Genomic DNA, 50,407 nt, shown 5'->3' on the forward strand with positions numbered 1-50,407 from the left:
TACTACCCGGACCAGCGACAAGCCGTCCACCAAGGTCGGGGCTGGTCGATGAGGACGGCTCGCATGGTGCGCATCATCACCGGCCACGCCTGCTCGTGCGGCGCTCGCGTCGAGCCCGGGAAGCGCGGTTGCCGCAAATGTCGCGCCCGTGCCCGGTACGAGCGCCGCCGGGCGGGCGCCCGCTTCCCTGACCTGTGGAACTGACCGAAAAGGGAGGTGAACCACCCTCGTGACCATCACCGTTCCGCTCGTGGTCCTGGTCGGCGTGGCCGTGTGGGTCGCTTGGCGCTACATCGGCCTTCGGGTCTGGCACCTGGTCCTGTGCCTGGTGTTCGGGTTCCTGCTGGCGTCCAGCGCCGCCGCGCCGAGCATTGACCGCCTGCTCACCGGCCTCGTCCGGATGGTCACCACCAAGCACTGACCACCCCGGAAGCGAAGGAGGGATGCCTAGTGCCCAACCCGCCGACGTCCACCACGGTCAACCTCACGGAGGTCCGCGAGAAGAGCCGTATCGCCCGAGAGATCGTCTCCTACCTCGACGATGCCCTTCCGTCCATGGCGGAACTGTGGCGGCGCATTTACGCCGCTCTCGCCGACACCCTCATGTTGATCGTGGAGATCAACCGCCTCAACGCCGCCAACCGCCTGCTCCGCGACGACTGCGCTAACCTCCTCGCCGCTGCCCGAGCCACCCTCGGCGCGGCCGACGAGGGCACCGACCCCGACCCGCTCTACTACGTGCGCGACGAGGTCAACGCCCAACAGCAGCGCCATCGGGACGGCGCATGAGTAGCCGCAACGCCAAGATGCGGCGGCACGCCCGCAAGATGCGCCGCAACGGCCTACAGCCCATGGTCGTCATCGACGCCAACGATCGGCTTCCGGACCTGGTCGGCGTGGTCATCGCGCGGACGGTGTGGCGCTACCGCTCCGAACTCGCCCCGCCCGCTCTGGCGCTGACGCTGTTCCTCATGGGTGCGTCCCTCCACGCCGGCCACCCGGCGTGGTGGTGGCGCGCCCTCGTCGGCGCGGCGATCGCCGCGTGCCTGCTCGCGTTCCTCGGCGGACGCGTCGGCCTGTCGCTGCGCGCTGAGCGCTATTACGCCGCCGCTGTCGTCGCAGCGGCGGGGAGCTGGCTGGCGTCCGCCATCAGCCTCGGCGCGCTGTACGGGTTCCTGCCGCAACTCCTCACCGCTGAGACGGTCGTCCTCGGCGTCCCCTGGTGGACCCACCGCAGACGACGCGCCCGCGTCAGCGTCGAGCGGCAACTCGCCGCATGGCCGGAGATCTCCAAGGCCATCGGCCTTCCCGGCTCACGGCTGCAAACGGCCGTGGTGGACGTGTGGGGATGGCGAGCACGCTTCGCCCTCGCCCGAGGCCAGACCATCCAAGACGCGACCGCCAAGATCCCCGCGATCGAATCGGCACTCGGCACGTTCCGCGGAGCGGTCCGCGTCCTGCCCACGCGCGACGACAAGGCCAACCGGTTCGAGCTGCGCGTCCTCAACATCGACCCGCACGGCGACGCCATCCCGTGGCCCGGACCGTCCGTCACGACCATCAACGAGCCCATCGACCTCGGACCGTTCGAGGACGCCACCGCAGCGCGCATCCTGTTCCTGCGTCGACACGGCCTCATTGGAGGCGTCGCCGGTTCCGGCAAGAGCGGCGGGATCAACGTCCTCATGGGTAACCTCACCGCCTGCCGAGACGTCGTGATCTGGGCCATCGACCTCAAACGCGGCATGGAGTTGCAGCCGTGGGCGTCCTGCATCGACCGCCTCGCCACCACACCCGAGCAAGCCCGCGTCCTGCTGCACGACGCCGTGGCGGTCCTGGAAGCCCGCGCATCCTGGCTCGCCGCCAACGGTCGCCGTGTCTGGGAGCCGTCCCCGGACATGCCCGCCCTGGTCATCGTCATCGATGAGTTCGCCGAACTCGCCGAGGACGCCCCCGAGAGCGCGAGTGACACCGACTCGATCGCGCGCCGAGGGCGGGCCGTCGCCGTCCAGCTCATCGCTGCGACCCAGCGTCCGACACAGAAGGCCATGGGACGCGGCGCCGTCCGCTCCCAGATGGACGTCAGGGTCAGCTTCCGCGTCCGCGAGCGCAAAGACGTCGACCTCATCCTTGGGCAAGGCATGCTTGCCGCCGGCTGGCACGCCCACACCCTCAACGCACCCGGCAAGTTCCTGTTGTCGGCACCTGAGCACGACGTTCCGCGCCGCGCCCGCGCCTACCTGCTCGCCGACGAGACCGTAGCCCGCACCGCAGAACACCACGCCGACCAGCGCCCCGCGCTCGACGCCATCTCACGGACGGCCATCGAAGAGGCACAAGCGGGCCTCACCGCACCCACGAACGTCCCCGAACCCACCTCCGTTGCGGGGGACGCCGACGACCCTGACGCGGCGCTCATGGCCGTCCTGAGCGGCGCGCCGGATGAGGGGACGCCCGTCCAACTCCTGATCCAGGCGACGGGGATGAGTCGTCCGTGGATCTACCAGAGGCTCCGTCACCACGCCCAGAACGGCCGCGTCACCCAGGTCTCCCGAGGACGATGGCGCGCCGCCGACCGCCACTCTCAGTAACTCGTCTACGTCTACGTCTCGCGTGCGCCTGCACGTATGGCGCATAGACGAGACGTAGACATGCACGAAGAACATCACTCACCGTGACGAACGGAGATGATGCCCGACCAACACGACACCCCGAGCACACGACTCGGGAGAAGGAGGTGAGCGTGCAGGCATACACCGTCGAACAAGTCGCCGACATCCTCCAGGTCGGCCGCGACAAGGTCTACGCCCTCATCCGCACCGGCCGACTCCGCAGCATCAAGATCGGCAAGCTGCGCCGCATCACTGACCAGCACCTCGCCGAGTTCATCGCCTCCCTCGAAGACGCCCACCACTGACAGACCGGAGGGCGGCCCACCAAAGGCCGCCCTCCGAACCTAGGGACGTCTAGGGACGTCTTGAGTTATCGTCCGAGGTGAAGCCGCGCCCCCAGCGCGGGGGACAAGGAGGTTTCTCTTGGCGAAAATCATGATCGGCAAGTACGAGGCCACGATCTACGAGGAGGGCAACGGCTACACCGGAGCCATCTCCCTCGGCTTCCTTCCGGACGGAAGGCGCAACCGCGCCAAGAGAAAGGGGCGCACCAAGGACATCGTCAAGGCCAAGCTCAAGAAGCTCGCCGACGAGCTGGAGGCGGGAGTCACGAGCGCCGAGAGCTACACCGTCACTGACGCCGTGCGGGACTGGCTCGACAAGGGACTCAAAGACAGGGACCCCGACACGGTCACCACGAACCGCATCCTCGCCGAGAAGCACATCATCCCCAACATCGGGAAGGCCAAGCTGACGAAGCTTCGTGCCGACGACGTGGACGAGTGGCTTGATGGCCTCACCGACAAGCTGTCCACTCGGACGCTCCTCGGCGTCCACTCGATCCTCAAGCGCTCTATCCGGCAGGCGCAGGCGCGCGACAAGGTGATCCGGAACGTCGCCGAACTGGTCACCACGCCCAAGGGCAAGGTGGGGCGTCCGAGCAAGTCGCTCACCCTGGAGCAGGCCAAGGCGGTGCTCAAGGCTGCGGAGTCGTCAGAGCTTCACGCCTACATCGTCCTCAGCCTCATGACCGGTGTGCGTACGGAGGAGGCGCGGGCGCTTCGCTGGATGCATGTTCTCGCGTGGGACGCGAAGGCGAAGGAGTGGCGTCCGGTCGCTGAGGCTGGATTCAACCGCAAGCGGTTCGCCATCTACGTGTGGCGGTCGGTCCGCAAGCACGGCGACACCAAGACCAGGAAGTCACGTCGCACTCTGGAGATCCCGAAGGGCGTCGCCGACGCCCTCAAGGTTCAGCACACCCGGCAGGCTAAATGGAAGCTCAAGGCGGGGGAAGATTGGCAGGACGACAACCTCGTGTTCTGCACCCGGTCCGGCCGTCCGCTCGACGCGGGCAACGTCCGTCGTGCGTTCCGGGCGGTCACTCGCCGCGCGGACATCGGTGAGGACTGGGTTCCGCGCGAACTGCGCCACTCGTTCGTCTCGATCATGAGCGACAGCGGCGTCCCGATCGAGACCATCGCAGACCTCGTCGGCCACGCCGGTACCTCCGTGACGGAGAAGGTCTACCGCCACCAGCTCAAGCCCGTGATCACCCAGGGCGCGCAGACGATGCACGGCATCTTCGGCGACGCCCCCGAGAAGAAGGCCCGACGTTCCCAGAGGCGTCGGCCTGCGTCCGTGACGTCCGCGTGACGGTGGTTCCCCGTTTGGCTCCCCATCCATGATCAGAAAAGCAAAAAGGCCGATTCCTTGATCGGAATCAGCCTCTGAGCTGGTCTTGCGGGGTGGGCGATACTGGGTTCGAACCAGTGACCTCTTCGGTGTGAACGAAGCGCTCTCCCACTGAGCTAATCGCCCCTGCTGGTCGGCCTTGCGGCGTTCCCGGCAGGAAGAACTCTAGCGCATGTCGGGGGGTGTTCGCGCATCGTCGGGTGGGGGTGGTTCGGGAGGGGGCCGGTGGGGTGAGGGGGCGGTGCGGAGAGGCTGGGCGGGTGGGGTGGATCATGGGTTGAGGTGGGGTTTTGCGGAAATCGGGGGCGGGGATGGGGTGTCCCTTGTGGCCCGGTTCTGTGGGGATTGGGACGATCGTAGCGATCAGTGACAGGAGGATCGCAATGGGTTCGCTTCTCAATCCGTATCTAGTGTTCGGCGGGCAGGCCCGCGCGGCGATGGAGCACTACCAGAAGGTGTTCGGCGGGGAGCTCAGGGTCATGCTGTTCGGGGAGTTCGGGCAGACCGATCCGGAGCTGAAGGACCAGGTCATGCATGCCATGCTCGAGACCTCGGCGGGGTTCACGCTGATGGCGTCGGACACGCCGCCCGGCATGAGCGCGCGGGGGCCGGGGAACGTGTCGATCTCGGTGAGCGGGGACGACGAGGGGGAGTTGCGGCGGTACTGGGCCGGGCTGTCCGACGGGGGCAGCGTCCAGCTGGCGCTGGAGAAGCAGATGTGGGGCGACGTGTTCGGTCAGTGCACCGACCGGTTCGGCGTCGAGTGGATGGTGAACATCTCCGCGTCCTGAGGCCCGGTGAGGGGGTGGCCCCGTGTGCCTGATGGTGCGCGGGGTCTGCGCGGTGATGCGTCAATCGCGGGCGAAGCGTGCAACATTTTGCAATCAGGTCTTGCTCTGATGATCGATTGCCTCTTACCGTTCACGCACGCGAAACCCCCGAAAGGTGCATCTCATGCGCAAGACCAAGGCGTCGGCAGGGCTGCTCTCGCTGGCTCTCGTCGGCGGCCTCGCCCTCACGGCGTGCGGCGGCTCCGACGGTGACGGCGGCGGCAAGGGCGGAGAGTTCACCTACTGGTCGATGTGGCGGCAGGAGGAGCCACAGGCCAAGGTGATCAAGGCCGCGGTCGACCGGTACGAGAAGGACTCCGGTGCCAAGGTCAAGATCGTCTGGCAGGGCCGGGACATCCGCAAGAAGATCGGTCCCGCGATCGCCGCCAACCAGGCGCCCGACCTGTGGGACCAGGGCGCGGACGTGATCTTCTCCAACACGGTGAAGAACGGCCAGGCCGCGGACCTGTCCTCGGTGTACGACGCGCAGGTGCCGGGCGAGAGCGCCAAGGTGTCGGACGTCATCACCGCCAAGTACACCGACACCCTGCCCGCCGGCCCGGACGGCGGCAAGAAGTGGATCGTCCCCTACGAGCTGGTCTCGGCGAACCTGTACTACGACGGCGCGGACCCGGCGCTCGCGGACGCGGCGAAGATCGCCACCATGGACGACCTGACGAAGCTCTGCGACGCCCTGAAGTCCAAGGGCAAGGCGTGCTTCACCACCGAGGGCGACGACGGCTGGTCCAGCTCGCTCTGGCTGGACTACCTGCTGGCCCGCGAGGGCGGCGGCCTCGGCAAGATCGCCGCCGACAAGTCCGGCGCGGGCTGGGACTCCCCGGCGGTGCTCGCCGCCGCCCGCGACGTGGAGAAGCTGGTCAAGGGCGGGTACTTCCTCAAGGGGTACGACGCGTCCAAGCTGCCCGCGCAGGAGACCAACTGGGCGCAGGGCAAGGCCGCGTTCTTCCTGAACGGCTCGTGGGTGGACAGCGAGACCGCCACCCAGCGCTCGCCGAAGTTCAAGTTCGCCGCGATCAACTTCCCGGCGGTCAAGGCGGGCGGACCGGCCGAGGCGAACGCGATCATGTTCGGGTTCTCGGTGCCCAAGCGCGCCAAGCACGCCGACGCGGCGAAGAAGTTCATCGCGAGCTTCATCAAGAAGGACAACCTGTCCGGCATCGCCACCGAGGCCAAGAACATCACCCCGCGTGACGACATCCCGGCCCCGGCCGAGCTGGCCGACGTCCAGCGGATCCTGCAGAAGAACCCGTCCCGGGCCATGCAGGACAACATCGACGGCGACTACGGCGACAAGGTGCTCTATCCCGCGTGGCTCGACCTGCTCCATGGCAAGTCGTCGCCCGAGCAGTTCGTCGCGGCGGCGAAGAAGGCCCACGAGGCCTACGTGAAGGCCACCGGCTGATGACCGCCACCGTGCCCGCCCCCGCCCGGACCCGTGGGTCCCGGGCGGGGGCGTCCCGCCGTCGGGGGACGGGACGCGACCCGCTGGAACGCCAGCAGCGGCGCCTGTTCTGGCCGTTCGCCGCGCCGGCGCTGCTGTTCTACGCGGTGCTGTTCCTCGCGCCGATCGCCTACTCGGCCTACATCAGCCTCTACCGGTGGGACGGGATGGGGGCCAAGACCTGGAAGGGCTTCGGCAACTACCAGACCCTCATCGACGACCCGACCTTCCACACCTCGCTGAAGAACACCCTCACGATCCTGGTCGTCGGGGGCGTGGTGACGTTCGGGATCGCGTTCACGCTGACGCTGGCGCTGCGCGAGATGTGGGGGCGGATGTTCGCCCGGTCCGCGCTGTTCTTCCCCTGCCTGGTGAACGCGATGGTGTTCGGGGCGTCCGCCGGGTTCATCTTCCATCCGTCCGGGCCGGTGAACACCGCGCTGCGCTGGGCGGGGGTGGACGACCCGCCGAAGTGGCTGTCCACCGACAACTCGTTCAGCATGATCACCGCGATCGTGATCTGGTCGGCGACGGGCTACTACACCACGATCATCATGGCCGCCGTGGACCAGATCCCGCCCTACCTCTACGAGGCCGCCGAGCTGGAGGGCGCGGGCGCCTGGCGCAAGTTCTGGCACGTCACGCTCCCGCTGTCCTGGGACGTGGTGTCGGTGTGCGCCGTCCTCTGGACGGTCTCCTCGGTGAAGATCTTCGAGATCGTGCTGCTGTTCGGCACCGCCAACACCAACCCGTCGGTCAAGTCCTGGACGACGGCGATGTACGTGTACCAGTCGGCGTTCCCGCAGAGCGCGGTGCCGAGGCTCGGCCTCGCGGCCGCCGCCGCGATCGTCAGCCTGCTCATGGTGGCCGTCTTCACCGTCGTGCTGCGGCGGCTGATGCGCCGCGACCCGATCCAGTTCTAGGAGCCCCCCATGCAGATCCTCCCGCGGCGGGTCGCGCCGCTGAAGATCGTGGGCCGCGGCCTGGTCTGGCTGCTGGTCGCGGTCACCCTGTTGCTGCTGGCGTGGGTGTTCCTCACCGCGCTGCGCGACACCAGGGACATCTTCCGGCACCCGTTCGGGCTGCCCTCCTCCCCGCGCTGGCACAACTTCGCCAAGGCGTGGAACGAGGGCGGCTTCTCCAAGGCCGCGCTGTCCAGCGTGTACGTCGCGACGGTGGCGTCCGTGCTGGCGATCGTCCTGGCCGCGCCGTGCGCGTACGCGCTGTCGCGGCGCCGCAACCGCACGTCCAGTGCGCTGACCATGGTGTTCGCGATGGGGCTCGGGGTGCCGGGGCAGGCGCTCGTCGTGCCGCTGTTCGTGGGCCTGTCGAAGGTGCAGCTCACCAACAGCTACACCGGCCTGATCCTCGTCTACACGGGCCTCGCGCTGCCGTTCACCGTGTTCCTGCTGACCGGGTTCTTCGCGGGCGTCCCGCGCGTGCTGGAGGAGGCCGCCGCGATCGACGGCGCGTCCGGTGCGCGGACGTTCGTCCAGGTCGTCCTGCCCGTCGTGCGCGGCGGCCTGATCACCGCGTTCCTGCTCCAGTTCATCGCGAACTGGAACGAGACGCTGTTCGCCGTCGTGCTCATGCAGGGCGAGAAGGGCACGCTGCCGGTCGCGCTGATCAGTTTCGTCCAGTCGCAGCAGTTCAGCGGCATGGACTGGGGCGCGCTGTTCGCCGGGATGACCATCATCCTCGCGCCGATGGTCGCCCTGTTCTCCTGGCTCGGCACCCGCATCATCCAGGGCATGACCGTCGGGATCGGAAAATGAAGCACGAGATCGGGAAATGAAGCACGGAATCGGCAAGTAACGCACAGAACGCACCGAATCGGGAAGTGATGGAACTTCGTCTCGACACGCTGAGCGTCCCCGCCGCCCTCCCGGGCACGGGGACGCTCCCCATGCTGCACCGGCCCGCTCCCGTGTCGGCGCCGCCCACCGAGATCGCCGAGGCGGACCCGGAGATGGCCGTCCAGCTGGGGTACGGGAAGCCGCCGACGCTGCTGCCCTACACCCGCCAGGACGGCTACGACCGGCGGCGGGCCGTCCGGGAGATCCCGTCGGTGGTGCTGGAGAACGACGTGCTGACCGCGACGTTCCTGCCCGGCCTCGGCGGACGGCTCTGGTCGCTCGTCCACCGGCCGTCCGGGCGGGAGCTGCTGCACCGCAACCCGATCCTCCAGCCCGCGAACCTGGCGCTGCGCGACGCGTGGCTCGCCGGGGGAGTGGAGTGGAACCTCGGCACGACCGGGCACTGGCCGCTGACCTGCGAGCCGCTGCACGCCGTCCGGACGACCGCGCAGGACGGCACGCCCGTGCTGCGCATGTACGAGTACGAGCGGCAGCGCCGCCTGACGCTGTGCGTCGACGCGTGGCTGCCCGCCGGTTCACCCGTCCTGTTCGTGCGCGTGCGGATCCGGAACGCCTCCGACGGCGAGACGCCGGTGTACTGGTGGTCGAACATCGCCGTCCCGGAGGCCCCGGACGTGCGGGTCCTCGCGCCCGCCGACGCGGCCTACCACTTCGGGTACGAGGGCTCGCTGCGCCGCGTCGGCTTCCCCGAGCTGGACGGTGTGGACCGCAGCTACACGACGCGCGTGCAGGGCTCGGCCGACTACTTCTTCGACATCCCCGAAGGACGTCGGCACTGGGTCGCCGCGCTGGACGGCGAGGGACGCGGGCTCGTCCAGGCGTCCACGGCGCGGCTGCGCGGGCGCAAGCTGTTCCACTGGGGGACGGGCACGGGCGGCGACCGCTGGCAGGAGTGGCTGAGCGGCCCCGGCTCGCGCTACCTGGAGATCCAGGCGGGCCTCGCCCGGACCCAGCTGGAGCACCTGCCGATGCCCGGCCGGACGACCTGGGAGTGGACGGAGGCGTACGGCCTGCTGGAGGCCGACGCCGAACGCGTCCACGGGCCGTGGGAGCAGGCGCGGACGGCCGCCGCCGAGGCGCTGGAGCGCCTGGTCACCGCCGAACGGCTCGAGGAAGCCTCCCGGACCGTGCTGAGCCTGCCCGAGCAGCGGCTCGCGGCGGGGTCGGGGTGGCTCGCCCTGGAGATCGCCGCCGGTTCCGAGGTGGCCGACGCGGCGCTGCCGTCCGGGGAACTGGGCGACGAGCAGCGGCCGTGGCTGGAACTGCTGAGCGGCGGGACGCTCCCCGCGAGCGAGCCGCCCGCGGCCGCGATCACCGGCCCGCACTGGCGCGCGCTGCTGGAGGACCACGCCGAGGACTGGCACGCGCTCTACCACCTGGGGCTCGTCCGGCTCGCCGACGGTGCGCCGGAGGCGGCGCGGTCGGCCTGGCGGCGCTCCCTGGACCTCCACCGGACGCCGTGGACGCTGCGGGCCCTCGCCCAGCTGGACGGCGACGCCGACCTGCTCGTGGAGGCGCGGGCGCTGCTGCCCGCGTCCCGCGACCTCGCCGTCGAGGCGCTGACGATGCTGCTCGGTGCCGACCGTCCGGCGGAGGCGCTGTCCCTGGTGGACGACCTGGACGAGGCCCTGCGCGCGCTCGGCCGCGTCCGCCTGCTGGAGGCGCGTGCGGCGATCGGCACCGGCGACCTCGACCGTGCCAGGGCGATCCTGGACGCGGGCCTCGAGGTGGACGACCTCAAGGAGGGCGAGGTCTCGCTCGACGCGCTCTGGACGGCCGTGTACCCGGGACGTCCCGTGCCGCACGAGTACGACTTCCGCATGAACACCGCCTGAGGGACACGAAAGAGCGGCGGCACCCCGGAGCCGGGGTGCCGCCGCTTACTCGTGTGTGTCAGCAGCCGGAGCGGAGCTGGTGCGCGCCCACGTCGGGGACGCACGTGCGCGGCACGTGGTTGCCGAAGTAGTCGCGTCCGCCGTTGTCCGCGATCGTGATCCCGGCGCGCAGCGCGGCCGAACCGCGCAGGACGCGGTAGTCGGCGGCGCTCGTCCCGCCGGGCGCGGCCAGCCGCGCGCCGCCGGTGATCGTCCCGGTCGCCCCGGACGGCGCGGACAGCCCGTTCAGCAGGTTGTTGCGGACCTGGTAGCCGCCCGACATCAGCTTGAGCGCCGCCGTCCCGGCGCCCTCCTTCACCACGATGTTGTTGGCGAAGGTGACGTTCCGGAGGTTGGTGTTGTTCTCGTTGACGACGTTCTGCGAGACGCCGTCGCCGATGTAGAAGGTGTTGTTGTAGATCGCGGCGCTGTCGATCGTCCCGCCGCAGTTCTCCACGCCCCGGAAGCGGTCGTTGACGCTCACGTTGTACCGGACGACCGCGTCCTTGATGGCGCCGTCGGCGTTGCAGAGCAGCAGGAAGCCGCCCTCGTTGTCGTGGCTGTAGTTGTACTGGAACACGGTGCCGTAGGCGTCCTGGTCGACGTCGAAGGCCATGCCGTCACGCGTGGTGCGCCCGCCCGACACCTCGTTGTACTGCAGGACGACGTCGTCGGAGTTGTGCGTCCAGAGGCCGGCGCTGTAGCCCGCCGACCGCTTCTGGAAGCCGTCCACGCGGTTGTGCTCGACGGTCGCGCCCTTGACGTTGCCGACGACGATGCCGTCGCCGCCGATGTCGGAGACGGTGTTGCCGCTCACCGCGACGCGCGTCCACGGGTGGTAGGCGCCCCGCTCGCCGCCGCCCCAGCCGGACCGGTTCCAGGTGGAGAACAGGAAGATGCCGGACCGGTCGGCGTGCGCGACCGTGTTGCCGGTGATCCGCAGGTCGTCGAAGACGGTCGGGGTGGTCGTGCCCTCGACCCAGACGATGATCCCGGCGGACCCGCCGACGTCCTTGCTGTCGTCGCCGTTGACGTCGTGGATGTTCAGCCCGGACAGGACGATGTGCCGGAGCGTCCCGGCGTCGCCGCCGCTCACCCGCACGCCGCGCCGCTTGCCGGGCGTGGCGGCGGTGTTGGTGACCTCCAGGTCGCGGATCTCCCAGTACTGCTGGTCGTGCAGGACGACCGCGTCCGGCGCTCCCGCCCCGGCGATGACGGGACGCGCCGACCCGCTTCCGTAGGCGCCGGCGCGGATCGGCGAGCCCTGGCGGCCCGAGCCCTGCGGGGCGAACGTCCCGGTGCAGGTCGCGCCGCGCTTGAACAGGATCCGGTCGCCCGGCCCGAAGGCGTGCGCGTTGACGGACGCGAGCGTGTTCCAGGGCGAGCGCGCGGTGCCCTGGCCGTCGGACGGGGCGGAGCAGTCCACGTAGTGGTCGGCGCGGGGGGAGTCGGCGGAGGCGGGGGCGGCGGTGAGGGCCGTCGTACCGAGGGCCGTCGTGGCGAGGGCCGTCAGGCCGAGGGACAGGAGGAAGCGGGTGCGCATGCGGTCTCCGGGACGCGTGGGGGTGTGAATGATCGCAGCGTAGAGATGCTCGAAACTGTGCGCAATACCTCACTTTCATTCACTACTGCTCACTCACGGAGACCATCTGCACGTTAGTGAGCGATAGTGCGGAGCAGTGATACGTTTATGACCGATAGGGGGTGGATCGTGACCGACGAGACGCAGCCGCGCTTCGCCGCCGAGCGGCACGAGCGGCTGCTCCGGCTGCTGCGCGAACGCGGGGCGATGCCGCTCCAGGCGCTCGCCCTGGAGTTGGCCGCGTCCGAGGCCACCGTCCGCCGTGACCTGCGCACTCTCGAGGCCCGCGGGCTGCTCGCGCGCAGCCGGGGAGGCGCCGTGCCCGTCGCCGGGCTGGCGCACGAACCCACCCAGCGGGACAAGGCGGCCGTCGCCGTCGCAGAGAAGGCCGCCATCGCCGAGGCCGCCGCCGCGCTCGTCGGGCCCGACGACGCGATCGTGATCGGCCCCGGCACGACGACGCGGCAACTGGCCGTCCGGCTCGCCGCCGTGCCCGGACTGACCGTCATCACCACCTCGCTGGCCGTCGCCGAGGCCCTCGCCGACTCGCGCACCGCGCAGGTCGTCCTGACCGGCGGCGCGCTGCGCGGGCCGATCCGCGCCCTGGTCGGAGCGGAGGCCGAACGCCTCCTCGGGACCGTCCGCGTCCGGCACGCCTTCCTGTCGGGGAACGGGCTGACCGCCGGACGCGGCCTGTCCACCCCGCACCTGGCCGTCGCCTCCGTCGACCGCGCGATCGCCGCCGCTGCCGAACACCCCGTCGTCCTCGCCGACCACACCAAGATCGGCGCGGACGCGCTGTTCCAGACCGTCCCGGCCGGACGGATCGCGCACCTGTTCACCGACGCCGCCGCGGACGCCGCCGAACTCGCCGCGCTCGGCGAGGCGGGCGTGACCGTCCACCGCGCCGGCCCTTGACCCGCATCGAACCCAGAACGACCCTGATGGAGCACCCCATGGCGGACACCGCCCGCACCTCGGTGACGCTCGCCGACGGCCGTGAGCTGATCTACTTCGACGACGCGCCCGGCCTGGACCGGACCGCCCCCGACCGGCGCGACCTCCCGCCGTCCGACCCGCGCCCCGAGATCCGGTTCGACCCGGTCAGCGGCGAGCACATCGTCATCGCCGCGCACCGCCAGACCCGGACCTTCCTGCCGACCGCCGACGCCGCCGCGCGCGCCGCCTGCCCGCTCTGCCCGGGGCACGCCGACAGCGAGGTCCCGGAGGACGGCTACCACGTCGCGATCTTCGAGAACCGGTTCCCGTCGCTCGGCGGCCCGGCCGGCGGACGCTGCGAGGTCGTCTGCTTCACCGACGACCACGACGCGACGTTCGCGGACCTGCCGCCCGAGCGCCTCGCGACCGTCGCGCGCGCCTTCGCCGACCGCACCCGCGAACTCGGCGCCCGCGCGGACGTCGAGGAGGTGTTCCTCTTCGAGAACCGCGGCGCGGAGATCGGCGCGACGCTCTCCCACCCGCACGGGCAGATCTACGCGTTCCCGTACCTGACACCGCGCACCCGCCGGATCCTCGAGCACGACGGCTGCGTGTTCTGCGAGGTCGTCAAGCGGGAGGCGGACGGCGAGCGCGTCATCGCCGAGACCGCGAACTTCGTCGCGTTCGTCCCGGAGGCGGCGCGCTGGCCCTACCAGGCGCAGATCGTCCCGCGCGAGCACGTCCCGGACCTCACCGCCCTCGGCGAGGACCGGTCCGTCGAGCTGATGGGCCTCTACGCCGACGTCCTCGGACGCTTCGGACGCCTCTTCGACAAGGACGTCCCGTACATGGCCGGCTGGCACCAGGGCCCGCCCGCCGCCCCCCGCGACCGCGCCCACCTGTGGGCCGAGATCTACACGCCGCAGCGGACGGCCGACAAGCTCAAGTTCCTGGCCTCCGTCGAGACGGGATCGGGCGCGTTCCTCAACGACGTCCGCCCCGAGGACGCCGCCGAACGCCTCCGCACCGCCTGAGCCCGCCCGCCTGCGCGGCGGCGCATAGCCGACGGGGCGGCGCGGCGGGAGGACGGAAGTTGCCAAAGATCGGTGGCACGGCTCAAAGAACGGATCAAACGTGCCGGACGGTCTTCGCAGCGGGTTCGAGACCGGGTTATAACCACCGCAACGTCTCTTTCGTCCCCCCGCCCTCAGGAGACCCCCATGTCCCCTCGCCGCACCCTGCCCACGGCCGTCCTGTCCGCCGCGCTCGCCGCGGGCACCCTGGCCGCGGTCGCCCCCGCCGCGTCCGCCGCCCCCGCCGCCAACGGCCCCGACCGGCACTGGCTCGGCTCCCAGATCGCCAAGCACGAGCACTTCAAGCACGTCCCCGCCGCACCGTCCCTGGCCGCCACCCAGACCCCCGGCCTCGACGTGAGCGCATGGCAGGGCAACGTCAACTGGTCATCGGTCGCCGCCAACGGCGCGAAGTTCGCCTACGTCAAGGCCACCGAGTCCACCACGTACACCAGCCCGAACTTCGCGCAGCAGTACAACGGCTCCTACAACGTCGGCCTCATCCGCGGCTCCTACCACTTCGCCGTGCCGAACAACTCATCCGGCGCCGCGCAGGCCGACTACTTCGTCAACCACGGCGGCGGCTGGTCCGCCGACGGACGCACCCTGCCGGGCATGCTCGACATGGAGTGGAACCCCTACGGCGCCGCCTGCTACGGCCTCTCGCAGAGCGGGATGGTGAACTGGATCCTGTCCTTCAGCAACGAGTACCGCGCCCGAACCGGCCGCTACCCGGCGATCTACACGTCCACCAGCTGGTGGACGCAGTGCACCGGCAACCTCGGCGCCTTCGCGTCCACCAACCCGCTGGTGATCGCCAACTACAACGGCAGCCCCGGCGCGATGCCCTACAACTGGGGCTACCAGACCATCTGGCAGTGGTCCGACAGCGGCACCTTCCCCGGTGACCAGGACTACTTCAACGGCGACCTGAGCCGCCTCCAGGTCTTCGCCAGCAGCTGACCCGAACCCGGCGGCCGGGCAAGACCCGGCCGCCACTCAGGCCTGGATGCGCCCGCTCACATACACCCAGGCGTCATCGTGCCGAACGAACCGACTGACCTCGTGCAGCTCACCAGGCTCACCGTCCTGGACGTACCGGGCCCGGAACTCCACGACACCCCGCGTGTCCCCAACCGCCCCGTCCACCGTCCGGACGATCTCCAGCCCCTCCCACCGAAGCCCCGGCTCGAACTCCAGCCCCTCCGGCCGCGTAGCCGGATGCCAGCTCCGCAGCAGATACCCGGCATCCAGCTTCACAAAGGCCGAGTACCGCGACCGCATCAACAACTCGGCCGTCCCCGCCGCAGCCTCCCCCCGATGAAACCGCCCGCAACAATCCCGATACGCAGCACCCAACCCACAAGGACAACCCTCAGCCCCACGCTCAGCCATGCCCCCATCCTCCCAGCTCAGCGAACGCCCCCGCCTCCCACAAAGATCACGCAGCGCACCACCAGCAGCACACCGGACGAACCCACCAACCACAACCCGTGCCTGCAGAAGAGTGCTTGTGGTGAGGAACCGTCCGCCTGAATCCGATTCTCCCAGGTCAAGTCCCCACAGGGTGCGCCGCAAGATCCCGTGATCACCCGCAGCCTGTGCCCACCGGCCCCCACTGCCACGCCTTGCGAAAGCGGGCCGATTCATGGGTTGCCTATAGCCAGCTCCTCGGAGCGCTCCAGGCCGGCGAGGCTGGCATAGGGCGGGGACGATTCCACGCCTAACCGGACCGGCTCGGACCGCCTCTGCTCGCGCGGGGAGAGCGCACCAGGCGGTGGCCAGGGTGAGGAACAGCGCGACCCACCTCCGCTCGCGCGGAGAGAACGACGCGGTGATCCCGACGTGCCGGCCGTCGAGCGACCCACCTCCGCTCGCGCGGAGAGAACCGGGTGAGGCGGACCGGCTGGACGTCGAGGCGCGACCCACCTCCGCTCGCGCGGAGAGAACTGGGCCGCGGGTGTCTACGGGGCCGCCATGACCGACCCACCTCCGCTCGCGCGGAGAGAACAGACGCGGTCCGCGACGTTGTTGCTGATGGAACGACCCACCTCCGCTCGCGCGGAGAGAACCGCCGACAAGGAAGGCGGTGGTGACCAGACTGCGACCCACCTCCGCTCGCGCGGAGAGAACGGGGTGAAGATGACCAGCTCGTTCAACAAGCACGACCCACCTCCGCTCGCGCGGAGAGAACGCCTGAACGCAGAACGCGAGTCGATGCCGGGCCGACCCACCTCCGCTCGCGCGGAGAGAACACGGCGGCGACCCGGGCGCCGACCCGCTCCGTCGACCCACCTCCGCTCGCGCGGAGAGAACACTTCGCGACCTGCGGCGATGTCAAGGGTTTACTGTTTCGTTATCTGTCTCGGTGGGGTTGAGGGCGATGAGGGTGAGGCCGTCGAGGTCGATGGGGACTCGGCGGCGTTCGCCTGCGGTGTGGAGGGTGAATCCCTGTTCGTTGTCGTCGGGGTGGAGGAGGACGGCAGCGCCGTCGCCGATGGTGGCGGTGACGGCTGACCAGAGTTCCTCGCGGACGCGGGCGGAGAGGGTTCCGGCGTAGAGGCCGGGCATGGGTTCGATCATCCAGCGGGTGAGGGCGCCTCGCAGGTGGTCGGGGACCGCGGTGGTGGCGATGACCGTCATGGTGGCCATGTCAGTCGTGCCCGTAGTTGGTTCCGCCGGCCAGCCGTCCGAGGTCAGGGTCCCAGAGGTCGACCAGTTCCTCGGAGGCCTCCTGGGCGTCCTCTTGCCGGGTGCCGTCGTCGGGGACGAGCAGGGACTGGACGTCGGCGACGAGTCGGGGCAGGAGGCGGAAGAGGCGGAGCCCGTCGCGGAACGAGCGGCGGGCTTCGCCTTCGGGGTCGGGGACGTCGTGCAGTGCGAAGGCCAGGGGGAGTGTGAGTTCGGCCTTGTAGAGGTCGGCGACGTCGTACACGAAGGCGTGTGAGGTGCCGGTGTGGACGAAGCCGAGGCCTGGACTGCAGCCGATGGCGTTGATCGCCGCGTGGGTGATGCCGTACAGGCACGTGTTGGCCGCCGACAGGGCGCGGCTGGTGATGGATACGCCTGGTCCCAGGAGCAGGCAGCCGAGGGCGGCGGTGGGTAGGGCGATCTTGCGTTTCTGGTCGCCGACTTCGATGAGTGCTTTGACGCCGGTGTCGTCTTGGACGATGCGGGCGACGTCGATGTACAGGAACGACAGGGAGTCGCCGATGCGGGGGAGCATCGCGGCGGTCGGCGCTGCCAGCCGCTGCCGGGCGTTGCGGGGTGGGCGGCTCATCTGGTGGCGGGGGCGAGGGTGAGCAGCCCGCAGCCGAAGGCTTTGGCGCGTCCGATCCCGCTCTGGACGTGGTGGATCAGGATGGCCGGGTCGGTGACGGTGGCGGTGCCGTCGAAGCGGGTGCGGGCGTGGGTGAGTCGGCCGTGGCGGTGGCGTCCGGTGGCGTTGGCGAGCTGGCTGCTGTGGACGGTGTGCAGCGCCAGGCCGATGCTCTCGGCCTGGCGGACCCACCACTGGTCGGCCTCGGCTCCGAGGAGCGGGACGACCTCCTTGGGGCGTCCGGCGGTTGTGTTCTTGCCGAGCTTGCGTGTGGCGTTGGCGGTGATCCGGTAGTGGACGTTGACACCGCGGCTGAGGTGGCCGAGCAAGGGGGTGAGGGGCTTGACGAGGGCGGTGCCGTAGTCGGCCGGGAGCTGGTTGACGTCCGGCTTGAGGGCGCTCTGGGCGAGGATGCTGAACCCGGTGGGTGCCTCATCAAGACGGAACAGCACAGCGGCACGCTGACGCGGCGTCGGACCGAGCTGCTCGGGGAACAGGGTCATGATGCGGCGGTGCAGCTTGACCGCGTCGTTCAGTTCGCTGAGGACGAGGCGGTTCTGGTTGGGGAGGATCTGCGTGATCCACAGCTCTGTTGTCATGGCGATGCCGGTGAGCTTTCGGTGCGGAGGACGGTCAGGTACTCGCTCAGGCTGGTGAGGTAGCCGACCCCGAGCCCGCCGCACTGGGAGGCGGGCATGTCCAGGTGGCGGCGGTACACGGATCGGCTGCGGTATGCGCTGCGGTTCGGGGTGAACGAGATCGGATCGTCCTGCGCTTCGGTGAAGACGTCCGTCTCGTTCTCGGGCGTGGGGGGCCAGGCGGGGCCGCTGAACGGGGCATCGCTGCGGAACTCGACGCGAAGCGTGGAGGTGCCAGGGGAGGTTCGGGCCAGCGGCAGGTTCAGCAGCGACATGGTGGGCTCGCGCTCAAGGGCCGCCAACAGCAGGGGAGCGTTGGGCGGGCAGGCGCGTCGTCCCAGGTAGGGCGGCCAGTGCGGATGGCGGAGCGCTTCGCCGCAGGTCTGCAGGAGCGTCGGGTCGGGGGCGGTGACCAGGACGGTGAACGCCGCGTCCTGGAGGTAGTAGCGCTCGGAGGTGACGGTCCGCTTTCCGGCGCCGCGGCGGGCGCCCTCGGCGGTGATCACCGTGAGGTCGCGCGGCATGCCGCCGCCGACGGTGTGGAAATCGCGGAGCAGCGTGCCGGGCCGGTCGATGCGAACCGTGAAGCGCAGGGCGGCCAGGTCCCCGATGGGGTGGTCGCGCCCGCGGCCGAGCGCGGAGGCGATCAGTCCGATGAGCCCGGAACGGGTGGGGGCGCGGGAGGTGTCGCGCTGGTTGAACCGTGAGCGTTCGCCCCAGGACTGCAGTGGGCCACTCAGGTGGACCAGCAGGCCCGTCGGAAGTGGGGTCACGCGGGCTCCTTGACGGTGGTGGGCAGGGCCGCGGCCAGGGCGTCCTCGATGAGGGCGTCGAAGGAGTCGGCGCGGTCGCCGAGCGCCTGGGGAGCCAGGTCGGAGAGGGTGGCGTGGGCGGAGTGCGTCAGCCCGGTGCTCCCGAGGAGGCGCTGGACGGCGGCGGCGTAGGCGTCCAGGGCGGTGACCGACGGGTCGCTGTGGCCGCCGTGCCGGTCGGCGCGGACCGGCTTCTCGAAGGCGCCGGCGTAGGAGACGGGCCGGTCCTGGCGGACGGTCAGGTGGGCCAGGTGCGGGATGGTGTGGGGCGCGGTGGAGTTCTTCTTGGCGTGCGGCAGCGACAGCAGCGCCGCCCGGAGAAGCGCGGCCGAAAGGTCGTGCGTCTCGGTCAGCGCACCGCCGAGGTTGCGGTGCAGGTCGTGCAGGTCCAGGACGACGTACCGGTACAGGACGCCGGCGCTGTGCTCGTTCTGGCCCATGTGGGCGCTGCCGGTGGTGTCCTGCCAGGCGGCGGTGACGTCATCGACGGCGCTGAAGTAGTCGACCTCGACGTCGGTGCGGTGGGTGGTGAAGGAGTGGGCGACCTGGACGGCGCCGTCGACGTGCGCGCCGTCGACCTGGGCGAGCATGCGGCCGAACAGGTTGATGACGCCGTTGCGGCTGCGCAGGACGGCGTCGACGTCCGCTCCGGGGATGACCGAGTGCTTGCGGTCGAACTTGGCGGGGTCCTTGGCGTTCTCCAGGGCCTCGCGGTGGAGGTCGGCGAGGTCGGCGAGCTCGGTGAGCGCGGTGTCGGGGATGTAGACCATCGCGGCGTTGAGCCAGGCGTCGGCAGGCCCCTCGGCCTCGTCGTCCTTCCTCTTCTTGGGCGGCTCGGCTCCGACGCTGCTGGCGACGGCGACGTGGCGGCCCGCGCGCTCAGCCAGGGCGTCGGGCCAGTCGCGCTGCTCACGCAGATGGTGGGCGAGGCGTTCGGCCAGACGCCGGGTTCTCAAGGCATCCTGGCCGATGCTCTGCTGCAGATGCAGGCGTATGGCGCGCTTCCAGCACTGGCTGCTGACCCGGGTCCTTTCGGCCTCCCCCCACGTGACGGTCTTGATCGAGTTGGTGTCATCGCGGTTGAGGTTGGCGAAGGGGATCGCCTGGATGACGTGGAGTTCAACGAAGCGGCCGGCGATCTCGGGCATCAGGACTCCTTGGAGGTGGGCTGGTCGCTGGGGGCAGGGGGTTGGGCGTCGGTGTCTTCGGAGCGGAATCGGGTCCGGTAGAAGGACTGCAGCCATCGGCGGGTGATGCGGTCGCGGTAGTCGGTCCACGAGGACAGATCCATGAGGAGCTGGGCCCAGTCGATGGCCGTCGAGGAGTCGGCCAGGACGCGCACAGTGGAGGGCAGGTGGCGGTGGATGCCGTCGATGCTCTGCCGGGTGAGCAGGCTGAGCCGGGCCTCGGCGGAGGACTCGCGCAGTGTGCCGCGTCCAACGCCCTCGGCCAGGCAGACGCCGAGGTTGCGCGCTTGCGTCCCAGATCGGGGAGCGAGCCCGCGGGCATGGGGTGGAAGCGCGGCGATCATGGCGGCGACCGCGTAGTAGGCGCGTTCCTGATCCATACCGCCGCTCGGGACACGGGCCGCGATGACCCGGTGCATGCGGTGGCATCGGTCGAGCGGACGGCCCAGGCCGGTTCGCAGGGCGGCTCGGTCACCCGGGTACCTGCACAGTTCGTGGACCTGGTCCACGAACTCGCAGACCTTCACGTATCGGGCCTGGAACGGCGTCGGCGAGATGGACTCGGCCGAGGATGATTCATCAGTCATGACGTCCTGCCAAGAAAGGGGAGGAGGGACGGTCAGGCGGTGCGCTTGGTCTTGCGTTGCCCGCCGCAGAGCTCCAGGCGGGCATGTTCGATGGCACGAGCCGTGCGAATGTTGCGTGCGTAGTCGGCGGTCACCAGGTCGTAGGCAGAGGTCGCAGCGCGCAAGAAGTCCCGCCAGGCGTCCTCGGTGAAGTCCTGGCGCTGCAGCCGGTCCCAGAACAGGTCATCGGCGGCTGGCCAGTAGGCGGCGGACGCGTGCTCGGCCCAGGCACAGGCGCCGAGCTTCCCATCGGTCACCGACGCCCACGCACGCTTGGCGGCGTACTCCAGCCGCTGCCCGTACATCTCCCCAGCCGTGCGCAGGTCACCGATGCGCCGCGCTGTACGGGGCGCGTACTCCCTGATGCGGAACAGCAACGGGGGAGTGGCCGCAGAGACGAACTGGATGTCCTTGGTCTTGCCGTCCTGCTCGAACCCCAGCGCCCGGACGGTGAACACCCCGAGATCGTCCAGGTCGTTGAGAACTTCGGGACGGCGCGGCTGTGACCCGGCCGTGTTGTCGAGTTGGAGCAACGCGTCCAGGTCACGCCACAGCGCACGACCAGACATGGCGGGCCGGGCGTACAGGTTCCCCTGCTTGCTCAGCTGGTGAACGACGTAGGCATCGCCGGTATCGGGCTGCTTGGCGCGCTTGCCCCAGGTGATGTAGGCATCGAGGACCTGGTCGCCGGTGTCGTCGGGGACGAGGAGGAGAGCGTGCTGCCACGCGCCGGTCAGGCGTGAGCACGGCCCGGGGTAGGGGAGCGGTTGCCTCGGCGGGGCCAGCGGATCGGGCAGATCCGGCACCTCCCATGGGCACGGGTCGTCCTCTCGGCGAAGGCCTCGCGGGGGCGGCGTCAGCCCGGCCAGCAGGGTCTCCAGCAGGGTGGAACCCTCAGGGTGGTAGGACAGGCTGCTGCGTAGGGGGCCTGCAGCGACGTCGGCGGCCTTGACATCCAGGTGGGTGCGCGATGCGCATCGCCCCGACGGGCCGTAGTACAGCCAGATCAGCATGGCCGCGACGGCTTCGGCGCTCGGGAGCGGTTCGGGAGTCGCGTCCCAGTGGTGGGAGAACCACACGCTGTTGTTGCCAGCGGGACGGCCAATGGCGAGCTTGTTGACCCCTGCGCTCTTCGAGGAGACCGACGGGTCGGCCAAGCGAGGATCCTGCAGGAAGGGCCGCTCCGCATCGAAGAGGTCGAAGCGGCCGGGCAGGGAAACGAAGTAGCGACGGACCGCGTCGGCGTCCAAGGGCTTCCCGAAGAGATCCTCGCGGCGCTCGTCCCAATCCGCCCCGTCGAGATCCTCGTCCAAGCCGGTGATGCGGGCGGTCAGCGCGTACAGCAGCCGGTACAGCGCCGACAGCGCCGGGGGCGGTGTCACGGTGAGCGCCTCGATCTCGTGTGCGTGGATCAGCAGGTCCCTCAGACCCACGCTGCCGGGCCGGTCGACGCCGGGGTTCTTCCAACGCACGGCCATCCAGGGGCGGACGACCAGGTCGAAGCTGGCACGACGGTGCATGAAAGCGCCCTTCATCCAGGCGAATACACGGTTCGGTAAGCTGCCCTGCGTTCCTCGCCTCGGCGAGGGTGAGCCGCGGTGATAGGTCAGAGAATCGACGGCCGTCGCTGTGTCCCCGCGCAGGCGGGGGAGCAGGGCTCAGAACGAGCGCGACGCCGCCGAATGTACGCAAGCGGTGCTAGGTGAGGCCCAGGTTTTTGGAGTATTGGACACTCGCTGTCCGTATGCGGCCATGCCACAATCCGTCAGCGGAACGGCGCATCGGCAGCAGCGCCCACCCCCTCAGCACCGGGTTGTCGATCCAGGCGGGTGGCGGTTCCAGCAGGTCGGTCCCCTCGCCCAGCCAAGGGCCGGGGACCGGGATCATGTGCTCGGCTATCAGCCGAGCCTCCGGAGCCGTCACCCGCGCCTCCCCGCGCAGTCCCGGTGCCGGGCTGAGCCCTTGCTCATCGAGCGTCCACCGACCGCCGCCATGCTCATAGACGCACACCAGGCGAGCCGAATCCGCACCCAGCCGGGTCGCGATCATCGCCTCGTCCACCGGGACCCGGGTGTTGCTGAGCCGCCGCAGGTCATGCAGACGCCGCTCGAAAGGCGGGTCGATGCCGACGAGAGTCGCCAGCTGCCGGTGGGCCGCCTGTTCGGCGATCCTCTCGGAATCGGCTCGGATCACGGCGGACGCCGACTCGGCGCCCAGCTCGACGGCCCGCGCGAAGTCCTCGGCGTAGACGGCGTCCACCAGCCCCTGCACGTCCCGGGGAACATCGACCAGAGAGGCGCCCAGTTTCCGAAGCAGCAGATGCGTGCGGCGAAGCAGAGACTCGCTGTACACCGTGCCCCACTCGGCCGGAACCGAGAAGTCGCCGTCGGCCTTCACCGGATCCAGCACCACGACACGCGGCTCCGCTCCGGCCCAAGCCGGACGCCGGTCTCCGTGCAGGTCACGCTCGCGATCACGGTGCCGCTGGCACCGTCCGGCACGCTGCAGCAGCAGTGCCATCGGAGCAAGGTCGGTGATCAGGAGGTCGAAGTCGAGATCGAGGGACTGCTCGATGATTTGTGTAGACACCAGCACCGTCCGAGGCCGCGAGCCGTCCTTCCCGAACGCCGCCTCACAGTCGCCGATGACCGCCGCCCGGTCGGCCGTCCGGAACCGGGAGTGCAGCAGCCTCAGCTCTGGCGGCTCCCGGCCGTCGTCCTGCAACTGGGCGAACCAGTCGGCCAAGGCCGCATAGGTGTCCTGAGCCTCGGCGACAGTGGTGCAGCACACCAGCACGCATCCCTGGTCATCGTCCACCAAGGGACCGAGCAACTCCTTGACGACACCTAACCGATGGCCGGGGCGGCCGGTGTCGGGCCCCCGCAGCACCGGACGGACGTCGAAGCGCAACTCCCGCTCACGCTCACTGCGCACCGCGCGCGGCTTGTGGACGATCCCCGTGGCCGCGTCCGCGAAGACCCATCCCGGATAGCACGGCTGAAGGACACCCGCGGGGGCGGAATGCCCGGCCCCCCGCATGTAGGCGTCGACCAGCGAACGAGCGGACTCTCCCGTGAGAGTGGCCGACAGCAGAACGACCGGCGCCTGCAACGCCCCCAGCCACTCCAGAAGGCGCACCAGCAACGCGTGCATCCACGCGTCATAGGCATGCGCCTCGTCGACCACCATCACCTTCCCTGCCAGCGCCAGCAGGCGAAGGACCCCATACCTGACCGGAAGGACCCCCGTGAGGCCCTGATCGATCGTGAAGGTACTGAGCGGCGCGACCAGCCCACGCCGACTCCCCCGCAACCACTGGGCCGCCTCCACCGAAGTCCCGGGCTCGGTGACGACGACGTCTCCGCCGGCCGCCGAGACGGCCGCCTCCCCGGCAGTGGCAGCCGACAACCACGCCATGCTGTGCACGCGGGTCAGCGCCGCGTCACGCGCCAAGGCACGCCTGGCGAACCGCTCTACTCGGCGATGCATCGCATCGGTGGTCGCCATCGTCGGCAACGAGAACCCCAGGCCACCTACGCCACACGCACGCGCCAGCACCCCCGCCGCGTACAAGGCCGCCTCAGTCTTCCCGTCCCCGGGCGGAGCGGTCACCAGCAGCAGCCCAGGCCCGCCGACCAGCTGCGGCAATTCACGCACGATCGAATCCTGCAGCGCGTTCGGCGCGAAGCCGAACAGCTCCTCAAACGGACGGTCCCGGAAATCGGCCTGCCCGAGACCGGCCTCCCGCACGACCTGCGGAGCGTCCGCCACAGCCTGGGCCCAATGCGCCTCCAGGTCCTGGTCCGAAGCACTCCACCCCGGGCCGGGCATGCGCGCCCGAATGAACGACTCCTGACTGGCCAGCCAGTCGGCAACAATGACCAGCCCGGTCACCACGACCGCGACCGGAGCCGAAAGCCGCGCCGACAACGCCTGCGACGCACCGGTCAACCGCTGGAGAACCGCCACATGCGCACGGCACTGCTCCTCCCAGGGCCCCTTGCCGACGCCATCACGAGCCCCACGCGGATCACGCAGCTCCCGCCGCTTCAAAGCCGGGCAGAACCGGCCATGGTGCGCCCCGAGCATCTGAGCGATCTGATGAGCAACGTCATCCCGAGCCGACTCCGCAGCCGGATACCCCAGCTCCCGCAGCGCCGTCACCAGCACCCAGTGACTGACCTCGTTATGCGCCAGCCCCTTCACGGGCTGATCACGCGCGAACTCCGGAGACTCGCTGATCAACCCCTCGTAGAGATCGTCCACGAGCACCTGAAACGACGGAGAGACCTTCCCGACGTCATGCAGACCAGCCCAGAAACCGACCAGCCGCCTCGCCTCACCACGAGAAACACCAAGCTCGTCGGACCGCAACGCGGGCGTCCCCGCCAGCCAGGCGTCCCACAACGCACCAGCGATCGCCGCCGTGTCGAGGAGATGACACGCGACCGGATACGCCCCCGGAAGCCCCGCCCGCTTACCCCAGAGACGACCATCAACACCCACCACTCGCACGGGATCCCGCTCTGGCATGAGCCCCTCCGAGCCTCTCACAACTGGGAGCGACCACCCCATCACACACCACCGACATTTCCGCGCCAGCGACCCGTAAGCTGCCCAAGTGATCCACCACGAACGAACCAGCCAGAGCAAGTCACAAAACAATAACGGCACCTAATCGACGCAGGTCGCGAAGTGTTCTCTCCGCGCGAGCGGAGGTGGTTCGCCCGCGTGGTGCGGCACATGCGACGAGACGACGTTCTCTCCGCGCGAGCGGAGGTGGTTCGCTGCGCTCGTAACCCTCAAGGGCTTCGTGCACGTTCTCTCCGCGCGAGCGGAGCTGGTTCGCAAGGACGAACCAGCTCATGCAGGTGGTCAGCGTTCTCTCCGCGCGAGCGGAGGTGGTTCGAGCGTGCTGGCCACCGACATCGCCCGGCACGCGTTCTCTCCGCGCGAGCGGAGGTGGTTCGTCCTTGAACGTCGCGTGCGTCTCGCGGTGGAGGTTCTCTCCGCGCGAGCGGAGGTGGTCCGCAACAGTCCCGGCTCGCAACAGGCAGCCCGCAAGGGGAGGACTCAGGCTGGCGCTTGGGCCTGTCCTCGTTCTCGCCGCCCCCGGGCAACGCAGGTCAGTGGGTGGGGCTGGTCGTTCCGTAGAGGTCGCGTAGGACGCCGATTTCGGCGGTGCCGGGGAAATCGACGTCGTTGATGGTGATGTTTCGGTTGTTGAAGAGGCTTTCGCTGTAGTCGATGAGGGTCAGTGCGGTGTGTCCTATTCGCCAGGCGATGGTGGTGAACGGGACGGGGTCGGGGGCGGGGCCGCCAGCGCCCTCGGCGTCGATGCGCCACCGCCCGGACGCGTCAGGACGCACCGTCCAGCCGTCCGGGACGGGCTCCCAGAGGTACTCCGCGTCGGTGAGACCAGCGAGCCGGTCCGCTGTGCGCGTCCAGACGGAGCCGAACAGGGCGATGAGCGATTCCGCAGCGGAGGTCATGCCACATCGTGCCCCGGGGCCTGAGCCGGTGCCTATCGGGTTTTGGTGGGGGAGGCCTCGACGAGGGCGTTGCGGGCGGCGTGGACGGCTAGTTGGACGCGGTTCTGGCAGCCGGTCTTGGTGAGGAGGCTGGCCAGGTGGGTTTTGACCGTGGTGACGCCCAGGTGGAGGCGGGCGGCGATTTCGGCGTTTGCCAGGCCCTCGGCGACGAGGGTCAAGACCTCGCGTTCGCGGTCGGTGAGGTCGGGGTTGGTGGTGTCGGGCTCGGTGGTGTGGGCGTCGCGGGCGGCGACGGCTCGTTCGACCAGGCGGCGTAGGGCGCGGGGGCTGAACGGGGTGTCGCCTGCGGCGGCGCGTCGTACGGCGTCGAGGAGTTGGGCGGGTTCGACGTCCTTGGCGAGGAAGCCGCGGGCGCCCGCCGCGAGCGCGGGGTAGAGGTGGTCGTCGTCGTCGAAGGTGGTGAGGACGACGATGATGGTTCCCGGACGGTCCCGGAGGATGCGTTCGGTCGCGGCCGTGCCGTTCAACAGGGGCATGCGCAGGTCCATGAGGATCAGGTCGGGGGCCAGGCGTGCCGCCATCCGGACGGCCTCGTTGCCGTTGGCGGCCTCGCCGACCACCTCCAGGTCCGGTGCGGAGTCGCAGAGCATGCGCAGCCCGGATCGGACGAGGTGCTGATCGTCCACGATCATCAGCCGGATCACGCGGCGCCTCCCGAGGGCAGGAGGGCCGCGAGGCGCCAGCCGCCGCTGGACGGTCCGACCGTCAGGGTCCCGCCGGCCAGTTCGACGCGTTCGCGCATTCCCGGGAGGCCGTGCCCGGCTCCCAGCGAGGACGTGCCGTCCGGCAGGTCGTTCTCCAGTTCCACGCGCACCGCTCCCTCTTCGTCCGCCGCGACCTCCAGCCGGACGGCCGCGCCCGGACCGGCGTGCTTCACCACGTTCGTCATCCCCTCCTGGACGAGCCGCAGCACGGTCAGCGCCCGCACCGCGTCGAGTCGCGTCAGATCCGCGCCGACCTCGGCGTCCACCTTCACCCCGGCCCGTTCTGTGCTGTCGACGACCCCGGCGAGTGTGGCGGGCAGGTCGCCGGGGTCGGTCATCATCGCTCCGAGATCGCGCCCGGGGTCGGCGCGCAGTGCGGCGAGCAGGCGGCGCAGGTCCGCGAGCGCGGTGGCGGCGCTTCCGTGCACGTCGTCCAGCACCTCCCCGATCCGGGAGTCCCCGTTCTGCTTGGGCGCGTCGGAGAACACGTGGCGGGCGACGCCGACGCGCAGGACGATCGAGGCCATGTGGTGCGCGACGATGTCGTGGAGCTCGCGGGCGATGGCGGTGCGTTCGGCCATCCGGGTGGCCTGCTCGGCCAGTTCGCGCCGCCGTTCGGCCTCGGCCGCCCGTTCGCGCGCCGCCTTCGCCTCGTTCTCCACCGAGCGCAGGTAGGCGGCCAGCAGCACCGGGAGCGCGAGCATGACCGTGCCCTTGTAGGCGAGCGAGGCCATGTCCTGCGCGGCTTCCCCGGCCCACATGGCCGTGTATCCGGCGGCGAGGGCGGTGAGCGCCAGCGCGGCCTCCCGCCGGTCGTGCCGCAGGGTCACCTCGAACACCGCGATGCTCGCCGCGACCTTCTCCACGATCGGTGTGCCCGACCCGTACCGGGCGGCGAGGACCAGCAGGACGGGCTGGACGAACGCCGCCGCGAGCGGCCATCGGACGGCGGCGACGAGCACGCCCAGGGACGCGGACGCGATCGTCCACTCCTCCAGGGCGTGCGGAGTGCCGGGCCTGCGCATCAGCACCAGGTAGCCGACCGCGCAGGCCACCACCATCACGCGCGCGACTCGCGCCCGTCCCCATGTCCCGGCCACGGAACGAGCCTAAACCGGACGGACCGGGCACGTGCTCCTCCCCGTGGACGACCCCGCCTCCTTCACCTGGCCGTCCGGGCGGGCCGTTCGGGCGCGGGGACGGGCCCGCCGGGGGAGGTGTGCGGCCGGGGCGCGTCGCGACTCTGGCGGGCATGAACGAGCAGAGGTTGTTCGCCGCGCTGGGCCGGTTCGTGGCCCGGCGGCGGCGCTGGGTGGTGATCGCGGCGGTGGCGTTCGCGGTGTTCGCCGGGGTGTGGGGGACGGGCGTGTTCGGGTCGCTGACGGGCGGCGCGGGCTTCGACGATCCGAAGAGCGATTCGGTGGCCGCCGACCGGATCCTGGCCGGGCCGCTGGGACGGCACGCGCCCGACGTGGTCGTCCTGTACGACACGGGAGCGCGCGGCGTGGACGACCCGTCCGTCGCCGCGTCCATTCGCAAGGCCGTGGACGCGGTGCCGCGCACCGGCGTCGCCGAGATCCGGACGTTCTGGGACACCGGCGATCCCGCGTTCGTGTCCCGCGACCGGCACGCGACGTACGTGACCGTGCGGTTCGCGTCCAGCGACGACCACGAGCGCGTCAAGGCGCTGAAGAAGATCGAGCCGGCGTTCGCCGTGCCGGGGACGAAGGTCCGGTTCGGCGGTGTGACGGCGATGACCGAGCAGGTCAACGCCCGCGCGGGACGGGACGTGGCGCGGGCGGAGAGTGTGTCGATGCCGCTGCTGACCGTCCTGCTGGTCGTGGTGTTCGGGAGCCTGGTCGCGGCGTCGCTGCCGCTGGCGGTCGGGGTGGTCGTCGCGCTCGGCTCGTTCGCGGCCCTGCGCGTGGTCACGCTCGTCACGGACGTGTCGACGTTCTCGGTGAACGTGGTCACGATCCTCGGGCTCGGCCTGGCGATCGACTACGGGCTGCTGATGGTCACCCGGTTCCGGGACGAGCTGCGTGAGGACGGCGCCGACCTGGACGGCGCGGTCGCCCGGACGGTCGCGACGGCCGGGCGGACGGTGGCGGTGTCCGGGCTGCTCGTCGCGGTCTCGTTCGCCGGGCTGACGGTGTTCCCGTCCCGATTCCTCAGCTCGATGGGGTACGCGGGCGCGGCCGTCGTGGCGTTCGCGGTCGCCGGTTCGCTCACGCTGCTGCCCGCGCTGCTGCGCTTCGCCGGGCACCGGGTGAACGCGCTGCGCGTCCCGCTGCCGCGCCTGCGGAACCCGGGCGAACGCTGGTACCGGACGGCCCACCTGGTCATGCGCAGGCCGCTGCTCAGCACGATCGGGCTGGTCGCGGTGCTGCTGGCGCTGGGCGCGCCGTTCCTCGGCGTGAACTGGGCGCGGCCGGGCGACTGGGTGCTGCCGTCCGGCGCGGACGCCCGGGTCGTCACGCGTGAGCTCGGGAGCCGTTTCGCCGCCGACCCCGCCAAGCAGATCACGGCCGTGGTCGAGGGCGCCGCCGACCGTCCCGCGCTCGACGCCTACGCCCGCCGTCTGGCGGACGTCCCGGGCGTGCGCGGCGCGGCCGTCACCGGGACGTCCGGGGACCAGGCGCGGATCTCCCTCGGCTACGCCTTCGACCCGATGTCCCGGCAGGCCGTCCGGACGGTGAACGACCTGCGCGCGACCTCGCCCCCGCCCCACACCCGGGCGCTGTTCACCGGCATGCCCGCGTCCCGTGTCGACATCGTCCACATGATCGGCGTCCGGGTGCCGTGGATGCTGGCGTTCGTCGCGCTCGTGACGTTCGCGGTGCTGTTCGGGGCGTTCGGGTCGGTCGTCCTGCCGGTGAAGGCGCTGCTGCTGAACCTGCTGTCGCTGTCGGCCGCGTTCGGCGCGATCAAGCTGGTCTTCCAGGACGGGTGGCTCTCCGGCGTCCTCGGGTTCACGCCGGTCGGGGCCGTGGACGCCGACTTCCCGGTACTGATCGTCGCGATCGCGTTCGGTCTCGCCGTCGACTACGAGGTGTTCCTGCTCGCGCGGATCCGCGAGGAGCGCGCCCGGACCACCGACCCGGCCGAGGCGATCGCGTCGGCCGTCCGCCGGACCTCCACGGTGATCACCAGCGCGGCGCTGCTGATGGTCGTGGTGGTCGCCGGGTTCCTGGCGTCCGGGATCGTGTTCATGCAGGTCATCGGGGTCGGGTTGATCCTGGCCGTGATCGTGGACGCGACCGTCGTGCGCGGCCTGCTGGTGCCCGCCGTGATGCGCCTGCTGGGGGAGTGGGCGTGGTGGGCGCCGGGACGCCGCGCGCCGCGCGCACCAGCGCGGCCGGCCCTCCCGGAGCGTCCGCCGGTCCGGCCGTGACGACGGTCCCGGACGCGTCGGCGAGCACGGCGTAGGGCGGCCACGGCACGCCGTTCGCGTCGAAGACGTCCGGGTCGACGACCACGGGGAGGCCGCCGCGCCGCAACGCGGCGGCCTCCCCGAACGAGGTCACCACCACGACACTGACGTCCCTGGACGCCTCGACGAACGCGGGCAGGACGTCCAGGCACGTCCCGCAGGTGGGCGCGACCAGCGCGAACAGCGTCGGCTCGCGCCGCGCCGCGACCTCGCCCGCCAGGACGAACGGGTCCCCGGCCCGTGGCCCGCGCGCGGTCTCCGGCGCGGCGGGCGCCTCCACGGGCACCGGCCCCGGACGCAGCACCAGCCCCAGCCCGGCGATGACCAGCAGATACCCGGCGGCCAGCGGAAGCCCGGAAACCGGCATGCCGGGCGCGAACGCCGCCATGACCGACAGGACGAGCATCGCGCCCGCGCGGGCCAGGCTCACCGGCCCGACCAGCGTCGTCCGCCCGGGACGGCCGAAACAGCCGCAGTCCACCCGCAGCCCGCGCCGCAGCACGGAGACCTGCGCGAACAGCAGGACGAGGAACAGCAGCCCCGAGCAGAAGGCCCCGATGTGCCGCGTCCCGGGCGGGACGAGCAGCCCCGCCACCACGAGCTCGGCGAGGAGAGCCGCCCACGCGGCGGGCTGCGCCAGCCCGGACGGCACCAGCCGGTACCCGGCGACGGCCCGCGCGAAACCACCCGGATCACGCAGCTTGCCGAGTGCCGCGACCATCAGCACCGCCACCAGCGCCGGACCTGCCGCGCCGAGGACGATCGCGCCCATCCCTCCCACCCCCTTCGGAACGGGCCATGCTAATCGAGCCCCACCGGCCTGCCGTAATGTGAGGATCATGGACTCACGGGGGGAATCCGAGCCCATCGACCCGGCCGCACCGGAAGGCGCCGCGGATCCGTTCGTCCGGGTCCGGGGCGCGCGGGAGCACAACCTACGGAACGTGGACGTGGCCGTCCCGCGCGACGCGCTCGTGGTGTTCACCGGCGTGTCCGGATCGGGCAAGTCGTCCCTGGCGTTCGGGACGCTGTACGCCGAGGCGCAGCGCCGCTACCTGGAGTCGGTCGCCCCCTACGCGCGGCGGCTGCTGCACCAGGTCGGCGCCCCCGACGTGGACGAGATCAGCGGGCTGCCCCCGGCGGTCGCGCTCGGCCAGCGCCGCTCGAACCCGTCGTCCCGGTCGTCGGTCGGGACGGTCACGGCGGTGTCGAACTCGCTGCGCATGCTCCTGTCCCGCGCGGGCGACTACCCCGAGGGCGCCGCCCGCCTGGACTCCGACGCGTTCTCGCCGAACACTCCGGTGGGGGCCTGCCCGAACTGCCACGGCCTCGGCGAGGTCCACGACGTGACCGAGGCGTCCCTGGTCCCGGACGCGTCGCTGTCGATCAGGGAGGGGGCCGTCGCGTCCTGGCCGGGCGGCTGGATGGGCAAGAACCTCCGCGAGATCCTCGAAGAACTCGGCGTCGACGTCGACAGGCCCTGGCGCGAGCTGCCCCGGGACCGCCGCGACTGGATCCTGTTCACCGACGAGCAGCCCGTCGTGACCGTCCACCCGGTGCGCGAGGCCCACCGCACGCAGGGCACCTACCAGGGCACCTTCCACAGCGCCAAGCGGCTCGTGCTGCGCGCGTACGCCGAGTCGAAGAGCGAGAAGCGCCGCCAGAAGGCGGAGACCTTCATGACCAGCGCGATCTGCCCGGTCTGCCACGGCAAGCGGCTGCGGCCCGAGGCGCTCGCCGTCACCTTCGCCGGACGCGACGTCGCCGACCTGGCCGCGCTGCCGCTCATCGACCTGGCCGCCGTCCTGCGCCCGCATGCGCGCGGGACGGGCCCGGCCGCCGTGCTGTCCCGCGACCTCATCGAACGCGTCGAGGTGCTGACCGAGCTCGGCCTCGGCTACCTCGGCACCGACCGGGCCAGCACGACCCTGTCGGCGGGCGAGCTGCAGCGGCTGCGGATGGCGACGCAGCTCCGCTCCGGGCTGTTCGGCGTCGTCTACGTCCTGGACGAGCCGTCCGCGGGCCTGCACCCGGCCGACACCGAAGCGCTGATGGCCAGCCTGCAACGGCTGAGAACAGCGGGGAACAGCCTGTTCGTCATCGAGCACGACCTGTCGGTGGTGCACCGCGCCGACTGGATCGTCGACGTCGGGCCCGGCGCGGGCGTCCACGGCGGGGAGGTCCTGTACAGCGGCCCGGTGGACGCCCTGCGCGACGTCCCCGCGTCGGTGACGCGCCGCTACCTGTTCGGCGAGGCCGGGCGCCCGGAGTACGCGCCGCGTGAGCCGTCCGGATGGCTGAAGCTGCGCGGCGTCTCCCGCCACAACCTGCGCGACCTCGACGTGGACGTCCCGATGGGCGTGTTCACCGCGATCACCGGCGTGTCCGGGTCCGGCAAGTCCAGCCTGCTCGACGCCATCGCTGACGCCCCCACCGACGGTGAAGGACGCGTCGTCCGCGTCGACCAGAAGCCCATCGGGCGCACCCCGCGTTCCAACCTCGCGACGTACACGGGTCTGTTCGACGCCGTCCGCAAGGTGTTCGCCGAGACCGGCGAGGCCAGGGCGCGCGGCTACGACGCCGGGCGGTTCTCGTTCAACGTCGCCGGAGGCCGCTGCGAGAACTGCCAGGGCGAGGGCTACGTCTCCGTCGAGCTGCTGTTCCTGCCGAGCACCTACGCGCCGTGCCCGGTGTGCGGCGGAGCCCGCTACAACCCCGAGACCCTGCAGGTCACCTACCGGGACGTGAACATCGCGCAGGTCCTCAACATGACCGTGGACGACGCCGCCGAGTTCCTCGCCGACGTCCGCCCGGCGGCGCGGTCCCTCCGGACGCTGCGGGAGGTCGGCCTCGGCTACCTGAGGCTCGGCCAGCCCGCCACGGAACTGTCCGGCGGCGAGGCGCAACGCGTGAAACTGGCGTCCGAGCTCCAGCGGGCCCGCCACGGCGGCACCCTCTACGTCCTGGACGAGCCGAGCACCGGCCTGCACCCCGCCGACACCGAGGTCCTGGTCGGGCAGCTGCGGGCGCTCGTCGGCGAGGGCGCGACCGTCGTGGTCGTCGAGCACGACATGGACGTCGTCGCGACCGCCGACCACGTCATCGACCTCGGCCCGGGAGGCGGAGCGGCCGGCGGACGCGTCATCGCGCAGGGCGCCCCCGCCGACGTCGCCGCCTCCTCCGGCCGCACCGCGCCCTACCTCAGGACGGCCCTGAGTGGCGGCGGCCGCGCAGGTCAGGCGTCGTAGTCGACCGACAGCTCGTCGGTCTCCGGGAGGGACTGGCAGGTCAGCACGTACCCGGCGTCGACCTCGCCCGGCTCGAGCGCGAAGTTGCGCCGCATGTGCACCGACCCGGACGTCACCTTCGCCCGGCACGTCCCGCAGACGCCGCCCTTGCACGCGAACGGCAGGTCCGGCCGGACGCGCTGCGCCGACTCCAGGACGGTCCGGTCGCGGGGGAGCGCCGCCGTCGTCGACCGGCCGTCCAGCGTGATCGTGACCCGGCTGACCGGGCCCTGCGGCGCCGCGTCCTCGTGCCGCAATGGCTCGACCGGCTCGTCCTCGGCGAAGAACAGCTCCCGGTGGACGCGCCCGGCGGGCACCCCGAGGCCGTCCAGGACGCGCCGGGCGTCCTCGACCATCCCGATCGGCCCGCACAGCCACCAGTGCGACGCGTCCCGCAGGTCCAGGCCGTCGACGAGCGCGGCGAACCGCCCGGCGTCGATGCGCCCGGACAGCAGTTCGGCCTCGCGCGGCTCCCAGGACAGGACGTGCGCGAGGTGGAATCGCGCGGGGTACAGGTCCTTCAGGTCGGCGAGGTCCTCGGTGAACATCACCGTGTCGGTGCGGCGGTTGCCGTACAGCAGCGTGACGCGCGTGTCCGGATGCGCGGCCAGCGCGGACGCCGCGATCGACAGCATCGGCGTCACCCCCGACCCGGCCGCGACCAGCACGTGGTGGGCGGGCTCGCCGAGGTCCGGGGTGAAGGTGCCCGTGGGGCCCATCACCTCGACCTCGTCGCCCGCGCGCGCCTCGTTGACCAGCCACGACGAGAACAGCCCGCCCGGCACCTCGCGGACGCCGATCCGCGGCGGGGACCCGGCGGGCGCGCAGATCGAGTACGAGCGGCGCTCGTCCCGGCCGTCCTCGATCCGGCGCAGCGTCAGCGCCTGCCCCGGCAGGAACGCGAACTCCGCGGCCAGCTCCGGCGGCACGTCGAAGGTGACGGCCACCGCGTCCGCGCAGAGCCGCTCGACGTCCGCGACGCGCAGCCGGTGGAACGTCCGGCGGCGGCGGACGGGGGCGGTGGTCGCCGAAACGGTCACGCTAGATCTCCTTGACCTGCTCGAACGGCTCGGAACAGGCCCGGCAGCGCCACAGCGCCTTGCACGCCGTGGACGAGAACCGGGACGTCTCCTCGGTGTCGCGGGACCCGCAGCGCGGGCACGGCACCGCCCGCCGGACACCCCCCAGCGTCAGCGGCACCGGCCCGCGCGGGGCCTCTCCAGGCGGCGCGACCCCGTACTCGGCCAGCTTCCGCCGGCCCTCCCCGGTGATCCAGTCGGACGTCCACGGCGGGGAGAGGACGGTCGTGACCCGCACGTCCGCGTAGCCCGCCGCGTGTAGCGACCGGACCACGTCGGCGCGCATCTCGGCCATCGCCGGGCAGCCGCTGTAGGTCGGCGTCAGCGCGACCGTGACCGAGCCGTCCGCGGCCTCCGCGACGTCCCGCAGGACGCCGAGGTCCGCCAGCGTCAGCATCGGCAGCTCCGGGTCGGCGACCCGCTCCGCGATCTCGCGTGCGCTCATCTCGATCCTCCCCACCTCACCATCGGGCTCCGGGGAGGGCGCGCGCGACGCTCTGCATCTCGAACAGCAGCGGCGCCAGGCACGGCGTGTGCACCCCGGCGCGGCCCTCGCCGTCCATCCGCTCGAACTCCGGCACCGTCAGCGTCGCCGCCTCCGCCACCTGAGCCAGGACGGCCCCGACCTCGTCCCGGACGTCCTGCCCGGACGGCGTGGCCCGGAGCAGCTCGTCGACGTACGGTGCGATCGTGTCCAGGCCCTCTTGCATGCGGCGGTGCGACTCGTCCGTGCCGTCCCCGAGCCGGACGACCCACTCGGCCGCGTACTGCCGGTGGTAGGTCAGCTCCTTGACGCCCTTCGCCGCGACGGCCCGCAGCACCGGGTCCGGATGCCCGGCGGCGAGCCGCTCGAACACCGCCAGCCGGTGCGCGGAGAACACCAGCAGCCGCGCCATCGAGAACGCGAAGTCGCCGTTCGGCAGCTCCACGAGCCGGACGTTGCGGAACTCCTCGGTCTCGCGCTGGTAGGCCAGGTCGTCCTCGGTGCGGCCGGTGCCGTCCACCTGGCCGACGCGGGTCAGCAGCATGCGCGCCTGGCCGAGCAGGTCCAGGCCGATGTTGGCGAGCGCGACCTCCTCCTCCAGCTCGGGCGCGCGCGTGCACCACTCCGCGAGCCGCTGCGACGCGATCAGCGCGTCGTCCCCGAGACCGAGGCACAGCGCGGCCAGACCCGCGGGGTCCACGCCGTCGGGGACGGTCGTGTCCACGCCGTGCAGCGGGTCCTGGAAGCCCGTGCCGAACGCCCAGCGGGAGTCGTCCTGCTCCTGCGCCAGCGACAGGTACACGTGATCGTCTTCGCGCATCGTCGCCTCCCTAGATGTGCGGGACGTCGTCGGGGATGTCGTAGAACGTCGGGTGCCGGTAGACCTTGTCGCCGCTCGGCTCGAAGAACGGGTCCTTCTCGTCCGGCGTCGACGCGGTGATGTCGGACGACCGCACCACCCAGATCGACACGCCCTCGTTCCGCCGCGTGTACAGGTCGCGCGCGTGCGTCAGCGCCATCCGGCCGTCCGCCGCGTGCAGCGACCCGACGTGCACGTGGTTCAGCCCGCGCTTGCCCCGCACGAACACCTCGAACAGTGGCCAGTCCTCGTTCATCGCGCCTCCCGCTCGTCCGCCTGCCCGGCCTCGCCCGCCGTGGTCCCGTCGGCCGCGGTCCCACCGGCCGCTTCCTTACCGGCCGCGGCCTCGTGCTCGGCGTCCTGCCGGGCGGCCCGCTTCCTCGCGTGCGCGGCGGCGGCCTGGCGGACCCACTGGCCGTCCTCGTGGGCGCGGCGCCGCCGCTCGATCCGCTCCTCGTTGCAGGGGCCGTCGCCGCTGATCACGCGCTTCAGCTCGTCCCAGTCCGGGGTGCCGAAGTCGTGGCGGCCGCGCTCCTCGTTCCAGCGCAGCTCGGGGTCGGGCAGCGTGACGCCGAGCTTCTCCGCCTGCGGGACGGTCATGTCCACGAACCGCTGGCGGAGCTCGTCGTTGCTGTGCCGTTTGATCTTCCATCCCATCGAGCGCGCCGAGTTCGGGGACGATGTGTCCGGCGGCCCGAACATCATCAGCGACGGCCACCACCAGCGGTCCACGGCGTCCTGCACCATCGCCCGCTGGGCCGCGGTGCCGCGCATCATGGTCAGCAGCAGCTCGTAGCCCTGCCGCTGGTGGAACGACTCCTCCTTGCAGATCCGCACCATCGCGCGCGCGTACGGGCCGAAGCTGCTGCGGCACAGCGGCACCTGGTTGCAGATCGCCGCGCCGTCCACCAGCCAGCCGATCACCCCGACGTCGGCGAACGACAGGGTCGGGTAGTTGAAGATCGACGAGTACTTCTGCCGACCCTCGATCAGGCGGCGGGTCAGGTCGGCCCGGTCCACGCCGAGCGTCTCCGCCGCCGCGTAGAGGTACAGCCCGTGGCCCGCCTCGTCCTGGACCTTGGCGAACAGGATCGCCTTGCGGCGCAGGGACGGCGCGCGTGTGATCCACGCGCCCTCCGGCTGCATCCCGATGATCTCCGAGTGCGCGTGCTGCGCGATCTGCCGGACCAGGGTGCTCCGGTAGGCGTCCGGCATCCAGTCGCGCGGCTCGATCCGCCGGTCGTGCGCGATCACCCCGTCGAAGTGCGCCTGGAGGCGGTCCTCGGCCCCGGGCTCCGCGGCGGTCGTGGTCTGCGTCATCGGCCCCACTTCCTTACCGACCATTCGTTCAGTAATTAGTCTGAGGGATGACACCCGTCCACGGCAAGACACCCCAGGAGGACCCGGACATGCCCGACAAGCCCGAAGGCCCTGTGCACGCGATGCTCGCGACCGACCGGGCCTCAGCGGAACTCGGCATCGAACTGATCGACTGGGGCCCCGGAACCGCCGACCTGCGGATGACGGTCACCGAGACCATGGTCAACGGCCACGGCCTCGCCCACGGCGGCTACATCTTCCTGTTCGCCGACACCGCGTTTGCATGTGCCTGCAACAGCCACGGGCCGGTCACCGTCGCCGCGGGCGCCGACGTCACCTTCGTCACGTCCGCCTACGCCGGGGACGTCCTGCACGCCGAGGCCCGCGAACGCGTCCGCTACGGCCGCAGCGGCGTCTACGACGTCACGATCAGGCGCGGCGACGAGGTCGTCGCCGAGTTCCGCGGCCGCTCCCGCGAACTCTCCCGCCGGGAGGCCGCCCCCGAGCAACCTGTGCGACAGTGACCGACATGAGCACCACACCGGTCACCGGCGGACGGCGCGGACGGCCCGGGTACGACCGCGCCCGCCTGCTGGACGTCGCCGTCGCCGCGTTCAACGAGCGCGGCTACGACGGCACCGGCATGGAGGAACTGTCGCGGCGCCTCGGCATCACCAAGTCCGCCATCTACCACCACGTGTCCGGTAAGGAGGAACTCCTCGACCTCGCCGTGAACCGGGCCCTGGACGCCCTCTTCGCCGTCCTGGACGCCGAACTCGACCGCCCCCCGGGGGCCTCCGGCGGGACCGCGATCATCGATCCGCCGGTCACCGCCACCGAGCGGCTGGAGCGGACGGTCCGGGGCGCCGTCCGGGTCCTGGTGGACGAGCAGCCCTACGTCACGCTGCTCCTGCGCGTGCGCGGGAACTCGGAGGTCGAGCGGCGCGCCCTCGAACGCCGCCGAGAGTTCGACCACCGCCTCGCGGGCCTGGTCGCGCGGGCCGCGGCCGAGGGCGGGGTCCGCGACGACGTCGACCCCGGCTTCGCCGCGCGCGTGCTGTTCGGCGCGGTCAACTCGCTCACCGAGTGGTACCGCCCGGACGGCGGCATGACCGCCGAGGCCGTCGCGGACGGCCTGGCCGCGCTTCTCTTCGACGGCCTCCGCAGCCCCTCCCGGCCCGAGCCCGCCCCTTGAGTCGAGCCCGTCCCGGCCCCCGGGCCCGTCCCCTCTGAGTCGAACCCGCCCGCCGGGCCGTCTCAGCCGGACCAGCACTTGGTGACGCGCCCGCCCTCCACCGTGAAGTTGATCCGGCCCTGCCGGTACTCCATCGTGACCACCGTGTGAGGGCCGAGCCGCCGCACCGACGTCCAGCCCAGGTCCCGGGCCCGGCGTTCCGCCTGGTCGGCGGGAAGGCCCACATAGGCGTCCAGCGACTCGTCCCGCTCCGGCTGCCCCATCTCCATGCCGCCATGATCCGCTCGGTGTTTCCCGAGGTCAACAAGCCCCCGCCTGCGAGCGCCCGGACGCCGGGCGATAGGTTCTGCGACCTCGGCCCCGCCCTTAGGCCGGGGCCACCACGCATGTCATTTACCTACCGTTCGAAAGGCAAGGCAGGCATGTCGGAGGAAGGCACGCGGAAGCACCCCGTGGACGAGGTGCTCCCCCTGCCCAAGCTGGCCCTCTACGGATTCCAGCACGTCCTGGCGTTCTACGCCGGAGCCGTCGTCGTCCCCATCCTGGTGGCGAGCGGCATCGGGCTGTCCCCGCAGCAGCTCGTGTACCTGATCAACGCGGACCTGTTCACCTGCGGCATCGCCACGATCATCCAGGCGTGGGGATTCTGGAAGATCGGCGTGCGGCTGCCGATCGTGCAGGGCGTCACCTTCACCGCGGTCGCCCCGATGATCGCCATCGGCCAGGGCGCGGCCACCCCCACCGCGGCGCTGCTGGCGATCTACGGCGCGACCATCACGTCCGGGGTCGTGATGTTCCTCGCCGCCCCCGTCCTCGGACGGGTGCTGCGGCTGTTCCCGCCGGTCGTCACCGGCACCGTCCTGACCATCATGGGCCTGCTGCTCATCCCGAACGCGCTCACCGACGCCGCCGGCGGCGCGGCGCTCAAGGGCAAGCCGGACTTCGGGAGCTGGAAGCACCTGGCGTACGCGGGCGGCACCGTCCTGTTCATCGTGCTGCTGTACCGGCTGCGGCGGCCGTTCCTGTCCAGCGTCGCGATCCTGCTCGGCCTGGTCGGCGGGACGGTCGTGTCGTGGATGCTCGGCGACACCTCGTTCGACCAGGTCGGGCGGTCCCACTGGTTCGGCGTCACCACCCCGTTCCACTACGGCGCGCCGACCTTCCAGATCGGCCCCTGCATCGCGATGCTGCTGGTCATGCTGGTGACGGTCGTCGAGACCGTCGGCGACTCCAAGGCCACCGGCCAGATCGTCGGGAAGCCGGTCAGCGACGGCGACATCACCCGGGCGCTCCGCGCGGACGGCCTGTCGACCTTCCTCGGCGGCACGCTCAACGCGTTCCCGTACACCTGTTTCGCGCAGAACGTCGGGCTCGTCCGGCTCACCCGCGTCCGCAGCCGGTTCGTCGTGGTCGCCGCCGGGTTCATCATGATGATCCTCGGCCTGTTCCCGAAGGCCGCGGCGTACGTCGCGTCCATCCCGCCGGACGTCCTGGGCGGCGCGGCCATGGTCATGTTCGGCATGGTCGCCGTCGTCGGCATCCAGACGCTCGGCCAGGCCGACCTGCGGGACGAGCGGAACGCCCTGATCGTCGGCATCAGCGTCGGCATGGCGTTCGTGCCGTCCACCATCCCGGCGTTCGGCGAGAACATGCCGCGCGACGTCGCGTCCATCCTGAACAGCGGCATCGTCCTCGGCAGCCTCACCGCGGTCCTGCTGAACCTGTTCTTCAACGTCCTGACCCGCAGGCCACCGGCCGACACGGAGGAGTCCGTCCCCGCCACCGCGTCCTGACGGCCCACACACGCCGTCCCCGGCCGGGCTCTGTCAGCCGAATGACGGAGCCCGGCCGTTCTCCGTCCTCCGCGAGGAAGCCGGCGGAGCCGGGCGTGTCATCTGAGGTCGCGAAGCGCCTTGCGTGAGGCGAGTCCGAGTTTGCGCAGGATGTTGCGCATGTGAGCGTCCACGGTGCGCGGGCTGAGGAAGAGCCGTTCGGCCGCTTCCCGGTTGGTCGCGCCGGCGGCGACGAGCGCGGCGACACGGGCCTCCTGCGCGGTGAGCCCGCCCCAGGGGGACGCGGCGGCCTTCGGCGGCCGTTCCCCGACCGCGGCCAGCTCCCGGGCCGCGCGCCGGGCGAAACCCGCGGCCCCGGCCGACGTCAGCCTCTGGTGCGCGGTCCTGAGGTGGGTGATCGCGTCGCGTCGACGCCCCTCACGCCGGAGCCACTCCCCGTAGAGCAGGTGAGTGCGGGCGAGATGCAGGACGGCTTCGCTGCGGCTCAGATGCTCGATCGCCGCCGCGTACAGCTCGCCTGTCTCGGGACCGGTGCTGAGCAGCGCCCGGGACCGCAGCGCGATGCCGGTGGCCCACGCGGTTCCACTCGCCTCGGCGCGTTCGGCGAGCCGCTCCACCACCGGGACGGCGAGGGACGGCCGTCCCGCGAGCGCTGCGGCCTCGACCAGCTCCGGCGGGAGGAAGGTGTGGAAGCCCGGCTCGTCGTCCTCGCAGGCGCTCAAGGCGATCTTCAGAGCCGAGGCGTGGTCGCCACTGCCGTTGTGCAGGACGGCGGCGGCGTAGTCGATGGCCGACAGGGTGCGGCCCTCGCCGCGTTCGTGCGCCACCCGGGCGCTCGTCGCGATGGCCTCGGACGTTCCGCCCTGGTCTCCGCGCCAGGCCCGCAGGGCCAGATCGGCGCAGGAGACACCGGCGGTGCCTCCCGCCTCCTCGACCGCGTACGCCTCGTCCACCAGGTCGGCGGCCCCGGCGAACTCTCCCGCGTGGATGTGCGCCAGCGCCCGGTAGTGCAGGGCGGTGGGAAGCGAGGTGAGCGCTCCCGACTCGCGGGCCAGCGTGGCCTGCCGCTCGGAGAGCACGCGCCAGGCGGCCTCGTCCCACAGGTCCGTCGCGACGCTGCACGCGAGCCACAGCCAGCGGCTCTCACCCGCCTGGCCGAGGAAGGCGTCCACGGCCCGCCGCATGAGGGGGACCGCCGCGCGGTGTCCCCGGGTCAGCTGGAGGATCAGCCCGTCGAGCAGCAGGTCCAGCGGACGGGTCTCCGCCGCGTCCGGGACGGCGGACGCCACGGCCCGGACGGCGGCGGTGAGGGCGCCCGGCCCGGCGATCCTGCCCGCCCACATGGCCGCGGCGACGGCGTCCAGGCAGGTCTCACGTGCCAGCGGACGGTCATGGGCCGCCAGCCGGACGGCGGCCGTCCGGAGCAGCAGCGGAGCCTGCCGCCCCTGCCCGGCATGGGCCGCCAGCTGCGCGGCCAGCAGCTCGGCGGTGGCCAGGCCCGCCCGGCCGAGAGGCCCGGCCCGAGCGACCTCGAGCAGGCGGAGCGCGTCCGGAGCGGCTCCCGCACGGAACTTCAGCTCCGCGGCGGCCAGCGCGCGCGGAGCGCGCCGGGCGGGATCGGGGCTCAGCTCACCGGCCCGTGCGAGGAAGGCCGCGGCGGCCGCGACGCCGCCTCGGCCCCGTGCCCGGTCGGCGCATCGTTCCAGCTCGGTGGCGATGTCCTCGTCCGGCTTCTCCGCCGCCTGCGCGCCGTGCCAGGCCCGGCGGTCCCGGTCGGTCGCGGACTCGGTGGCGTCGGCCAGCGCGCGGTGCGCGGCCCTGCGATCCCCGGGTGCGGCCGAGCAGTAGACCGCCGAGCGCACGAGCGGGTGGGCGAAGCGGACCCGGACGCCGATCTCCAGGAGCCCATCGGCCTCGGCGGGGGCCATGGCCCCTTCACCCAGGCCCAGGTGTCCGGCCGCCTTCCAGAGCAGAAGGGGATCACCGAGCGGTTCCGCCGCGGCGACCAGCAGCAGCCTTCGGGTCTCCTCCGGCAGCGCGGCCAGGCGCGTCCGGTAGCTCGCCGCGATCCGCTCCTGGAGCGGCTGGACCTCGGGCAGGGCGAACCCGCCTGCCAGACCGGCCCGGTCGACGCCGTGGTGCAGGCTCAGGAGCGCCAGCGGGTTGCCCTTGGTCTCGGTGATGATCCGCTCGCGGACCCGCTCGTCGAGGGAGGTGTGCAGCCGGGAGTCGAGGAGGTTCCGGGCGGCGTCGGGCCCGAGGCCGGTCAGCGGCATCCGCGGCAGGCCGTCCAGCGGGGGCGCGTCCCGCGGGTCCCGCAGGGCGAACAGGAAGGCCACCGGCTCCCGGGCGAGACGACGCGCCGCGAACGCGAGGGCCTGGAGCGACGCGTGGTCGATCCACTGCGCGTCGTCGACGAGACAGGCGATCGGCCGGTCCCCGGCGGCCTCCGAGAGCAGGCCGAGTACGGCGAGGCCGACACGGAAACGGTCCGGCGGGTCACCGTCGCGAAGGCCGAGCGCCACCTCCAGCGCCACGCGCTGCGGCCCGGGCAGCGCTCTCCGCTCGTCCAGGACCGGACCGCACAGTTCCTCGAGCGCCGAATACGGCACCTCGCCCGCGAACTCGCGGCCGACCGTCCGCAGGTGCCCGAAACCGGGTACGGCGGCCGACACGTGTTCCAGGAGCGCGGTCTTGCCGATGCCGGGTTCACCGTGCACCACGACCGAGCCGCCCCGGCCGTCCCGCGCCGCGTGCAGCAGGCCCTCAAGGCGCTGCCGCTCGGGCCTTCGTGAGATGAACACGCCCATTCGCAGGATCATAAAATCGGACGGAACGCTCGTCAGGCGATCGTTTAGGTTGGCCGGGTGACACGGTTGCGGGGGCGCCGCACTGAGTGGGCCGCCTTGGAACGGCTGCTGGAGGCGGGCCGGGCCGGACGCGGTGGCGCCGTCGTGTTCGAGGGCGCCCCCGGCATCGGCAAGACCGCGCTCCTGGAACGCCTGCGCGAGGCCGCGACGGACTTCCGGATCCTGCACGCGATCGGTGTCGAGCCCGAGAGGGACCTGGCCTTCGCCGCGCTGCACCGCCTGACGACGCCCCTGCTCGGCGCGATCGGCGAACTTCCCGAGCCTCAGCGCGCCGCCCTGCGAGCCGCGTTCGGACTGTCGGACGCGGACGCTCCCGACCCCACGCCGGTGGGGCTCGCGGCACTCGGCCTGATGACACGGGCCGCGACCGCACGGCCGGTGCTGTGCGTCGTCGACGACGCACAGTGGCTCGACCAGGCGTCGGCACAGGCGATGGCGCTGGTGGCGGACCACGCCCGGAGGGAACCGATCGTGATGGTCCTCGCCGCACGAGACGGCGGCGGACGCGACGGCGGACGCGACGGCGGACGCGGCGGCGGAGGCGAGGAGCTGGCCGCGCTGCCACGGTCGCGGCTCGACGGCCTGCCGGACGGCGACGCCAGAGCCCTCCTGCTCTCCCGGATCCACGCGCCGCTGGACGAGCGGGTCCGTGACCGGATCGTCGCCGAGGCCCGCGGCAACCCGCTGGCGCTGCTGGACGTCGCGCGCAGCGGCGGACCGGCGGACCTGGCCGGTGGCTTCGCGTTCGGCGGGTCAAGGATTCCGGCGGAGATCGAGGAACGGTACCGGGAACCGCTGGCGGCGCTCCCCGCACGGACGCGGCTGCTCCTCCTGGTGGCGGCCGCCGACCCGACAGGCGATCCGGAACTGCTGGAACGGGCCACGACGCGCCTCGGCACCGGGCCGGACGACCTGTCGCCCGCCCGGCGGGCCGGCCTGTTCGAGGTCGGAACCCGGGCGCGGTTCGACCATCCGCTGCTCCGGTCGGTGCTCTACCGCGCGGCGCCGCCACCCGATCGTCGCGCCGCGCACCGGGTGCTCGCGGAGGTGTCCCCGGACGCCGTCCGGCGGGCCTGGCACCGGGGCAAGGCGACCGTCGGCCCGGACACGGACGTCGCCGACGACTTGGAGAACTCGGCCGGCCGGGCGCGGGCTCGCGGCGGGGCGGCGGCCGCGGCGGCCTTCCTGGAGTTGGCGACCGCGCTCACCCCGGACCCGTCACGTCGAGCCGACCGCGCGCTGGCCGCGGCGCGGGCCAAACGGGACGCCGGCGCGGCGGAGGAGTCCCTCGAACTGCTGGCCGTGGCGGCCGCCGGCCCCGCCGACACGCTCCGGGACGCGCGCGTCGAGACGCTGCGCGCCCGGATCGCCTTCGAGACCCGACGGGACGACGCCGCGTACGCCCGGTTGCTCACGGCGGCGAGGCTCACCGCACCACTCGACGTCCGGCTCGCACGCGAGACCCTCCTGGAGGCGTTCGCGGCGGCGGCGTTCGCGGGACGTTTCGGGCCGCCGCACCGGCTCCTGGAGGTGGCGGCGGCCGCACGTGCGCTGCACCCCTCCGACCGGCTGCTGAACGCGCACACCACCAGGGTCATCGACGGATACCTCCCGGCCGTGCCTCTGCTGCGTCCCGCCGTGCGAGACGGCCAAGCCGAGCAGGACACCGTCCACGGCATCGCCCGGACCCTCCTGGCAGGCGACGCGGCCATGGACCTCTGGGATCACGAGGCAGGGAAGGCGCTGGCGGACCGGCAGGTCGAGGCGGCCCGTTCCACCGGAGCGGTGACGGCGCTCCCCATGGCTCTCAACCTCCAGGCGGTGGCTCACGTGCACGCCGGTGAACTGCCGGAGGCCGCCGCGAGACTGGCGGAGGCGTCGGCGGTCGCCGACGCGATCGGCGCTCCGGCGATCGTCCACGGTGAGCTCGCGCTGGCGGCGTGGAGAGGCGACGAGCAGGGCGCGTCCGCGCTCATCGGGTCGGCCCTGCGGGAGGGCACCGCGCGCGGGGAGGGCCGACTGGTTACGCTCGCCGAGCACGCGCGGACGGTCCTGCTGAACGGCCTGGGACGTTACGAGGCCGCGCTGGAGGCCTGCCGAACGGCGCACGACCTGGACGAGCCCGGATTCCTGCCCTGGGTCGTCCCCGAATTCCTCGAAGCCGCCACAAGGGCCGGGCGCCGGGACCTGGCGGTCCCGGCGCTGACGCGGTTCCGGGAACGCGTCCACGCCGTCGACACCGACTGGGCCGTGGGAACGGGCCTTCGCGCCCGCGCCATGCTGACCGACGACTCCTCCGCCGAGAAGCTCTTCGTGGAAGCCGTCGAACGGCTCACCGCAGCGGGCCTCCCCGGCCACCTCGCGCGGGCCCGGCTCGCCTACGGCGAATGGCTGCGCCGCGAAGGCCGACGACGCGATTCGCGCACGGAACTGCGTTCGGCCTTCGACGCGCTGTCGGCGATGGGCGCCGAGGCGTTCGCCGCGCGCGCCGCCCGGGAACTGCGCGCCACCGGCGAACAGGTCCAGGGCCGCGGGGCCGGGGAAACCGGCCGGCTCACCGCCCAGGAGCTGAACGTGGCCCGTCTCGTCACGGCGGGCGCGACGTCCAGGGAGGTCGGCGCCCAGCTCTTCCTGAGTCCCCGGACGATCGACGCGCACCTCCGCAGCATCTACCGGAAGCTGGGCATCACCTCGCGCCGCCAGCTCCGCGAGCTGCGACTCTGACAACCGCGACTCTGAGAACCACGACTCCGACACCGCGACTCCGAGAACCGCACCGGCCCTCGGCCGGGACGGGACGCCGCTCCTCCCGCCCCGCCGGCAGGCCTGGCTCAGGCGGCGTCCCGCCCGCTCCGCAGGAGCCGGGCGATCTCGACCGCGCGACGCGTCTGATGCTCGACGGCGGCGAGCTCGACCTCGCCCGGCGGCCGGTCACCGCCCTCGGAGAAGTGGCTGGTTCCGTACGGGTTGCCGGCCTGGAACTGGATCGGGTCGGTGTAACCGGGCGGGACGATGACGCAACCCCAGTGGTAGAAGGTGTTGTTGAGCGCGAGGATCGTCGACTCCTGGCCGCCGTGCGCGGTGGAGGTGGACGTGAAGGAGGACGCGACCTTGTCGGCCAGACGCCCCTGGCTCCACAGCGGACCGGTGGTGTCGATGTACTGCTTCAGTTGCGCGGCGGGGAGCCCGTACCGGGTCGGCGTCCCGAACAGGACGACCTCGGCCCAGTCGAGGTCGTCCAGCCGGGCCTCGACGATGTGCTGCGTGGTGGCCGCGTGGTCGTACCACCCCTGATTGGCGGCGATCGCCTCGTCGGGGGCCAGCTCGCGGACCTTGCGGAGGCGCACCTCGGCCCCCGCCTTCTCGGCCTCGGTCGCCGCGGCCTTGGCGAGCTGGAAGACGTTGCCGGTGGCCGAGTAGTACACGACCGCCACGGTGACGGGAGAGTCCATGTTCGTCCTTCAGAGTCGGTCGACGGGGGCGTAGCGGTAGAAGAAGGGGCCGATCTCCCCGGCGATCGCCCGGGTGAGGGCGGAGCCGTCCTCCAGCAGGCGGGCTCCCGGGTCCAGGTCGCCCACGTACAGCGGTTCGTAGCCCGCGTCGCGGATCAGCCGCTCGGTGACGGCCCGCGCTCCCTCCTCGGCGGCGAAGAGGTTGCTGGGGGTGACGCGCTGGGCCGCGATCCGGTCGTAGGCGACCGCGAAGTTGGTCGAGAACGACTTGGCGGTCGGGCCGCCGGTGATCGACTTGATCTGGTGCGACAGTGAGGGGAACGCCGTGTCCCGCTCGCCGTAGAGGTTGCAGGCGTCGATCGTCACCTGGCCGTTCAGGCCCCCGACCCGGCCGAGCGCGTCGGCGATCGCGGGGCCCGGCACGGCGACGACCACCACGTCGGAGCCCGCGGCGTCGCCGCCGTCCCTGCCGAGGCCCGCGACCTCGTGCCCGGCGGCCGACCAGAGCCGCGCCAGGCCGCCGCCGACGTGCCCTCGTCCCACAACGGTGATCTTCATGTCGGTTCCCCTCGGTCGATGCCGGGCCGGCCGCCGGCCGCGGATCCCTGGGGACCTCCCGGGCCGGGCCCGCCTTCCACCAGCCTCCGCCCGGCAGGCCCCGACCGCGTCGGCAGGTCCTGCCTACTCCCGCGCCACGCAGGGCTGGAAGCGCAGGACAGTGCGCACTTATGCTGCGAGCGCCTGCCGGAACAGAACGGCACAAACCGGCAGGTATCCCGTGTTCGTGTCAACTGAGGAGGTGTGGTGGCGGGCCACATGACACCGGACGAGTTCCGGCGGTACGGCAAGCAGGTCATCGACTGGATCGCGGACTACCACGAGTCGATCGCGTCCCGGCCCGTGATGTCACGGGCGGAGCCGGGCGACGTGCTGGCCGCGCTCCCCGAGCACCCGCCGGAGAAGGGCGAGGGCTTCGACGGCCTGCTCGCCGCCCTCGACCGGGACATCATGCCGGGCGTCACCCACTGGCAGCACCCCTCGTTCTTCGGCTACTTCCCGTCCAACTCCACCGGGCCCAGCATCCTCGGCGACCTGCTGTCGTCCGGGCTCGGCGTCCAGGGCATGATGTGGGCCACCAGCCCCGCGGCCACCGAACTGGAGACCCGCGTCGCCGACTGGACGGCCGACCTCCTCGACCTGCCCGCGAAGTTCCGCGGCAACGGCGCCATCCAGGACTCGGCGTCCAGCGCCTGCCTCGTCGCGCTCCTCTCCGCCCTCCACCAGGCCGGCGGCGGAGCGCCCGGACCGGACGGCATCGACCGCCGCCGCACCCTCTACATCAGCTCGCAGACGCACTCGTCCCTGGAGAAGGCCGCCCGCGTCGCCGGCGTCGGCTCCGCCAACGTCCGCGTGGTGGACGTCGACCCGGTCACCCTCGCCATGGACCCGGCCCACCTCGACGCCCTCCTCACCGAGGACGCCGCCGCCGGAGCCGTCCCCGCCATGGTCTGCGCTACCGTCGGCACCACCTCCACCACGGCCGTCGACCCCGTCCCCGCGATCGGCGAGGTCTGCCGCAGGCACGGCGTCTGGCTGCACGTGGACGCCGCCTACGCGGGCGTCGCCGCCGTCTGCCCCGAGTTCCGCTGGGTCAACGAGGGCCTCGCCGAGTACGCCTCGTCCTACTCGACGAACCCGCACAAGTGGATGCTCACCAACTTCGACTGCACCCTGCTCTGGATGGCCGACCGCGCCCCCATGCTGAACGCGCTGTCGATCCTCCCCGAGTACCTGCGGAACAACGCGACCACCTCGGGCGACGTCATCGACTACCGCGACTGGCAGATCCCGCTCGGCCGCCGCTTCCGCGCCCTGAAGCTCTGGTCGGTCATCCGCTGGTACGGCGCCGAGGGCCTCCGCGAGCACATCCGCACCGGCTCCGGCCTCGCCGACGAGCTCGCCGCCCTCATCGCCGCCGACCCCCGCTACGAGGTCCGCCCCGACCACCCGTTCGGCCTGGTCTGCTTCCGCCCCCTCTGGGACGGCCTGACCACGGACGAGGCCAACGCCGCCACCATGGACGCGCTGAACCGCCTCAACGCGTCCGGCGACCTCCTCCTCAGCCACACCAAGATCGGCGGTCACGTCCTGCTGCGCATGGCGATCGGCGCCCCCAGCACCGAACGCCGCCACATCCTCGCCGCCTGGGACCGCATCCGCGAAGAGACCACCGCCTGACCTGGAAACACCAACGGGCCGCTGCCCGAAAGGGCAGCGGCCCGCATCACCTCCCCGCAGGCTCCAAGCCAAGGGACAAGCCCCGGTCCGGAAGCCGACCTTCGGTCAGGCGCCGCCGGCCGCCCAGTGCTCGGCGACCACCGACGCGGCGGCGAGCCCCTGCGCCTTCCCCGCCTCCGCCGACGGGCCGCGGGTCTCGGGGGAGAGCGGGTCCGTCCCGAAGGCGGCCACGGACGCCTCGTCCGCGAGGATCACGTCCACCACGGCCCCCGCGTCCCGCAGCCCCGCCACCTGCGCGTCCAGCGTCGGGTCGACCAGCGGCGCCACGACCAGGACGCGCTCGAACCCGGCCGCCAGGTCCGCGTTCACCATGGACCGGATACCGCCGTCGATGTACCGCACGTCCCCGACCGTCACCGGCGGCCAGATCCCCGGGACGGCGCAGCTCGCCGCCACCGCGTCCACCAGCGGCACCCCGGAGTCCTTCGTCCAGATCACGGGCTCACCGGTCGTCGCGTTCACCGCCGGGACGACCAGTGGACGCTCCGGCCACTCGTGCACCGGGAGCCGTCCCTCGAACACCGCGTACCGCTCCTTCTCCGGAACGGTCTCGGTGGCAAGAGCGAAGGCCCCCACCTCACGGCGGATCGTCGTCATGTCGGAGTGGTCGGCCTGGATCTGCAGCATCCGCTCCCACACCCGCTCCAGGGACACGCCCTGCGGAACGAACTCGTGGTTCTGCCGCGCCGGGTCGGTCTGCCGCGCGTACAACTCGTCCGGGGAGAGTCCCGCGCCCACCTGGGCGGCCACCGACGACCCGGCCGAAGTCCCGACGAGGAGGTCGGCGCCCAGCACGTCCGCACCACCCTCGGCCAGCCCCACCAGCACGCCGATCTCCCAGGCGATGCCCGCGACGCCACCCCCGCCCAGCACCAGTGCCGTCCGTCCCGTCACGGTTACCTCCCGAAGATCATCCAAAGCCATGCCCGGACAGCGCCGGGCGCCCCGAACGTTATTCCGTCGGCCGTTGGTTTGACACCCCTCCCAGGAGCACGTACGTTGACTCCTCGTCCCCAAGGGATGCAGGACGCGCGGTTCTCGCAGCGGCCGGCCAGGGGAGCCCCTTCACGATCATCAGGACACGGCGATTCGTCATGCCCTGCGTGTTGAGGCATGCCAGAAAGGCTCGATTTTGCGAATCGGCGCCGGTCTGGTGAAATAGAAGGGCTGCAGGGAACGGCCGCGAAAGCGGACGGGAAGTGCGGAAATCAGAATCAGCCGGAAATTGACAAGCCGGCCGGAACTGATAAAGTAAGAGAGTCGCCACGGAGCGAAGGCCGCGGAAACGCGGACGGAGCGCGTGAGTGTCCGTTTCTTGAGAACTCAACAGCGTGACAAAAGCCAGTGCCTTTATAGATCAGGCAGTGCCTGATCACCCCGTGCACGTGGATCTTCGGATTCGGGTGCAGGGATTTCTTTGAGGCAAATGCAATCCCTTTCGGGGGGTTGTTTTGCTGGGATCTTCGGATTCCTCTTTCGGGTTTGGCGGGTTCCGGGTTCGCCCCTGGTTCCTGTCGTTTGGACCTTGATGGAGAGTTTGATCCTGGCTCAGGACGAA

Annotated in this window: 44 protein-coding genes, 1 tRNA gene, 1 pseudogene and 1 CRISPR repeat array (1 of these 47 running past the window's edge); of the genes and pseudogenes, 21 read left to right on the forward strand and 25 right to left on the reverse strand. The window is 71.5% G+C overall.

The window, feature by feature from the left end:
* From EBO15_RS14220 to EBO15_RS14245, 6 genes are all read left to right on the forward strand, one after another.
* Window positions 1–52, forward strand: the 3' end of a protein-coding gene (locus tag EBO15_RS14220) for a hypothetical protein (RefSeq protein ID WP_147481495.1). 155 nt of this gene lie to the left of the window's left edge; only the last 52 of its 207 coding nucleotides appear in the window; the start codon falls outside the window, past its left edge; its stop codon occupies window positions 50–52.
* A 177-nt stretch (window positions 53–229) separates the two neighbouring features.
* Window positions 230–421, forward strand: a complete 192-nt coding sequence (locus EBO15_RS14225; RefSeq protein ID WP_122194850.1) for a hypothetical protein — start codon at window positions 230–232, stop codon at window positions 419–421.
* A gap of 29 nt (window positions 422–450) precedes the next feature.
* Window positions 451–789: a hypothetical protein gene (locus tag EBO15_RS14230; RefSeq protein WP_122194851.1), complete on the forward strand. Its 339-nt coding sequence runs from the start codon at window positions 451–453 to the stop codon at window positions 787–789.
* A complete protein-coding gene (locus EBO15_RS14235; protein ID WP_122194852.1) occupies window positions 786–2,591 on the forward strand; it encodes an FtsK/SpoIIIE domain-containing protein in 1,806 nt (601 codons plus the stop codon). The genes EBO15_RS14230 and EBO15_RS14235 overlap by 4 nt, the downstream gene beginning before the upstream one ends.
* Window positions 2,592–2,743: 152 nt before the next feature.
* Window positions 2,744–2,917 carry a helix-turn-helix domain-containing protein gene (locus tag EBO15_RS14240; protein ID WP_199744526.1) on the forward strand — a complete coding sequence of 58 codons (174 nt, stop codon included), beginning with the start codon at window positions 2,744–2,746 and terminating at the stop codon, window positions 2,915–2,917.
* Window positions 2,918–3,035: 118 nt separating this feature from the next.
* The gene (locus EBO15_RS14245; protein WP_233616186.1) at window positions 3,036–4,265 is read left to right on the forward strand and encodes a site-specific integrase; all 1,230 of its coding nucleotides are present in this window, start codon (window positions 3,036–3,038) and stop codon (window positions 4,263–4,265) included.
* A 93-nt stretch (window positions 4,266–4,358) separates the two neighbouring features.
* On the opposite strand, the gene EBO15_RS14250 is transcribed toward EBO15_RS14245, so the two are convergent.
* Window positions 4,359–4,430, reverse strand: a tRNA-Val gene (locus EBO15_RS14250).
* 257 nt (window positions 4,431–4,687) lie between these two features.
* Between EBO15_RS14250 and EBO15_RS14255 the strand changes: the two genes are divergently transcribed.
* The 5 genes from EBO15_RS14255 (at window position 4,688) to EBO15_RS14280 (ending at window position 10,308) form a co-directional block, all read left to right on the forward strand.
* Entirely contained in the window at window positions 4,688–5,095 is a 408-nt protein-coding gene (locus EBO15_RS14255; protein ID WP_122194855.1) for a VOC family protein, read from the forward strand.
* Between the two features lie 163 nt (window positions 5,096–5,258).
* On the forward strand, window positions 5,259–6,557 hold the full coding sequence (locus EBO15_RS43625) for an ABC transporter substrate-binding protein (protein WP_147481496.1): 1,299 nt from the start codon (window positions 5,259–5,261) through the stop codon (window positions 6,555–6,557).
* The gene (locus EBO15_RS14270) at window positions 6,557–7,519 is read left to right on the forward strand and encodes a carbohydrate ABC transporter permease (protein WP_199744527.1); all 963 of its coding nucleotides are present in this window, start codon (window positions 6,557–6,559) and stop codon (window positions 7,517–7,519) included. The genes EBO15_RS43625 and EBO15_RS14270 overlap by 1 nt, the downstream gene beginning before the upstream one ends.
* Before the next feature lie 9 nt (window positions 7,520–7,528).
* Window positions 7,529–8,371: a carbohydrate ABC transporter permease gene (locus EBO15_RS14275; protein ID WP_122194858.1), complete on the forward strand. Its 843-nt coding sequence runs from the start codon at window positions 7,529–7,531 to the stop codon at window positions 8,369–8,371.
* Window positions 8,372–8,439: 68 nt separating this feature from the next.
* A complete protein-coding gene (locus EBO15_RS14280; protein WP_122194859.1) occupies window positions 8,440–10,308 on the forward strand; it encodes a DUF5107 domain-containing protein in 1,869 nt (622 codons plus the stop codon).
* A 58-nt stretch (window positions 10,309–10,366) separates the two neighbouring features.
* On the opposite strand, the gene EBO15_RS14285 is transcribed toward EBO15_RS14280, so the two are convergent.
* On the reverse strand, window positions 10,367–11,890 hold the full coding sequence (locus EBO15_RS14285; RefSeq protein ID WP_122194860.1) for a right-handed parallel beta-helix repeat-containing protein: 1,524 nt from the start codon (window positions 11,888–11,890) through the stop codon (window positions 10,367–10,369).
* Window positions 11,891–12,058: 168 nt separating this feature from the next.
* Between EBO15_RS14285 and EBO15_RS14290 the strand changes: the two genes are divergently transcribed.
* From EBO15_RS14290 to EBO15_RS14300, 3 genes are all read left to right on the forward strand, one after another.
* Window positions 12,059–12,847, forward strand: a complete 789-nt coding sequence (locus EBO15_RS14290) for a DeoR/GlpR family DNA-binding transcription regulator (protein WP_158628224.1) — start codon at window positions 12,059–12,061, stop codon at window positions 12,845–12,847.
* A 38-nt stretch (window positions 12,848–12,885) separates the two neighbouring features.
* Window positions 12,886–13,902, forward strand: a complete 1,017-nt coding sequence (gene galT / locus EBO15_RS14295) for a galactose-1-phosphate uridylyltransferase (RefSeq protein ID WP_122194897.1) — start codon at window positions 12,886–12,888, stop codon at window positions 13,900–13,902.
* 186 nt (window positions 13,903–14,088) lie between these two features.
* Window positions 14,089–14,904, forward strand: coding sequence for a lysozyme (locus EBO15_RS14300; protein WP_122194862.1), 816 nt, complete (start codon window positions 14,089–14,091; stop codon window positions 14,902–14,904).
* Window positions 14,905–14,940: 36 nt separating this feature from the next.
* On the opposite strand, the gene EBO15_RS47055 is transcribed toward EBO15_RS14300, so the two are convergent.
* The 12 genes from EBO15_RS47055 to EBO15_RS14360 form a co-directional block, all read right to left on the reverse strand.
* Window positions 14,941–15,591: a YchJ family protein gene (locus EBO15_RS47055; protein ID WP_325051907.1), complete on the reverse strand. Its 651-nt coding sequence runs from the start codon at window positions 15,589–15,591 to the stop codon at window positions 14,941–14,943.
* Window positions 15,592–15,740: 149 nt separating this feature from the next.
* Window positions 15,741–16,257: a CRISPR direct-repeat array (repeat unit 29 nt; unit sequence CGACCCACCTCCGCTCGCGCGGAGAGAAC).
* Window positions 16,258–16,278: 21 nt separating this feature from the next.
* Window positions 16,279–16,584: a type I-E CRISPR-associated endoribonuclease Cas2e gene (cas2e, locus tag EBO15_RS14310; protein ID WP_233616188.1), complete on the reverse strand. Its 306-nt coding sequence runs from the start codon at window positions 16,582–16,584 to the stop codon at window positions 16,279–16,281.
* Window positions 16,585–16,594: 10 nt separating this feature from the next.
* On the reverse strand, window positions 16,595–17,221 hold the full coding sequence (locus EBO15_RS14315; RefSeq protein ID WP_122194865.1) for a CRISPR-associated endonuclease Cas1: 627 nt from the start codon (window positions 17,219–17,221) through the stop codon (window positions 16,595–16,597).
* Window positions 17,218–17,859 (reverse strand): type I-E CRISPR-associated protein Cas6/Cse3/CasE, encoded by a 642-nt coding sequence (gene cas6e, locus EBO15_RS14320; RefSeq protein ID WP_122194866.1) that lies wholly within the window; start codon window positions 17,857–17,859, stop codon window positions 17,218–17,220. Before cas6e ends, EBO15_RS14315 begins: the two co-directional genes overlap by 4 nt.
* Window positions 17,856–18,671 (reverse strand): type I-E CRISPR-associated protein Cas5/CasD, encoded by an 816-nt coding sequence (cas5e, locus tag EBO15_RS14325; protein ID WP_122194867.1) that lies wholly within the window; start codon window positions 18,669–18,671, stop codon window positions 17,856–17,858. The genes cas6e and cas5e overlap by 4 nt, the downstream gene beginning before the upstream one ends.
* Entirely contained in the window at window positions 18,668–19,858 is a 1,191-nt protein-coding gene (gene cas7e / locus EBO15_RS14330) for a type I-E CRISPR-associated protein Cas7/Cse4/CasC (RefSeq protein WP_122194868.1), read from the reverse strand. Before cas7e ends, cas5e begins: the two co-directional genes overlap by 4 nt.
* Complete coding sequence (gene casB, locus EBO15_RS14335) at window positions 19,858–20,484, reverse strand: type I-E CRISPR-associated protein Cse2/CasB (RefSeq protein WP_122194869.1); 627 nt, start codon at window positions 20,482–20,484, stop codon at window positions 19,858–19,860. Before casB ends, cas7e begins: the two co-directional genes overlap by 1 nt.
* A gap of 32 nt (window positions 20,485–20,516) precedes the next feature.
* Complete coding sequence (casA, locus tag EBO15_RS14340) at window positions 20,517–22,058, reverse strand: type I-E CRISPR-associated protein Cse1/CasA (protein WP_199744528.1); 1,542 nt, start codon at window positions 22,056–22,058, stop codon at window positions 20,517–20,519.
* 163 nt (window positions 22,059–22,221) lie between these two features.
* The gene (locus EBO15_RS14345; protein WP_158628225.1) at window positions 22,222–25,029 is read right to left on the reverse strand and encodes a CRISPR-associated endonuclease Cas3''; all 2,808 of its coding nucleotides are present in this window, start codon (window positions 25,027–25,029) and stop codon (window positions 22,222–22,224) included.
* A 620-nt stretch (window positions 25,030–25,649) separates the two neighbouring features.
* Window positions 25,650–26,015 carry a DinB family protein gene (locus EBO15_RS14350; RefSeq protein WP_122194871.1) on the reverse strand — a complete coding sequence of 122 codons (366 nt, stop codon included), beginning with the start codon at window positions 26,013–26,015 and terminating at the stop codon, window positions 25,650–25,652.
* Between the two features lie 32 nt (window positions 26,016–26,047).
* Window positions 26,048–26,719 (reverse strand): response regulator, encoded by a 672-nt coding sequence (locus EBO15_RS14355; RefSeq protein WP_122194872.1) that lies wholly within the window; start codon window positions 26,717–26,719, stop codon window positions 26,048–26,050.
* A complete protein-coding gene (locus tag EBO15_RS14360) occupies window positions 26,716–27,879 on the reverse strand; it encodes a sensor histidine kinase (protein ID WP_147481497.1) in 1,164 nt (387 codons plus the stop codon). Before EBO15_RS14360 ends, EBO15_RS14355 begins: the two co-directional genes overlap by 4 nt.
* A gap of 152 nt (window positions 27,880–28,031) precedes the next feature.
* Here EBO15_RS14360 and EBO15_RS14365 point away from each other — a divergent pair, with 152 nt between their 5' ends.
* On the forward strand, window positions 28,032–30,173 hold the full coding sequence (locus tag EBO15_RS14365; protein WP_122194874.1) for an MMPL family transporter: 2,142 nt from the start codon (window positions 28,032–28,034) through the stop codon (window positions 30,171–30,173).
* Window positions 30,174–30,600: 427 nt separating this feature from the next.
* Here EBO15_RS14365 and EBO15_RS46000 read toward each other — a convergent pair.
* Window positions 30,601–31,080, reverse strand: a pseudogene (locus EBO15_RS46000) (MauE/DoxX family redox-associated membrane protein); the annotation flags it as partial.
* Here EBO15_RS46000 and EBO15_RS14375 point away from each other — a divergent pair.
* A complete protein-coding gene (locus EBO15_RS14375) occupies window positions 31,052–33,460 on the forward strand; it encodes an ATP-binding cassette domain-containing protein (RefSeq protein ID WP_122194876.1) in 2,409 nt (802 codons plus the stop codon). The pseudogene EBO15_RS46000 and the gene EBO15_RS14375 overlap by 29 nt on opposite strands.
* Here the strand turns inward: EBO15_RS14375 and paaE are convergent.
* The 5 genes from paaE to paaA are packed head-to-tail and all read right to left on the reverse strand — an operon-like array spanning window position 33,448 to window position 37,241.
* Window positions 33,448–34,539 carry a 1,2-phenylacetyl-CoA epoxidase subunit PaaE gene (gene paaE / locus EBO15_RS14380; protein ID WP_122194877.1) on the reverse strand — a complete coding sequence of 364 codons (1,092 nt, stop codon included), beginning with the start codon at window positions 34,537–34,539 and terminating at the stop codon, window positions 33,448–33,450. The genes EBO15_RS14375 and paaE overlap by 13 nt on opposite strands.
* A 1-nt stretch (window position 34,540) precedes the next feature.
* A complete protein-coding gene (paaD, locus tag EBO15_RS14385; protein WP_122194878.1) occupies window positions 34,541–35,023 on the reverse strand; it encodes a 1,2-phenylacetyl-CoA epoxidase subunit PaaD in 483 nt (160 codons plus the stop codon).
* Window positions 35,024–35,039: 16 nt separating this feature from the next.
* On the reverse strand, window positions 35,040–35,882 hold the full coding sequence (paaC, locus tag EBO15_RS14390; protein WP_122194879.1) for a 1,2-phenylacetyl-CoA epoxidase subunit PaaC: 843 nt from the start codon (window positions 35,880–35,882) through the stop codon (window positions 35,040–35,042).
* A 10-nt stretch (window positions 35,883–35,892) separates the two neighbouring features.
* Entirely contained in the window at window positions 35,893–36,177 is a 285-nt protein-coding gene (paaB, locus tag EBO15_RS14395) for a 1,2-phenylacetyl-CoA epoxidase subunit PaaB (RefSeq protein ID WP_122194880.1), read from the reverse strand.
* Entirely contained in the window at window positions 36,174–37,241 is a 1,068-nt protein-coding gene (gene paaA, locus EBO15_RS14400; protein ID WP_122194881.1) for a 1,2-phenylacetyl-CoA epoxidase subunit PaaA, read from the reverse strand. Before paaA ends, paaB begins: the two co-directional genes overlap by 4 nt.
* An 89-nt stretch (window positions 37,242–37,330) precedes the next feature.
* Here paaA and paaI point away from each other — a divergent pair, with 89 nt between their 5' ends.
* Entirely contained in the window at window positions 37,331–37,765 is a 435-nt protein-coding gene (paaI, locus tag EBO15_RS14405; RefSeq protein ID WP_122194882.1) for a hydroxyphenylacetyl-CoA thioesterase PaaI, read from the forward strand.
* A gap of 5 nt (window positions 37,766–37,770) precedes the next feature.
* Window positions 37,771–38,436, forward strand: a complete 666-nt coding sequence (locus tag EBO15_RS14410) for a TetR/AcrR family transcriptional regulator (protein ID WP_122194899.1) — start codon at window positions 37,771–37,773, stop codon at window positions 38,434–38,436.
* Window positions 38,437–38,498: 62 nt separating this feature from the next.
* Here the strand turns inward: EBO15_RS14410 and EBO15_RS14415 are convergent, their stop codons facing one another.
* Entirely contained in the window at window positions 38,499–38,705 is a 207-nt protein-coding gene (locus EBO15_RS14415) for an I78 family peptidase inhibitor (protein WP_122194883.1), read from the reverse strand.
* 153 nt (window positions 38,706–38,858) lie between these two features.
* Here EBO15_RS14415 and EBO15_RS14420 point away from each other — a divergent pair, with 153 nt between their 5' ends.
* A complete protein-coding gene (locus EBO15_RS14420; protein WP_199744529.1) occupies window positions 38,859–40,229 on the forward strand; it encodes a nucleobase:cation symporter-2 family protein in 1,371 nt (456 codons plus the stop codon).
* A 98-nt stretch (window positions 40,230–40,327) separates the two neighbouring features.
* Here the strand turns inward: EBO15_RS14420 and EBO15_RS14425 are convergent, their stop codons facing one another.
* Window positions 40,328–43,039, reverse strand: coding sequence for an AAA family ATPase (locus EBO15_RS14425; RefSeq protein ID WP_122194885.1), 2,712 nt, complete (start codon window positions 43,037–43,039; stop codon window positions 40,328–40,330).
* A 57-nt stretch (window positions 43,040–43,096) separates the two neighbouring features.
* On the opposite strand from EBO15_RS14425, the gene EBO15_RS14430 reads away from it, so the two are divergent.
* Window positions 43,097–45,823: a helix-turn-helix transcriptional regulator gene (locus EBO15_RS14430; RefSeq protein ID WP_122194886.1), complete on the forward strand. Its 2,727-nt coding sequence runs from the start codon at window positions 43,097–43,099 to the stop codon at window positions 45,821–45,823.
* A 107-nt stretch (window positions 45,824–45,930) separates the two neighbouring features.
* Here the strand turns inward: EBO15_RS14430 and wrbA are convergent, their stop codons facing one another.
* Window positions 45,931–46,551 carry an NAD(P)H:quinone oxidoreductase gene (wrbA, locus tag EBO15_RS14435; RefSeq protein ID WP_122194887.1) on the reverse strand — a complete coding sequence of 207 codons (621 nt, stop codon included), beginning with the start codon at window positions 46,549–46,551 and terminating at the stop codon, window positions 45,931–45,933.
* Window positions 46,552–46,560: 9 nt separating this feature from the next.
* Window positions 46,561–47,109, reverse strand: a complete 549-nt coding sequence (locus tag EBO15_RS14440; RefSeq protein ID WP_122194888.1) for an NAD(P)-binding domain-containing protein — start codon at window positions 47,107–47,109, stop codon at window positions 46,561–46,563.
* Between the two features lie 246 nt (window positions 47,110–47,355).
* Between EBO15_RS14440 and EBO15_RS14445 the strand changes: the two genes are divergently transcribed.
* Window positions 47,356–48,789 (forward strand): aminotransferase class I/II-fold pyridoxal phosphate-dependent enzyme, encoded by a 1,434-nt coding sequence (locus EBO15_RS14445; protein WP_233616189.1) that lies wholly within the window; start codon window positions 47,356–47,358, stop codon window positions 48,787–48,789.
* A gap of 105 nt (window positions 48,790–48,894) precedes the next feature.
* Here EBO15_RS14445 and EBO15_RS14450 read toward each other — a convergent pair whose 3' ends face one another.
* The gene (locus tag EBO15_RS14450) at window positions 48,895–49,743 is read right to left on the reverse strand and encodes a patatin-like phospholipase family protein (RefSeq protein WP_233616190.1); all 849 of its coding nucleotides are present in this window, start codon (window positions 49,741–49,743) and stop codon (window positions 48,895–48,897) included.
* Between the last annotated feature and the right edge of the window lie 664 nt (window positions 49,744–50,407).

The sequence above is a fragment of the Actinomadura harenae genome (assembly GCF_003696215.1).
Taxonomy (GTDB): Bacteria; Actinomycetota; Actinomycetes; order Streptosporangiales; family Streptosporangiaceae; genus Spirillospora; species Spirillospora harenae.

Bases quoted from the DNA above. Each gene is read 5' to 3' on its own strand.
- EBO15_RS14235 (WP_122194852.1), top strand. From the start codon at position 786: ATGAGTAGCCGCAACGCCAAGATGCGGCGGCACGCCCGCAAGATGCGC.
- EBO15_RS14255 (WP_122194855.1), top strand. From the start codon at position 4,688: ATGGGTTCGCTTCTCAATCCGTATCTAGTGTTCGGCGGGCAGGCCCGC.
- EBO15_RS43625 (WP_147481496.1), top strand. From the start codon at position 5,259: ATGCGCAAGACCAAGGCGTCGGCAGGGCTGCTCTCGCTGGCTCTCGTC.
- EBO15_RS14270 (WP_199744527.1), top strand. From the start codon at position 6,557: ATGACCGCCACCGTGCCCGCCCCCGCCCGGACCCGTGGGTCCCGGGCG.
- EBO15_RS14275 (WP_122194858.1), top strand. From the start codon at position 7,529: ATGCAGATCCTCCCGCGGCGGGTCGCGCCGCTGAAGATCGTGGGCCGC.
- EBO15_RS14280 (WP_122194859.1), top strand. From the start codon at position 8,440: ATGGAACTTCGTCTCGACACGCTGAGCGTCCCCGCCGCCCTCCCGGGC.
- EBO15_RS14285 (WP_122194860.1), bottom strand. From the start codon at position 11,890: ATGCGCACCCGCTTCCTCCTGTCCCTCGGCCTGACGGCCCTCGCCACG.
- galT (WP_122194897.1), top strand. From the start codon at position 12,886: ATGGCGGACACCGCCCGCACCTCGGTGACGCTCGCCGACGGCCGTGAG.
- EBO15_RS14300 (WP_122194862.1), top strand. From the start codon at position 14,089: ATGTCCCCTCGCCGCACCCTGCCCACGGCCGTCCTGTCCGCCGCGCTC.
- EBO15_RS47055 (WP_325051907.1), bottom strand. From the start codon at position 15,591: ATGAATCGGCCCGCTTTCGCAAGGCGTGGCAGTGGGGGCCGGTGGGCA.
- cas2e (WP_233616188.1), bottom strand. From the start codon at position 16,584: ATGACGGTCATCGCCACCACCGCGGTCCCCGACCACCTGCGAGGCGCC.
- EBO15_RS14315 (WP_122194865.1), bottom strand. From the start codon at position 17,221: ATGAGCCGCCCACCCCGCAACGCCCGGCAGCGGCTGGCAGCGCCGACC.
- cas6e (WP_122194866.1), bottom strand. From the start codon at position 17,859: ATGACAACAGAGCTGTGGATCACGCAGATCCTCCCCAACCAGAACCGC.
- cas7e (WP_122194868.1), bottom strand. From the start codon at position 19,858: ATGCCCGAGATCGCCGGCCGCTTCGTTGAACTCCACGTCATCCAGGCG.
- casB (WP_122194869.1), bottom strand. From the start codon at position 20,484: ATGACTGATGAATCATCCTCGGCCGAGTCCATCTCGCCGACGCCGTTC.
- casA (WP_199744528.1), bottom strand. From the start codon at position 22,058: ATGAAGGGCGCTTTCATGCACCGTCGTGCCAGCTTCGACCTGGTCGTC.
- EBO15_RS14350 (WP_122194871.1), bottom strand. From the start codon at position 26,015: ATGACCTCCGCTGCGGAATCGCTCATCGCCCTGTTCGGCTCCGTCTGG.
- EBO15_RS14365 (WP_122194874.1), top strand. From the start codon at position 28,032: ATGAACGAGCAGAGGTTGTTCGCCGCGCTGGGCCGGTTCGTGGCCCGG.
- EBO15_RS14375 (WP_122194876.1), top strand. From the start codon at position 31,052: ATGGACTCACGGGGGGAATCCGAGCCCATCGACCCGGCCGCACCGGAA.
- paaD (WP_122194878.1), bottom strand. From the start codon at position 35,023: ATGAGCGCACGCGAGATCGCGGAGCGGGTCGCCGACCCGGAGCTGCCG.
- paaC (WP_122194879.1), bottom strand. From the start codon at position 35,882: ATGCGCGAAGACGATCACGTGTACCTGTCGCTGGCGCAGGAGCAGGAC.
- paaB (WP_122194880.1), bottom strand. From the start codon at position 36,177: ATGAACGAGGACTGGCCACTGTTCGAGGTGTTCGTGCGGGGCAAGCGC.
- paaA (WP_122194881.1), bottom strand. From the start codon at position 37,241: ATGACGCAGACCACGACCGCCGCGGAGCCCGGGGCCGAGGACCGCCTC.
- paaI (WP_122194882.1), top strand. From the start codon at position 37,331: ATGCCCGACAAGCCCGAAGGCCCTGTGCACGCGATGCTCGCGACCGAC.
- EBO15_RS14410 (WP_122194899.1), top strand. From the start codon at position 37,771: ATGAGCACCACACCGGTCACCGGCGGACGGCGCGGACGGCCCGGGTAC.
- EBO15_RS14415 (WP_122194883.1), bottom strand. From the start codon at position 38,705: ATGGAGATGGGGCAGCCGGAGCGGGACGAGTCGCTGGACGCCTATGTG.
- EBO15_RS14420 (WP_199744529.1), top strand. From the start codon at position 38,859: ATGTCGGAGGAAGGCACGCGGAAGCACCCCGTGGACGAGGTGCTCCCC.
- EBO15_RS14425 (WP_122194885.1), bottom strand. From the start codon at position 43,039: ATGGGCGTGTTCATCTCACGAAGGCCCGAGCGGCAGCGCCTTGAGGGC.
- wrbA (WP_122194887.1), bottom strand. From the start codon at position 46,551: ATGGACTCTCCCGTCACCGTGGCGGTCGTGTACTACTCGGCCACCGGC.
- EBO15_RS14440 (WP_122194888.1), bottom strand. From the start codon at position 47,109: ATGAAGATCACCGTTGTGGGACGAGGGCACGTCGGCGGCGGCCTGGCG.